The organism is Streptomyces sp. NPDC032721 (genome assembly GCF_055579625.1).
Genome location: NZ_JBVIMX010000012.1, coordinates 11,846 through 66,907, shown reverse-complemented (window position 1 = coordinate 66,907; position 55,062 = coordinate 11,846). Strand labels below are relative to the sequence as shown.

55 protein-coding genes and 1 pseudogene (1 of these 56 running past the window's edge) are annotated in these 55,062 nt (G+C 70.4%); 24 read left to right on the top strand and 32 right to left on the bottom strand.

Features of this window, described 5'->3' with window-relative positions:
- The 3 genes in view from ACZ5PB_RS24915 to ACZ5PB_RS24905 are tightly spaced (at most 29 nt apart) and all read left to right on the top strand, a layout consistent with a single transcriptional unit that may run on beyond the window.
- Positions 1 to 391, top strand: the end of a protein-coding gene (locus ACZ5PB_RS24915) for a cytochrome P450 (RefSeq protein WP_468693958.1). It extends 860 nt beyond the left edge of the window; 391 of the gene's 1,251 nt are visible here — the last part of the coding sequence; the start codon falls outside the window, past its left edge; the stop codon is at positions 389 to 391.
- A gap of 29 nt (positions 392 to 420) precedes the next feature.
- Positions 421 to 636, top strand: a complete 216-nt coding sequence (locus tag ACZ5PB_RS24910; protein ID WP_468693957.1) for a ferredoxin — start codon at positions 421 to 423, stop codon at positions 634 to 636.
- Positions 637 to 661: 25 nt separating this feature from the next.
- Positions 662 to 1,225 carry a Uma2 family endonuclease gene (locus tag ACZ5PB_RS24905; RefSeq protein ID WP_468693956.1) on the top strand — a complete coding sequence of 188 codons (564 nt, stop codon included), beginning with the start codon at positions 662 to 664 and terminating at the stop codon, positions 1,223 to 1,225.
- A 9-nt stretch (positions 1,226 to 1,234) separates the two neighbouring features.
- On the opposite strand, the gene ACZ5PB_RS24900 is transcribed toward ACZ5PB_RS24905, so the two are convergent.
- The 5 genes from ACZ5PB_RS24900 to ACZ5PB_RS24880 all read right to left on the bottom strand — a co-directional run bounded on the left by ACZ5PB_RS24900 (position 1,235) and on the right by ACZ5PB_RS24880 (position 5,945).
- On the bottom strand, positions 1,235 to 1,867 hold the full coding sequence (locus ACZ5PB_RS24900; RefSeq protein WP_468694155.1) for a TetR/AcrR family transcriptional regulator: 633 nt from the start codon (positions 1,865 to 1,867) through the stop codon (positions 1,235 to 1,237).
- A gap of 263 nt (positions 1,868 to 2,130) precedes the next feature.
- Complete coding sequence (locus ACZ5PB_RS24895; protein ID WP_468693955.1) at positions 2,131 to 3,486, bottom strand: dicarboxylate/amino acid:cation symporter; 1,356 nt, start codon at positions 3,484 to 3,486, stop codon at positions 2,131 to 2,133.
- Between the two features lie 340 nt (positions 3,487 to 3,826).
- Entirely contained in the window at positions 3,827 to 4,078 is a 252-nt protein-coding gene (locus ACZ5PB_RS24890) for a DUF4229 domain-containing protein (protein ID WP_468694154.1), read from the bottom strand.
- A 180-nt stretch (positions 4,079 to 4,258) separates the two neighbouring features.
- Positions 4,259 to 5,422, bottom strand: a complete 1,164-nt coding sequence (gene mqnE / locus ACZ5PB_RS24885; protein WP_468693954.1) for an aminofutalosine synthase MqnE — start codon at positions 5,420 to 5,422, stop codon at positions 4,259 to 4,261.
- Between the two features lie 67 nt (positions 5,423 to 5,489).
- The gene (locus tag ACZ5PB_RS24880) at positions 5,490 to 5,945 is read right to left on the bottom strand and encodes an Lrp/AsnC family transcriptional regulator (protein ID WP_384350844.1); all 456 of its coding nucleotides are present in this window, start codon (positions 5,943 to 5,945) and stop codon (positions 5,490 to 5,492) included.
- A 146-nt stretch (positions 5,946 to 6,091) separates the two neighbouring features.
- On the opposite strand from ACZ5PB_RS24880, the gene ACZ5PB_RS24875 reads away from it, so the two are divergent.
- Positions 6,092 to 6,238: a hypothetical protein gene (locus tag ACZ5PB_RS24875; RefSeq protein ID WP_468694166.1), complete on the top strand. Its 147-nt coding sequence runs from the start codon at positions 6,092 to 6,094 to the stop codon at positions 6,236 to 6,238.
- Between the two features lie 22 nt (positions 6,239 to 6,260).
- Here ACZ5PB_RS24875 and ACZ5PB_RS24870 read toward each other — a convergent pair whose 3' ends face one another.
- Positions 6,261 to 6,968: a UbiX family flavin prenyltransferase gene (locus tag ACZ5PB_RS24870; protein WP_468693953.1), complete on the bottom strand. Its 708-nt coding sequence runs from the start codon at positions 6,966 to 6,968 to the stop codon at positions 6,261 to 6,263.
- A 211-nt stretch (positions 6,969 to 7,179) separates the two neighbouring features.
- Between ACZ5PB_RS24870 and ACZ5PB_RS24865 the strand changes: the two genes are divergently transcribed.
- Positions 7,180 to 7,713: a rhomboid family intramembrane serine protease gene (locus ACZ5PB_RS24865; RefSeq protein WP_468694153.1), complete on the top strand. Its 534-nt coding sequence runs from the start codon at positions 7,180 to 7,182 to the stop codon at positions 7,711 to 7,713.
- Between the two features lie 52 nt (positions 7,714 to 7,765).
- On the opposite strand, the gene mqnP is transcribed toward ACZ5PB_RS24865, so the two are convergent.
- The 3 genes from mqnP to ACZ5PB_RS24850 all read right to left on the bottom strand — a co-directional run bounded on the left by mqnP (position 7,766) and on the right by ACZ5PB_RS24850 (position 10,841).
- Positions 7,766 to 8,668 carry a menaquinone biosynthesis prenyltransferase MqnP gene (mqnP, locus tag ACZ5PB_RS24860; RefSeq protein ID WP_468693952.1) on the bottom strand — a complete coding sequence of 301 codons (903 nt, stop codon included), beginning with the start codon at positions 8,666 to 8,668 and terminating at the stop codon, positions 7,766 to 7,768.
- The gene (locus tag ACZ5PB_RS24855; protein WP_468693951.1) at positions 8,665 to 9,180 is read right to left on the bottom strand and encodes a hypothetical protein; all 516 of its coding nucleotides are present in this window, start codon (positions 9,178 to 9,180) and stop codon (positions 8,665 to 8,667) included. The genes mqnP and ACZ5PB_RS24855 overlap by 4 nt, the downstream gene beginning before the upstream one ends.
- 203 nt (positions 9,181 to 9,383) lie before the next feature.
- Entirely contained in the window at positions 9,384 to 10,841 is a 1,458-nt protein-coding gene (locus ACZ5PB_RS24850; protein ID WP_468693950.1) for a menaquinone biosynthesis decarboxylase, read from the bottom strand.
- A gap of 89 nt (positions 10,842 to 10,930) precedes the next feature.
- On the opposite strand from ACZ5PB_RS24850, the gene ACZ5PB_RS24845 reads away from it, so the two are divergent.
- Positions 10,931 to 11,347, top strand: coding sequence for a PLD nuclease N-terminal domain-containing protein (locus tag ACZ5PB_RS24845; protein ID WP_468693949.1), 417 nt, complete (start codon positions 10,931 to 10,933; stop codon positions 11,345 to 11,347).
- Between the two features lie 198 nt (positions 11,348 to 11,545).
- Here the strand turns inward: ACZ5PB_RS24845 and ACZ5PB_RS24840 are convergent, their stop codons facing one another.
- The 8 genes from ACZ5PB_RS24840 to hemL form a co-directional block, all read right to left on the bottom strand.
- Positions 11,546 to 12,067 (bottom strand): SRPBCC domain-containing protein, encoded by a 522-nt coding sequence (locus ACZ5PB_RS24840; protein WP_468693948.1) that lies wholly within the window; start codon positions 12,065 to 12,067, stop codon positions 11,546 to 11,548.
- 82 nt (positions 12,068 to 12,149) lie between these two features.
- Entirely contained in the window at positions 12,150 to 13,313 is a 1,164-nt protein-coding gene (ccsB, locus tag ACZ5PB_RS24835; protein WP_468693947.1) for a c-type cytochrome biogenesis protein CcsB, read from the bottom strand.
- Complete coding sequence (resB, locus tag ACZ5PB_RS24830; protein ID WP_468693946.1) at positions 13,310 to 15,061, bottom strand: cytochrome c biogenesis protein ResB; 1,752 nt, start codon at positions 15,059 to 15,061, stop codon at positions 13,310 to 13,312. The genes ccsB and resB overlap by 4 nt, the downstream gene beginning before the upstream one ends.
- A 4-nt stretch (positions 15,062 to 15,065) precedes the next feature.
- On the bottom strand, positions 15,066 to 15,854 hold the full coding sequence (locus tag ACZ5PB_RS24825) for a cytochrome c biogenesis CcdA family protein (RefSeq protein ID WP_468693945.1): 789 nt from the start codon (positions 15,852 to 15,854) through the stop codon (positions 15,066 to 15,068).
- Between the two features lie 4 nt (positions 15,855 to 15,858).
- On the bottom strand, positions 15,859 to 16,491 hold the full coding sequence (locus tag ACZ5PB_RS24820) for a TlpA family protein disulfide reductase (protein ID WP_468693944.1): 633 nt from the start codon (positions 16,489 to 16,491) through the stop codon (positions 15,859 to 15,861).
- 120 nt (positions 16,492 to 16,611) lie between these two features.
- A complete protein-coding gene (locus ACZ5PB_RS24815) occupies positions 16,612 to 17,868 on the bottom strand; it encodes a polysaccharide deacetylase family protein (RefSeq protein ID WP_468694152.1) in 1,257 nt (418 codons plus the stop codon).
- Positions 17,869 to 18,075: 207 nt separating this feature from the next.
- Complete coding sequence (locus ACZ5PB_RS24810) at positions 18,076 to 18,765, bottom strand: histidine phosphatase family protein (protein ID WP_468693943.1); 690 nt, start codon at positions 18,763 to 18,765, stop codon at positions 18,076 to 18,078.
- Positions 18,762 to 20,069, bottom strand: coding sequence for a glutamate-1-semialdehyde 2,1-aminomutase (gene hemL, locus ACZ5PB_RS24805; RefSeq protein ID WP_468693942.1), 1,308 nt, complete (start codon positions 20,067 to 20,069; stop codon positions 18,762 to 18,764). The genes ACZ5PB_RS24810 and hemL overlap by 4 nt, the downstream gene beginning before the upstream one ends.
- A gap of 163 nt (positions 20,070 to 20,232) precedes the next feature.
- On the opposite strand from hemL, the gene ACZ5PB_RS24800 reads away from it, so the two are divergent.
- From ACZ5PB_RS24800 to ACZ5PB_RS24790, 3 genes are all read left to right on the top strand, one after another.
- Positions 20,233 to 20,859, top strand: a complete 627-nt coding sequence (locus tag ACZ5PB_RS24800; RefSeq protein WP_468694151.1) for a hypothetical protein — start codon at positions 20,233 to 20,235, stop codon at positions 20,857 to 20,859.
- 141 nt (positions 20,860 to 21,000) lie between these two features.
- On the top strand, positions 21,001 to 21,189 hold the full coding sequence (locus ACZ5PB_RS24795; protein ID WP_468693941.1) for a hypothetical protein: 189 nt from the start codon (positions 21,001 to 21,003) through the stop codon (positions 21,187 to 21,189).
- 120 nt (positions 21,190 to 21,309) lie between these two features.
- The gene (locus ACZ5PB_RS24790; protein ID WP_468693940.1) at positions 21,310 to 22,449 is read left to right on the top strand and encodes a magnesium and cobalt transport protein CorA; all 1,140 of its coding nucleotides are present in this window, start codon (positions 21,310 to 21,312) and stop codon (positions 22,447 to 22,449) included.
- Positions 22,450 to 22,454: 5 nt separating this feature from the next.
- Here ACZ5PB_RS24790 and ACZ5PB_RS24785 read toward each other — a convergent pair whose 3' ends face one another.
- Complete coding sequence (locus ACZ5PB_RS24785; RefSeq protein WP_468693939.1) at positions 22,455 to 22,901, bottom strand: GNAT family N-acetyltransferase; 447 nt, start codon at positions 22,899 to 22,901, stop codon at positions 22,455 to 22,457.
- 92 nt (positions 22,902 to 22,993) lie between these two features.
- Between ACZ5PB_RS24785 and ACZ5PB_RS24780 the strand changes: the two genes are divergently transcribed.
- Positions 22,994 to 23,716 (top strand): Mut7-C RNAse domain-containing protein, encoded by a 723-nt coding sequence (locus tag ACZ5PB_RS24780; protein WP_468693938.1) that lies wholly within the window; start codon positions 22,994 to 22,996, stop codon positions 23,714 to 23,716.
- 59 nt (positions 23,717 to 23,775) lie between these two features.
- Positions 23,776 to 25,173: an FAD-dependent oxidoreductase gene (locus ACZ5PB_RS24775; protein WP_468693937.1), complete on the top strand. Its 1,398-nt coding sequence runs from the start codon at positions 23,776 to 23,778 to the stop codon at positions 25,171 to 25,173.
- 10 nt (positions 25,174 to 25,183) lie between these two features.
- Here ACZ5PB_RS24775 and ACZ5PB_RS24770 read toward each other — a convergent pair whose 3' ends face one another.
- Positions 25,184 to 25,708, bottom strand: a complete 525-nt coding sequence (locus ACZ5PB_RS24770) for a hypothetical protein (protein WP_468693936.1) — start codon at positions 25,706 to 25,708, stop codon at positions 25,184 to 25,186.
- Positions 25,709 to 25,784: 76 nt separating this feature from the next.
- On the opposite strand from ACZ5PB_RS24770, the gene ACZ5PB_RS24765 reads away from it, so the two are divergent.
- Both ACZ5PB_RS24765 and ACZ5PB_RS24760 read left to right on the top strand, forming a co-directional pair.
- Positions 25,785 to 26,120, top strand: a complete 336-nt coding sequence (locus ACZ5PB_RS24765) for a YnfA family protein (RefSeq protein ID WP_468693935.1) — start codon at positions 25,785 to 25,787, stop codon at positions 26,118 to 26,120.
- A 71-nt stretch (positions 26,121 to 26,191) separates the two neighbouring features.
- Positions 26,192 to 26,950, top strand: coding sequence for an SDR family NAD(P)-dependent oxidoreductase (locus ACZ5PB_RS24760; RefSeq protein ID WP_468693934.1), 759 nt, complete (start codon positions 26,192 to 26,194; stop codon positions 26,948 to 26,950).
- Between the two features lie 56 nt (positions 26,951 to 27,006).
- Here the strand turns inward: ACZ5PB_RS24760 and ACZ5PB_RS24755 are convergent, their stop codons facing one another.
- Positions 27,007 to 27,849, bottom strand: a complete 843-nt coding sequence (locus tag ACZ5PB_RS24755) for a pentapeptide repeat-containing protein (protein WP_468693933.1) — start codon at positions 27,847 to 27,849, stop codon at positions 27,007 to 27,009.
- A 223-nt stretch (positions 27,850 to 28,072) separates the two neighbouring features.
- Between ACZ5PB_RS24755 and ACZ5PB_RS24750 the strand changes: the two genes are divergently transcribed.
- A complete protein-coding gene (locus ACZ5PB_RS24750; RefSeq protein ID WP_468693932.1) occupies positions 28,073 to 28,609 on the top strand; it encodes a hypothetical protein in 537 nt (178 codons plus the stop codon).
- A gap of 58 nt (positions 28,610 to 28,667) precedes the next feature.
- Entirely contained in the window at positions 28,668 to 28,841 is a 174-nt protein-coding gene (locus ACZ5PB_RS24745; RefSeq protein WP_468693931.1) for a hypothetical protein, read from the top strand.
- 76 nt (positions 28,842 to 28,917) lie between these two features.
- On the opposite strand, the gene ACZ5PB_RS24740 is transcribed toward ACZ5PB_RS24745, so the two are convergent.
- Positions 28,918 to 30,111 (bottom strand): RtcB family protein, encoded by a 1,194-nt coding sequence (locus tag ACZ5PB_RS24740; RefSeq protein WP_468693930.1) that lies wholly within the window; start codon positions 30,109 to 30,111, stop codon positions 28,918 to 28,920.
- A gap of 206 nt (positions 30,112 to 30,317) precedes the next feature.
- Between ACZ5PB_RS24740 and ACZ5PB_RS24735 the strand changes: the two genes are divergently transcribed.
- The 3 genes from ACZ5PB_RS24735 (at position 30,318) to ACZ5PB_RS24725 (ending at position 33,698) form a co-directional block, all read left to right on the top strand.
- Entirely contained in the window at positions 30,318 to 31,250 is a 933-nt protein-coding gene (locus ACZ5PB_RS24735; protein ID WP_468693929.1) for a DUF3558 domain-containing protein, read from the top strand.
- Between the two features lie 85 nt (positions 31,251 to 31,335).
- Positions 31,336 to 32,085 (top strand): DUF3558 domain-containing protein, encoded by a 750-nt coding sequence (locus tag ACZ5PB_RS24730; RefSeq protein ID WP_468693928.1) that lies wholly within the window; start codon positions 31,336 to 31,338, stop codon positions 32,083 to 32,085.
- 242 nt (positions 32,086 to 32,327) lie between these two features.
- Positions 32,328 to 33,698 carry a DUF2637 domain-containing protein gene (locus ACZ5PB_RS24725; RefSeq protein ID WP_468693927.1) on the top strand — a complete coding sequence of 457 codons (1,371 nt, stop codon included), beginning with the start codon at positions 32,328 to 32,330 and terminating at the stop codon, positions 33,696 to 33,698.
- Between the two features lie 116 nt (positions 33,699 to 33,814).
- Here the strand turns inward: ACZ5PB_RS24725 and lysS are convergent, their stop codons facing one another.
- Positions 33,815 to 35,545 carry a lysine--tRNA ligase gene (lysS, locus tag ACZ5PB_RS24720; RefSeq protein ID WP_468693926.1) on the bottom strand — a complete coding sequence of 577 codons (1,731 nt, stop codon included), beginning with the start codon at positions 35,543 to 35,545 and terminating at the stop codon, positions 33,815 to 33,817.
- A 408-nt stretch (positions 35,546 to 35,953) separates the two neighbouring features.
- Here lysS and argS point away from each other — a divergent pair, with 408 nt between their 5' ends.
- Positions 35,954 to 37,732, top strand: coding sequence for an arginine--tRNA ligase (gene argS / locus ACZ5PB_RS24715; RefSeq protein WP_468693925.1), 1,779 nt, complete (start codon positions 35,954 to 35,956; stop codon positions 37,730 to 37,732).
- Positions 37,733 to 37,816: 84 nt separating this feature from the next.
- On the opposite strand, the gene ACZ5PB_RS24710 is transcribed toward argS, so the two are convergent.
- Positions 37,817 to 37,978: a hypothetical protein gene (locus ACZ5PB_RS24710; RefSeq protein ID WP_468693924.1), complete on the bottom strand. Its 162-nt coding sequence runs from the start codon at positions 37,976 to 37,978 to the stop codon at positions 37,817 to 37,819.
- A 78-nt stretch (positions 37,979 to 38,056) separates the two neighbouring features.
- Here ACZ5PB_RS24710 and ACZ5PB_RS24705 point away from each other — a divergent pair, with 78 nt between their 5' ends.
- Positions 38,057 to 38,650 carry a TIGR03086 family metal-binding protein gene (locus tag ACZ5PB_RS24705; RefSeq protein ID WP_468693923.1) on the top strand — a complete coding sequence of 198 codons (594 nt, stop codon included), beginning with the start codon at positions 38,057 to 38,059 and terminating at the stop codon, positions 38,648 to 38,650.
- A gap of 294 nt (positions 38,651 to 38,944) precedes the next feature.
- Positions 38,945 to 39,466 (top strand): hypothetical protein, encoded by a 522-nt coding sequence (locus ACZ5PB_RS24700; RefSeq protein WP_468693922.1) that lies wholly within the window; start codon positions 38,945 to 38,947, stop codon positions 39,464 to 39,466.
- A 42-nt stretch (positions 39,467 to 39,508) separates the two neighbouring features.
- On the opposite strand, the gene ACZ5PB_RS24695 is transcribed toward ACZ5PB_RS24700, so the two are convergent.
- Entirely contained in the window at positions 39,509 to 39,901 is a 393-nt protein-coding gene (locus ACZ5PB_RS24695; RefSeq protein WP_468693921.1) for a YybH family protein, read from the bottom strand.
- A 67-nt stretch (positions 39,902 to 39,968) separates the two neighbouring features.
- On the opposite strand from ACZ5PB_RS24695, the gene ACZ5PB_RS24690 reads away from it, so the two are divergent.
- Positions 39,969 to 40,388: a winged helix-turn-helix transcriptional regulator gene (locus ACZ5PB_RS24690; protein ID WP_468693920.1), complete on the top strand. Its 420-nt coding sequence runs from the start codon at positions 39,969 to 39,971 to the stop codon at positions 40,386 to 40,388.
- A gap of 23 nt (positions 40,389 to 40,411) precedes the next feature.
- Here ACZ5PB_RS24690 and ACZ5PB_RS24685 read toward each other — a convergent pair whose 3' ends face one another.
- Positions 40,412 to 41,239, bottom strand: coding sequence for a hypothetical protein (locus ACZ5PB_RS24685; protein WP_468694165.1), 828 nt, complete (start codon positions 41,237 to 41,239; stop codon positions 40,412 to 40,414).
- A gap of 696 nt (positions 41,240 to 41,935) precedes the next feature.
- Positions 41,936 to 42,103, bottom strand: a pseudogene (locus ACZ5PB_RS24680) (helix-turn-helix domain-containing protein); the annotation flags it as partial.
- A gap of 184 nt (positions 42,104 to 42,287) precedes the next feature.
- Between ACZ5PB_RS24680 and ACZ5PB_RS24675 the strand changes: the two are divergent.
- Positions 42,288 to 43,046: a DUF4232 domain-containing protein gene (locus ACZ5PB_RS24675; protein WP_468693919.1), complete on the top strand. Its 759-nt coding sequence runs from the start codon at positions 42,288 to 42,290 to the stop codon at positions 43,044 to 43,046.
- Between the two features lie 45 nt (positions 43,047 to 43,091).
- Here ACZ5PB_RS24675 and ACZ5PB_RS24670 read toward each other — a convergent pair whose 3' ends face one another.
- Positions 43,092 to 47,387 carry a hypothetical protein gene (locus ACZ5PB_RS24670; protein ID WP_468693918.1) on the bottom strand — a complete coding sequence of 1,432 codons (4,296 nt, stop codon included), beginning with the start codon at positions 47,385 to 47,387 and terminating at the stop codon, positions 43,092 to 43,094.
- 197 nt (positions 47,388 to 47,584) lie between these two features.
- A complete protein-coding gene (gene hemB, locus ACZ5PB_RS24665) occupies positions 47,585 to 48,577 on the bottom strand; it encodes a porphobilinogen synthase (protein ID WP_468693917.1) in 993 nt (330 codons plus the stop codon).
- A gap of 121 nt (positions 48,578 to 48,698) precedes the next feature.
- Between hemB and ACZ5PB_RS24660 the strand changes: the two genes are divergently transcribed.
- Positions 48,699 to 49,565 carry an ANTAR domain-containing protein gene (locus tag ACZ5PB_RS24660; protein ID WP_468693916.1) on the top strand — a complete coding sequence of 289 codons (867 nt, stop codon included), beginning with the start codon at positions 48,699 to 48,701 and terminating at the stop codon, positions 49,563 to 49,565.
- A 112-nt stretch (positions 49,566 to 49,677) separates the two neighbouring features.
- Here ACZ5PB_RS24660 and ACZ5PB_RS24655 read toward each other — a convergent pair whose 3' ends face one another.
- Genes ACZ5PB_RS24655 through ACZ5PB_RS24640 form a run of 4 tightly spaced genes read right to left on the bottom strand, consistent with a single transcriptional unit; the run spans position 49,678 to position 54,675 of the window.
- A complete protein-coding gene (locus ACZ5PB_RS24655; RefSeq protein WP_468693915.1) occupies positions 49,678 to 51,366 on the bottom strand; it encodes a bifunctional uroporphyrinogen-III C-methyltransferase/uroporphyrinogen-III synthase in 1,689 nt (562 codons plus the stop codon).
- Positions 51,363 to 52,337 carry a hydroxymethylbilane synthase gene (gene hemC, locus ACZ5PB_RS24650; RefSeq protein WP_468693914.1) on the bottom strand — a complete coding sequence of 325 codons (975 nt, stop codon included), beginning with the start codon at positions 52,335 to 52,337 and terminating at the stop codon, positions 51,363 to 51,365. The genes ACZ5PB_RS24655 and hemC overlap by 4 nt, the downstream gene beginning before the upstream one ends.
- The gene (locus tag ACZ5PB_RS24645) at positions 52,334 to 53,908 is read right to left on the bottom strand and encodes a glutamyl-tRNA reductase (protein ID WP_468693913.1); all 1,575 of its coding nucleotides are present in this window, start codon (positions 53,906 to 53,908) and stop codon (positions 52,334 to 52,336) included. Before ACZ5PB_RS24645 ends, hemC begins: the two co-directional genes overlap by 4 nt.
- Positions 53,905 to 54,675: a redox-sensing transcriptional repressor Rex gene (locus ACZ5PB_RS24640; RefSeq protein ID WP_468693912.1), complete on the bottom strand. Its 771-nt coding sequence runs from the start codon at positions 54,673 to 54,675 to the stop codon at positions 53,905 to 53,907. The genes ACZ5PB_RS24645 and ACZ5PB_RS24640 overlap by 4 nt, the downstream gene beginning before the upstream one ends.
- Positions 54,676 to 55,062 lie beyond the last annotated feature (387 nt).

The window sequence follows — 55,062 nt, the reverse complement described above, 5'->3', positions numbered from 1 at the left end:
GGGCGTCTCGGCAGCCTGCGAGGAACTCCTCCGCTTCCTCTCCATCGCCGACGGCATGTCACGGCTGGCGACGGAGGACATCGAGATCGCGGGCGTGACGATCCGCGCCGGAGAGGCGGTCATCCTCTCGACGTCGCTGATCAACCGCGACCCGGAGGTCTTCGCGGACCCGGACGCCCTCGATCTGGAACGCGGGGAACGGCACCTGGCATTCGGCTTCGGCATCCACCAGTGCCTCGGCCAGAACCTGGCCCGCGCGGAACTGGAGATCGCCCTCCCCACCCTCTTCCGCCGCCTGCCGGGCCTGCGTCTCGCCGCCCCCGCGTCCGAGATCCCGTGCAAACCGGGCGACACGATCCAGGGCTTCGCGGAACTGCCGGTGGCGTGGTGAGCACGGCGAACACGAAGAGGACGGCGAACGTGCCCGAACTGATCAACATCGACAAGGACATCTGCATCGGGGCCGGCCAGTGCGTACTGGTCGCGCCGGAGGTGTTCACGCAGGACGACGACGGCCTCTCGGAGGTCCTGAAGGGAATGGAGGACGGCGGCACCAGCACCGGCAGGGTGAAGGAAGCAGTACGCGCCTGCCCGGTGAGCGCGATCTCGCTGAGGGCCGTTCACCCGGCGCCGTAAGGAAGGGTCCGCCTATCCTGGAAGCATGACCGAGGAGACGATCTACCGGCACCTGCGGGACTTCGCAGACCACTTCGAGCCGCCTGCGCCGTTCAGCCCTCACGTCGAGATCAGCAACGGCCAGCTGGTCATAATGATGAGCCCCTCGGGAGCGCATGACCTCAACGCCATGCGCATCACCAAGCAGCTCGACCAGCAGCTCGGCGAGGGGCTGGCCGTCTATACCGCCGACATCGAGCACCCTCTGGCCGCCAAGATGCGCCGCCCCGATGTCGTCGTACTCGAAGAATCCGCGATGCAGACGACCGGAGCGATCCAAGCCGAGGCCGTCACCCTGGTCGTCGAGGTCGTCTCCCCCTCCAACCCCGAGAACGACTACGTCGACAAGCTCCGCGACTACCCGGTCATGGGCATCCCGCACTACCTGATCGTCGACCCCCGCGAATCGACCTGCGTGCACTACTGGGACCCGCAGGCGGGCGCGTACAACAACACCGTCCACTACGTCTTCGGCGACACCATCCCCCTCGGGAAGTGGTCCTTGGACACGACCGCCCTCACCCCGTACTCGCAGGCGGCAGGCGGGTAGGGGACGAAGTCAGCGGAGGCCGGTGGCGGTTGGCGGGGACCAGCGGTCGCCCTTCATCAGGTTCTCCAGGCCCGCCCAGGAGAAGTTCATCAGGGTGGCCGCGGCCTCCTTGGCCGAGACGCCGGGGGTCGTGTTCGCCCACCCGGCGAGCGATTCGGCCGCGCCGACGAGTGCCTGGGCGAGGCCGGCCACCTCTCGGTCGGGCAGGTGCGGATCGCGGCGCGCCTCGCGGGCCGCGTCCCCGATCAGGTGCGTCACGAACGCGGTGATCTCCTCGCGCATCGCCGCTACCTCGGCCGCGAACGGTTCCCCGTGCGTACGCGCCTGGCTGTGCAGCACCGCCCACCCGTCCGGGTTCTCGGCGGTGTGCGTGAAGAAGGCGGTCAGCCCGTCCCACAGCTGCCGGTCCGCCGGCAGACCGGGCTCGATCCCCGCCCGTACCGCCGCCACCAGCGCACCCGCCTCACGCCGGATGCACGCGGTGAACAACTCGTCCTTCGAGTTCAGATACAGGTACACGAGCGGCTTCGACACCCCCGCCAGCTCGGCGATCTGGTCCATCGAAGCGGCCCGGTAGCCGAGCCTCGCGAAGCTCTGCACGGCGGCGTCCAGCATCTGCTGCTCCCGTACCGCCCTCGGCATCCGCTTCGTCCTGCCGGTCCGCACCCCGCTGTCCACGCGGTCCACGTGTCCCACCCCGTCCTCCCCCAACGCCCTGTCCTCTTCGCCCCGCCCGGTCACGGCCGACGCACTCTTACTCTCCGGTAAGCGTACGGCGCCACGCAGGGCCGAGCGGGGCCGAGGAACAGGGCCGAGCCGCCCCCGAAGGAACCGAGCCCGCGCACACGACGGTGCCCCCGGGCGAACCTCGCTCGGGGGCACCGTCAGGCGCTGCGCGTCGCGTGTTACGCGGCGACCGCGACCTTCTCCTTCGGCTCCTCGGAGGCGAAGTCGTCGATCGGGGAGGCCGTCGCCGAGTTGTACGCCTCGTGGTCGAGGAGCTTCTCGCGGGCCGAGACCAGCACCGGGACCACGACCTGGCCCGCCACGTTCGTGGCCGTGCGCATCATGTCCAGGATCGGGTCGATCGCCATCAGCAGACCGACGCCCTCCAGGGGCAGGCCCAGCGTGGAGAGGGTCAGGGTCAGCATGACCGTCGCACCGGTCAGACCGGCGGTGGCCGCCGAGCCGATGACCGAGACGAAGACGATCAGCAGGTACTCCTTGATGCCCAGCTGTACGTCGAAGATCTGCGCGATGAAGATCGCGGCGAGCGCCGGGTAGATCGCGGCGCAGCCGTCCATCTTGGTCGTCGCACCGAAGGGAACCGCGAAGGACGCGTACTCCTTCGGGACGCCGAGGCGCTCGGTGACCCGCTGGGTGACCGGCATGGTGCCGACCGAGGAGCGGGAGACGAAGGCCAGCTGGATAGCCGGCCAGGCGCCCTTGAAGAACTGGAGCGGGCTGACCTTGGCGACCGTGGCCAGGAGCAGCGGGTAGACGCCGAAGAGGACCAGGGCGCAACCGATGTAGACGTCCGCGGTGAAGGTCGCGTACTTGCCGATCAGGTCCCAGCCGTACTCGGCGATGGCGTGGCCGATGAGGCCGATGGTGCCGATCGGGGCGAGCCGGATGACCCACCACAGGGCCTTCTGGAGCAGCTCCAGGACCGAGGAGGACAGGGTCAGGATCGGCTTGGCCTTCTCGCCCAGGGCGAGGGCCGCGATGCCCGCCACGACCGCCATGAAGACGATCTGGAGGACTTCCAGGTCCTGGAACGGCGTGATGATGTCCGTCGGGATGATGCCGGTGAGGAAGTCGATCCAGGAGCCTTCGCTCTTGGGCTTCTTGCCGTCGGCCGCGGTGAGGCCGGTGCCCGCGCCCGGGTTGGTGATCAGGCCGATGACGAGGCCGATACCGACCGCGATCAGCGAGGTGATCATGAACCAGAGGAGCGTACGGGTCGCCAGCCGGGCGGCGTTCTGGACCTGCCGGAGGTTGGTGATCGACACCAGGATGGCGAAGAAGACCAGCGGGGCGACGGCCAGCTTCAGGAGCTGGACGAAGAGGTCACCGACGGTGTCGAGGGTGGTCGCCAGCCAGGCGATGTCCTGGCTCTTGGCGAGCCAGCCGAAGAGGCCACCGAGGACCAGACCCGCGAGGATCTGCGCCCAGAACGGAATCTTCGATATGGGGTTCTTCTTCTTGGGCGTCGCAGGCTGGTCGGCCTGCTCTGCCTTCTGCGCGGGGGACGCGGACACGGACACACTCCGGTGAAGGAAAGAGCTGCGAGAAGCAGGGGGTGCAGAGGAAAGTCGCGCTGAGAACTTCAGACGGAGCGGCGACAGGCGGCCGAGACCCGGCGGCAGAGATCGACATGCAGGCGCGCCACGAGCGGAACGCTCATGGGGTTGCGGGGCGCGGCTGCTGTCGTCATGTCGAACACGTTAACACTTGTACTTTGAGAACATCAAAGGTCTTCTTTGGGGGGAAGCTGGGGGGACACCGAGCAGGTGGGGTGAATGACCAACGGCGCCCCGGGAGTTGAGCCAGTGGCTCTTTCCCGGGGCGCCGTCGGATGTGACGCGGCTTACACGGCCCTTATGCGAGGTCCTCCTGGCGGCGGTTGGCCTCCAGGCGGGCCTTGGTCTCGCTCACCTTGTTCACGATCCCCTCGGACATCGCGTCCCGCTGCTTGCGCAGGAGCACGAAGCTCAGCGGCGCGGAGACGACGATCGCGAGCATCAGCACCCACAGGACGTTCGACATCCCGCCCACACCGGAGGGCAGGACGCGGAAGGCGACGAGGGCCCACACGACCAGGAAGCTGGCTGCGAAGACGCCGAGGCGCATCGCGGTGTAGCGAATCGTGGCGTGCTTGGTGCTCACGGCGGGACCTTCTTCTCTTACGAGGGCCGATGGGACAGGTAGTACCAGTCAAGCACAGGGGCCCGGCGAGGATGCCGGGCCCCTGTGCTTGAGGGTGCTGGAGGGTGTTCCCTTCACCTTCGTACGGTCGAGCTGTCGTGCGCGTCAGACGCGCATCGCCTGCGGGCTCTCGCGGCGGGCCGCGTCAGGGCCCTCGTACTCCTTGATGATCTCGTAGCGCGTGTTGCGCTCGACGGGGCGGAAGCCCGCGTCCCGGATCAGTTCGAGCAGGTCGTCGCGGCCGAGCTTGTTCGGGGTGCCGTAGTCGTCCGCGTCGTGCGTGATCTTGTACTCGACGACCGAGCCGTCCATGTCGTCGGCGCCGTGCTGGAGCGCGAGCTGGGCGGTCTGCACGCCGTGCATGACCCAGAAGACCTTGACGTGCGGGACGTTGTCGAAGAGCAGGCGGGAGACGGCGAAGGTCTTCAGTGCCTCGGCTCCGGTGGCCATGGTGGTGCGGGCCTGGAGCTTGTTGCGGACCTTGCCGTCCTTCATGTCGACGAAGTCGTGCTGGTAGCGCAGCGGGATGAAGACCTGGAAGCCGTTCGTCTCGTCCTGCATCTCGCGCAGGCGCAGGACGTGGTCGACGCGGTGGCGGGGCTCCTCGATGTGGCCGTAGAGCATGGTCGCCGGGGTCTTGAGGCCCTTCTCGTGGGCGAGGCGGTGGATCCGCGACCAGTCCTCCCAGTGGGTGTTGTGGTCGACGATGTGCTGCCTCACCTCCCAGTCGAAGATCTCGGCGCCGCCGCCGGTGAGGGACTCCAGGCCCGCCTCGATCAGCTCGTCGAGGATCTCGGAGGCGGAGAGGCCCGAGATGGTCTCGAAGTGGTGGATCTCGGTGGCGGTGAACGCCTTGAGGGAGACCTGCGGGAGGGCTTCCTTCAGGGCGGACAGGGAGCGCGGGTAGTAGCGCCACGGGAGGGTCGGGTGCAGGCCGTTGACGATGTGCAGCTCGGTGAGGTTCTCGTTCTCCATCGCCTTGGCGAGGCGGACGGCCTCCTCGATGCGCATCGTGTACGCGTCCTTCTCGCCCGGCTTGCGCTGGAACGAGCAGTACGCGCAGGACGCGGTGCACACGTTGGTCATGTTGAGGTGGCGGTTGACGTTGAAGTGGACGACGTCGCCGTTCTTGCGCGTGCGCACCTCGTGGGCGAGGCCGCCCAGCCAGGCCAGGTCGTCCGACTCGTAGAGCGCGATGCCGTCCTCGCGGCTCAGCCGCTCCCCGGCCCGGACCTTCTGCTCCAGCTCGCGCTTGAGTCCCGCGTCCATACCCGGCCGCCTCCTATGTCTGTTACGTACTGCTGTTACATACAACAAGCCTCCGCCCACGGTACGCCTAGCCCTCTTCGGGCAGCTCCCCGACCCGGTTCTCCCACTTGGTGGAGAGCACGATGGTGGTACGGGTACGGGAGACCCCCCGCGTGCCGGAGAGACGGCGGATGGTGCGCTCCAGGCCGTCCACGTCACCGGCGCGGATCTTGAGCATGTACGAGTCGTCGCCCGCGATGAACCAGCAGTCCTCGATCTCCTCCAGGTCCTTCAGCCGGCGGGCCACGTCCTCGTGGTCGGCGGCGTCGGACAGCGAGATGCCGATGAGGGCGGTGACGCCGAGGCCGAGCGACTTGGCGTCGACGGTGGCGCGGTAACCGGTGATCACGCCCGCCGATTCGAGGCGGTTGATGCGGTCGGTGACGCTCGGCCCCGAGAGGCCGACCAGCCGTCCGAGCTCGGCGTACGAGGCCCTGCCGTTCTCCCGAAGAGCCTGGATGAGCTGCCTGTCCACGGCGTCCATATGCCTGAAGCCTTCCATTGTTCAGCAATCTCGCGAGTTTACGTATAGAATCTAAGGCACAGGGGCCGAATCCCCTGTAGATCTTTCACCAGATCCAAGAAAAACTTTCAGAACGTCCGGTTCTGAACCTTCGAACACTCAGGAGAGTGACAGTCGTGTACACGACCGAGATGGCCTACGTCCGCATGCGTGAACTGCAGGAACTGGCCAACCGCTCGCGTGCCCACAAGCCCGCCTCCCGTCCCGCCCCGGTGCGCGGCATCGCCGCCCGCCTGAAGCGCACCGCGAAGTAGGCACCGCTACCAGTACTACGTACTAAGGGTTGCGGGAAGCTCCTCCGAGCTCCCCCTCCCACCGGCGGTAGAGGCTGTGCGGCACACCTGCCGCATCCAGCACCCGCCCCGCGACGAAGTCCACCAGATCCTGGATGTGCGTCGCACCCGCATAGAACGCAGGAGAGGCGGGCAGCACCACGGCGCCCGCCTCGTCCAGCGTCACCAGATGCTTGAGCGTCTGCCCGTTGAGCGGGGTCTCCCGCACCGCCACCACCAGCTTCCGCCGCTCCTTGAGCGTCACGCTCGCGGCCCGCTGCAACAGGTCCTTCGAGAGACCGAGCGCCACTCCCGCCACACTCGCCGTCGAGGCGGGCACGATGAGCATGCCCTTGACGGGGTACGAGCCGGAGGACGGGCCCGCCGCGAGGTCGCCCGCGCTCCAGTGCCGTACGGCGTCGCCGCCCTCGTCGCCGTCCCCTGACAGGTCGATGCCGGTGAAGGTGTCCGGCTTGCCGTCCGCGCCCCTGGCCAGCCAGGTCGCGAGGTCCTCGCGCCAGTGGCTGTCGCGGAAGGCGATACCGGTCTCGTCGAGGATGGTCAGCCGGGAAGCCCTGCTGACGACGAGGTCGACGGCCTCCCCCGCGTCGAGCAGTCCACGCAGCACGGCGGCAGCGTACGGCGTGCCTGACGCCCCCGAAACCCCTACGACCCAGGGGATGCGTTTGCGTTCAACGACGGGCTCAGTCATGGACGGAGCCTATCCGGGTGGCGGAGACGGGAACCGGGCAAGGTAGCGGGACGTTACTGGAAACAACAGGGGAAGCACGGCGTGCGGGGCATGCCGGCACATGCAGGGGGTGGCGGACATGACACATCTGCCGTACGACGACACGGGGCCGGCACTGCGCCCGCGGCCCGCCGCCGGGCGGGCGGCCCGGGTGAAGGCCGCCGCCGGGGTGATGCTGCTCTGGGTGGCGCTGCTGTGGGCGCTGGAGGCGATGGACGCGGCGACCGGGGCACTGGACACCTTCGGCCTCTCCCCGCGCTCGCTCCCCGAACTCCGGGACGTCCTCCCGATGTCCTTCCTCCACCACGGCTTCGCGCACGTCGCCTCCAACACCGTCCCGCTGCTGGTACTCGGCTTCATAGCCGCGCTCGGCGGGCTGCGCCGGTTCGCCGGCGTCGTCCTGGCGATCATGCTGGTCGGCGGCCTGGGCGTCTGGCTGACGGCCCCCGAGTACTCGAACACGGCAGGCGCGTCCGGAGTCGTCTTCGGCCTCTTCGGCTATCTGCTGGTCCGCGGCTTCGTGGACCGGCGGCCGTGGGACGTGGTGATCGGCGTGGTCGTGGCGGCGGTGTACGGGTCGATCCTGTGGGGCGTCCTGCCGACGACCGAGGGCATCAGCTGGCAGGGCCACTTGTTCGGGCTGGTGGGCGGGGTGCTGGCGGCGTTCTGGTTCCGGCGGGGGCGGGGGCGCGGGGTGGGTGCCTGAGTCAGGCACCCACCGGCTACCGGCCACCGGTGGGGTCGGTCGGGTCGGCCGGTTACACCGTCAGGCCGCGGACCAGCAGGTCCAGCAGGGCGCAGGCGAAGAGGGCGACGCCGATGAACCCGTTCGTGGTGAAGAACGCCCTGTTCAGCCGGGACAGGTCGTGCGGGCGGACGATGGTGTGCTCGTAGACGAAGGCCACCGCGACGATCACCATGCCGATCCAGAAGAAGATCCCCGCGCCGGTGAGCAGCCCGTACCAGACCAGCAGTCCGGTGGTGATCACGTGGCAGACGCGGGCGCCGTGCAGGGCGGCCGGGATGCCGAAGCGGGCCGGGACGGACTTCACGCCGTGCGCGCGGTCGGCCTGGACGTCCTGCGAGCCGAAGATCAGGTCGAAGCCGCCGATCCAGATGCCGACGGCGAGACCGAGCACGACCGCGTCCCACGACCACTCCCCCGTGATCGCGATCCACGCGCCGATCGGTCCCATCGCCTGGGCGAGGCCGAGGATGGCGTGCGGGAAGTTGGTGAACCGCTTGCCGTACGGATAGACGACCATCGGGATGACCGCGACGGGCGCGAGCGCCAGGCAGAGCGGGTTGAGCAGGGCCGCCGCGCCGAGGAAGAAGGCGAGGGCGATTCCGGCGCCCGTCCAGGCGGACTTGACGCTGACCGCGCCGGTGACGATCTCGCGGTTCGCGGTGCGGGGGTTACGGGCGTCGATCTCGCGGTCGATGATCCGGTTCGCCGCCATCGCGAAGGTGCGCAGCCCGACCATCGCGACGGTGACCAGGAGCAGCCGGCCCCAGTGGATGTTCTTGTCCAGCTGGAACATGGCCGTCAGCGCGGCGATGTACGCGAAGGGCAGCGCGAACACCGAGTGCTCGATCAGCACGAGGTTGAGGAACGCCCTGGTCCGGCCGGGCTGGGGTACGGCTGCGGCGGCCGAGGTCATACGAGATTCCTTAGGAAGGTGTCGAGCTCGGCGAGGAGGGTCTCGGACGCGACCGGGGCGATCTCCATGTCGAGGTGGTTTGCGGTGTCCTGGCCGTTGGGGCTGAGGCGCAGGTGGAAGGCGTGGCCGCGGGGGCTGGCGGGGAGGGCGTGCATGCGGAGGGGGTTGTTGCGGTCCTCTTCCGCGAGGGAGACGGAGAAGGGGGCGCCTGCGGCGATGCCGGCGCGGAGGCGGGTCGCGAAGGTGTGGACGTCGCGGCGGGCAAGGGGGTGGGTGGGGAAGGTGGCGGAGAGGTGGGTCTGCCACTCGGCGGTGATGCGCCAGCGGTCGGTGCGGGTGCGGTCGTCGGTGTTGGTCCGCTCGATGCGGAGCCAGGTGGTGGCATCGCCCAGGTGGAGGGTGGCGTGGGCCGGTGCGGAACCGGGGCCGGGCGGAGCCGGAGGGTTCGGCTCCGCCGGGGGCCGCCCCCTTGCCCGCCCGTCCCGCCCCCGGGGGGCGGCCCCGCCGCCCAAGGGGGCGGGCGGCGTAGCGGCCCCGCCGCCCAAGGGGGCGGGGGCAACGGGGGGTGCGGCTCCGCCGGCCAAGGAGGCGGGGGCAACGGGTGGTGCGGTCCCGTCGGACGAGGGGGCGGGGGCGGTGGGCGTAGCCCCGCCGCCCAAGGAGGCGGGCGGCGTAGCGGTCCCGTCGGGCGAGGGGGCGGTTCCGGGTGGGGGGATCAAAGGCCGTACTCCTTCCAGCGGCGGTCGACCTTTTTCGACGTCGCCGGGTCGGACTCGACCATGTTGGGCCAGCCGCCGTCGCGGGTGTAGCCCTCCTCGGGGAGCTTCTTCGTGGCGTCGACGCCCGCCTTGCCGCCCCAGTACTGCTGGTAGGAGGCGTGGTCGAGGTGGTCGACCGGGCCTTCGACGACGGTCAGGTCGCGGGAGTAGTCGACGTTGCCGAAGGCCCGCCAGGCGACCTCGTGGTAGTTGCGGACGTCGCAGTCCGAGTCGACGACCACGATGAGCTTTTCGAGGGAGAGCATGTGGGCGCCCCAGATCGCCGACATCACCTTCTGGGCGTGCTTCGGGTACTTCTTGTCGATCGACACGATGATGCAGTTGTGGAAGCCGCCCGCCTCGGGCAGGTGGTAGTCCACGATGTCGGGGACGATGATCTTGAGGAGGGGGAGGAAGAAGCTCTCCGTGGCGCGGCCGAGCGGGCCGTCCTCCGTCGGCGGGCGGCCGACGACGATCGACTGGAGGAGGGGGCGGCGGCGCATGGTGATCGTGTCGATCGTCAGCGCCGGGAAGTCCTCCTGCGGCGTGTAGAAACCGGTGTGGTCGCCGAACGGGCCCTCGGGCAGCATCCTGCCCGGCTCCAGCCACCCTTCGAGGACGACCTCCGCGTGTGCCGGGACCTGGAGCGGGACCGTCTTGCAGTCGACCATCTCGACCCGCTTGCCCTGGAGGAAACCGGCGAAGAGGTACTCGTCGATGTCACCGGGCAGCGGGGCGGTCGAGGCGTACGTGACGGCCGGCGGGGCGCCGAAGGCGATGGCGACGGGCAGCCGCTCGCCGCGCCGGGCGGCCACCTGGTAGTGGTTGCGGCTGTCCTTGTGGATCTGCCAGTGCATGCCGATGGTGCGCTTGTCGTGGCGCTGGAGGCGGTAGAGGCCGAGGTTGCGGATGCCGGTGTCGGGGTCCTTGGTGTGGGTGAGCCCCAGGTTGAAGAAGGAGCCGCCGTCCTCGGGCCAGGTGAAGAGCGCGGGCAGCTTGTCGAGGTCGACGTCGTCCCCGCTCAGCACGACCTCCTGGACCGGGGCCGCGTCCGACTTCACCTTCTTCGGCGGTACGTGCGCCACCGAACCGAGCTTCGCGAAGGCGTCGCGTACGCCCATGAAGCCCTGCGGCAGCTCGGGCTTGAGCAGCCCGCCGATCTGCTCGCTGATCTCGTCGTACGACTTGAGTCCGAGCGCCTTCAACAGCCGTCGGTCGGTACCGAAGACGTTCATCGCGAGGGGCATGGTCGACCCCTTCACGTTCTCGAAGAGAAGTGCCGGGCCGCCCGCCTTGTTCACCCGGTCGACGATCTCCCCGACCTCCAGGTACGGGTCGACTTCGGCCTTGATGCGCTTGAGGTCGCCCTCGCGGTCCAGAGCCCGGAGGAACGAGCGAAGATCGTCGTAAGCCATGCCGTCCAGTATCGGACACCGACTACCCTTGGGCCCTCACCGGGGCCGGTAGTCACGGCCACTGCGACATTCCCAGGGGGAAGCACACCATGCTCAGGGCACTGATGTTCATCCTGCCGCTGGCGCTGACGATCTACGCGTTCATCGACTGCCTCAACACCCCCGAGGACGAGGCCAAGCACCTGCCGAAGGTCGCCTGGGTCTTCATCATCCTGCTCTTCTGGATCGTCGGCCCCATCGTCTGGCTCGCCGCCGGGAAGAACCGCCGCGCCGTGGCGGGCGGTCGTACGCCGTCGGAGTGGCACCGCAACCAGCGCACCCAGTGGGTGGCCCCGGACGACAACCCGGACTTCCTGAAGTCCATCAAGGACGAGAACAAGAAGGACGAGTCCCTACTGAAGGACTGGGAGGCGGACCTGCGCCGCCGCGAGGAGGAGCTCAAGCAGCGGGGTGACGAGGGCGACTCCGGTTCCCAGGGGAAGGGCCCCGAGGACTCCCCCAAGTAACCCACGCGAACGGTTCAACACCCCCGCGCCTGCGGCGAGCGATGCCCCTCCCCACCCCTTCACCTAAACCGCTCCGCGGGGCCAGGGGTTCGGACCTGCGGGCCGGTGGTGGGTTGCTCGCGCAGTTCCCCGCGCCCCTAGGCACCTAGGGGCGCGGGGAACTGCGCGGCCAGCCAAGAACCCACCCGCACCTGACGGCTAGGCCCGTTCCGCGTACTCCGTCAGGAGTTCGTGGTAGCGGGTCAGGGTCCAGGTGGACCAGTCGAAGGGGGCGCCGTCCAGGGCCGCTGCCAGGAGTTCCAGGTGGTTGTGCCAGCCTGCCAGGCGGCTGTTGCGTTCGGGTTCGTCGAGGTCGCGGATCTCGTTGGTGAAGCGCAGGACGGTGGCGGTGGGGCCGTTGGCTTCCAGGTGGAAGCGGGAGCGGCCGTGCAGGGCCAGGGTGTATTCGGCGACCCGGCCGGGGTCCCACGCGGTGATGTGGCCCTCGTCGACCGTCGGCGGTGCGCCCTTGTCGTCGGTGTTCTGCCAGGTGAAGGTGGTCGCCCCGCCCAGCTTCGGCTCCCAGGGGGCCGGTACCGCCAGCCATCGGCCGAGCCCGGCCGGGGTCGCGACCGCGGCCCAGACGTGGTCCAGGGGATGCTCCAGCTGGAGCTCGTATCGAAGCAGCCAGTTGCCGGTGCCCGGTCGGGGTTCGGCCTTGCCGTACGGGATCGACTTCATGGGAAACAGCCTGGTCCGGCCGCGTGCGAAACGCGAACCGGACCAGGCTGTACGGGCCAAGGGAGTGGAGCGGGAGGGCGGGTCAGACGCCGGCGTAGGAGTGCTTGCCGGAGAGGAAGATGTTGACGCCGTAGTAGTTCCACAGCCAGGTCGCGAAGGCGAAGAGGGCCAGGTAGGCGGCCTTGCGGCCCTTCCAGCCCGCCGTCGCGCGGGCGTGCAGGTAGCAGGCGTACGCGATCCAGGTGACGAAGGACCAGACCTCCTTGGGGTCCCAGCCCCAGAAGCGGCCCCAGGCGTCGCCCGCCCAGATGGCGCCCGCGACGATCGTGAACGTCCACAGCGGGAAGACGCCCGCGTTGATGCGGTACGAGAACTTGTCGAGCGTGGCGGCGGCGGGCAGCCGCGAGACCGTGCTGTCCATCAGGCGGCGGAGCGGGACGCGGGCCTTGCGGACCGCCATGACGAAGCCGTTGGCGGCGGGCAGCGATGCCAGGTGCTCCTTGAAGACGTCGGCCGTCTCGCCGAGCTCGGCCCGCACCTCGTACCGGTCGCGCAGCAGGTAGCCGAGGGTGCCGACCGCACCGACGTAGAAGACCGCGCCGCAGAAGATCGCGGTGGAGACGTGGATCCAGAGCCAGTAGGAGTCCAGGGCGGGGACCAGCTGGTCGCTGTCGGTGTAGAGCCACTTGGTGGCGATGCCGAGGTCCAGGAGGACCGTGGTGACCAGGGGCAGGCCGATCCAGCGGACGTTCATCCTGGTGAGGAGGAAGGCGAGGTACGCGCCGACGGCCACCGTGGAGAAGGTGATCGAGAACTCGTACATGTTGCCCCAGGGGGCCCGCTGCACCGACATCGCGCGGGTCGCGACGCCACCGGCCGCGATCAGGAAGCCGAGGGAGGTGAGCGAGATGGCGATGCGGCCGTAGAGGTCGCCCTTCACGGTGCCGCCCGCGGCGCCCTCGCCGTCCTGGGCGTCCCGGGTGCCGGCTGCGGCGCGGGTGACGACCTGCGGCTTGTCGAGGACGGCGGTGGAGCCCTTGGACCGTACGGTCACCGCGGGGGCGGCGGCGGGCCGGGTCAGCGCGGCGGCCGTGCGGCCCACCTTGCTGCGGCTGCCGAAGGTCCATTCCGCGATGTGGGCGAGGAAGGCCAAGGTGTAGACGGCCATCGCGGAGTAGATCAGGACGTTGCTGATCTCCGCCAGGTTCTGGTTCGTTTCGCTTGCTGCGGCGGCTGCGAGGATCACGCGCGCGCTCCTTCGGCAGGGGGTTCGACAGAGGAGGGCGTCGCGGTCGTCGGCGCCTTGGTGTGGAGGTCGCCGGCCAGCGCGGCGAGTTCCTCGGGGAGCCGGCCGGACTCGCTGCGGCCGAGTCCGGCCATCTCGACGACGGTGGTTCCGTCGTCCGCCCGTACGGCACGGATCCAGACGCGGCGGCGCTGGATGAACAGGGAGGCGGCGAGGCCCACGATGGCGGCGACCGCTCCGGCCAGGGCCCACATGTTGCCGGGCTGCTGGGAGACCTGGAAGGTCGCCCACTCCTTGATGTCCTTCTCGAAGGTGACGGAGCCGGCCCCGCCGGGAAGGTCCATCTTCTCGCCGGGCAGCAGCATCTTCGCGAAGGGGCTGCCGTCGGGCTTCTTGAACTGGGTCATCTTGCGGGTGTCGAGCTGGTACACGTTCTGCGGCAGTCCGGCGTCGACGCCGAGGCTGCCGTGGAAGGCGGTCAGCGCGAGCGCCGGGTAGTCCAGCCCGGGGTACTTGGAGAACATGCTGCCCTTGCCGGCACCGCCGAAGGTGGGCACGAAGATGGCGGAGAAGCCGAGCTGGGACTTCTTCCCGTTCTTGTCGCGGTAGCCGTCCATCACCTTGACCGCACCGCTGGAGGTGACGTTCGAGTCGATGGGCAGGAGCGGGGCGGGGCCCTTGAAGACGACCTCGCCGCGCCCGTCGCGGACGGTGATGACCGGGGAGTACCCGTGGCCGATGAGGTGCACCTTGGAGCCGCCGACCGTCAGCGGGGTGTTGACCTCGATGACGCCCTTCTTCGAGGGGCCGTCCGCGCCCTCGGAGTAGGTGATGTGGGCCTCGTAGACGCGGGGGGTGCCGCGCTGCGGGCCCGTCCTCTCGTACGTGCCGACGAACTCGTCCAGCTTGAAGCTGAACGGTTCCAGGTCGTGGTCGCGGTCGAAGAGCGAGCCGGACTTGAAGTCGTCGTACTGGGTGAGGGTGTTGGAGAAGCCGCCGCCCTCGGTGATCAGCTTGCCGCCCTCGGACTTGAAGAGCTGGCCGGTCGCGAAGGCGAGGAGCAGGACGATCAGGGCGATGTGGAAGATCAGGTTCCCGGCTTCGCGGAGGTAGCCCTTCTCGGCGGTGACCGCGTCGCCGGAGGTGTCCGCGCGGAAGCGGCGCTTCTTCATCAGCGCCAGGCCCAGTGCGCGGACCTCTTCGGGGGAGGTGTCCGTGCGCCAGGTCGTGTACGCGGGCATCCGGGTCAGCCGGCCGGGCGCGGCCGGCGGCCTGGCGCGGAGCTGGCCGACGAACTGCCAGGTGCGGGGCACGATGCAGCCGATGAGCGAGATGAACAGCAGGATGTAGATCGCGGAGAACCACACCGAGCTGTAGACGTCGAAGAGCTGCACCTTGTCGTAGAGCGGTGCGAGCGTCTTGTGCGCCTCGAAGAAGTCGGCGACCTTGGTCTCGTCGACGCTGCGCTGCGGGATGAGCGATCCGGGGATCGCGCCGAGCGACAGCATGAACAGCAGGATCAGCGCGACCCGCATCGAGGTGAGCTGCCGCCAGAACCAGCGGGTCCAGCCGACGACGCCGAGGGTGGGCAGGACGGGCGAGGTGTCCTCGCGGTCGTCCTTGGGCGCGGTCGACAGCCGGTCACCGGCTGCCCGTTCGTCGGTACGGGTGGCCCGGTCGTCGGTGTCGGCGGCCCGGCCGGCCGCCTCGTCCGTACCGGCGGCACCCGGTTGTTCGGTCTTGCTCATGGAACTAGATCCCCACCTGGAAGCTGTCGGTCCAGCTTTGCATGCTCTGCAGCACGGAGTCCCAGAGGCCCGTGAGGAGCAGGAGGCCGGTTGCGATCATCATGATGCCGCCGATCCGCATGACCCAGACATAGTGCTTCTTCACCCAGCCGAACGCCCCGAGCGCCCTGCGGAAGGCGACGGCCGCCACGATGAAGGGGATGCCGAGGCCGAGGCAGAAGGCGACCATCAGGACGGTGCCGCGCAGCGGGGCGGCCTCGTTGAACGAGAGCGATCCGATGACCCCGAGCGTCGGGCCCATGCAGGGCGTCCAGCCGATGCCGAAGAGCAGGCCGAGCACCGGCGCCCCGATCAGCCCCGACACCGGCTTCCGGTGGAAGCGGAACTCGCGCTGGGTGATGAAGGGGAAGGCGCCCATGAAGAAGAGACCCATCAGCACCATCAGGACGCCCAGGACGATGTTGGTGACGTCCTTGTAGTTCTGGAGGGTGCCGCCGATGTAGCCGAAGAGCGCGCCGCCCGTGACGAACACCGCACTGAAGCCGAGGACGAAGAGCGCCGCACCCGCGGCCATCCTGCCCTTGCGCTGCTCGGCCAGGTCCGCGCCGCCGGTACCGGTGACGTACGACAGATAGCCGGGGACCAGCGGCAGGACGCACGGCGAGAAGAACGAGACCAGGCCCGCGAGCAGCGCGATCGGCAGCGCCAGCAGCAGCGCGCCGGACTGCACCGTCTCGGTGGTGTCGGCGGCGAGCGGTACGGCGTGCGGCAGGGCGAGAGTGAGGGTGTTCACGCGGTCACTTCTCGGCCATCAGCGGGTCGATCATCTTGCGGAGCTTCTTCTCGCTGAGCGCGGCCAGCGAGCGGCCCGCGACCTTGCCGTCCTTGTCGATGACGATCGTGGAGGGAATGGCCTGCGGGTTGAGGCTGCCCTTGGGGAAGCGCAGCATCAGCTTGCCGTCCGGGTCGTACAGGCTGGGGTATTCGATCCCGGCGTCCTTCTCGAACTGGATCGCCAGGGCCTTCTGGTCGTCCCTGGTGTCGATGCCGACGAATTCGACGCCCTTGCCCTTGAGCTCCTTGGAGACCTTCGCGAAGGTCGGAGCCTCGGCCCGGCAGGGCGGGCACCAGGAGCCCCAGATGTTCAGCACGACGACCTTGCCCTTGAGGGAGGCGACGTCGAAGTCCTTGTCCTGGAGGGTCTTTCCGTCCAGCTTGGGGGCGGCGATCCGGTCGTCCTTGGGGACGGTGTCGATCCGGTCCGTGCCGGCGACGAAGTTGCTGCCGCCGCCCGACGACTTGTTCCCGTCGCCGCCGCAGGCCGACAGGGCGAGGGCGCCGACGAGCACGCCCGAGACCGCGAGAGCGGTACGGGAAGCTCGGCGGGAGGCACGGAACGAGCGGCTGCGGGGGGCGCGGACGGGGCTCATGTGAAAAGTTTCGCATGGCAGTTCCATCGATCTTCGACGCCCCCCTACGTGCCCGCAAAGCCCCTTGTCAAGGGCCCATAAGCGGGCGGTTGGGGCACCAGAGGTCCCCCGGCGCGTGCCTCAGACGGCGCTCTTGAGGTACGTGGCCCAGCCGCCGGCCGGCTTCTGGCCGACCTCCAGCTTGCGCAGCTTGGCGAGGACCTTGGGGTCCTGTACGTCGAGCCAGTCGCAGTACTGCTTGAAGGAGACCAGGCGGACGTCCTTCTTGCCGGCCATGTGCTTGAGCGCTTCCTCGACGGCGTCCATGTAGATGCCGCCGTTCCACTGCTCGAAGTGGTTGCCGATGTAGAAGGGCGCGCGGTTCGTCTCGTGGGCGCGCTGGAACCCCTTGATGTAGGCGCCGGTCGCCTGCTTCTTCCACTCGGGATAGCGCGAGGTCATTCCCTTGGTGGAGTTCTTCGACTGGTTGGCGAGCATGTTGTAGTCCATGGAGAGGACTTCGAAGCCGCGCCCCGGGAAGGGGATCTGCTGGAGCGGGAGGTCCCAGACGCCGCCGCGCTTCACGGGCCACATCTGACGGCCGCCGGGCGAGGAGGCGTCGTAGCGCCAGCCGAGCTTCCTGGCGATGGGCAGCAGGTTGTCCTGGCCCAGCAGGCAGGGGGTGCGGCCGCCGACCAGTTCCTTCTTGTAGTCGAAGGGCAGCGGGTCGAGGTCGCTCCAGCCGGTGTTCGTCTTCCACTCGGTGACGAACTTCATGGCCTGGTCGATCTCGGACTCCCACTGCGCGGGGGTCCACTTGGCGACCGAGCCCGACCCGGCGCAGAAGTGGCCGTTGAAGTGGGTGCCGATCTCGTGGCCTTCGAGCCAGGCCTGACGCACGTACTTCAGCGTCATCTTGACGTGCTCGTCGGTGAGGTAGCCGATGTCGGAGGCGCCGACGCGGTTGTTCGGCGGCTTGTAGAGCTTGGCCTTGGACTCCGGGAGGAGGTAGAGCCCGGAGAGGAAGAAGGTCATCGCCGCGTCGTGTTCCTCGGCGAGCTTCAGGAAGCGGGGGAAGAGGCCGTTGCCGACCTCGCCCGCACCGTCCCAGGAGAACACCACGAACTGCGGAGGGGCTTCGCCGGGCTGGAGCGGCACCGGCTTCGGCGGCTGCTTGGGCTGCTTGCCGGTGTCGGCGGTCGAACCGTCACCGATCGGCTTGGCCTCGGCGGTCGGTGACGGCGTGCCGCCCTTGCCCGGCGAGGTGCCGCCCTGGCCCTTGTCCTGGCCCGAGCCCGCGGTTCCCGCGCTGTCGCCGCTCTTGCAGGCCGCGAGGCCGACCGCTGCCGCGGCTCCCGCACCGAGACCCAGGAGGCCCCGCCGGCTGAGCTGCCTGATGTCGCGCATAACTCCCCATCCGCATTCGTCGCACCGTCGCCCACTCAGATGGACACAGTTTTAGAGGGTGCGACGAACACGGAGGTTCCGGCAAACGGCACATAATTCACTGCGTGTTCGCCGAATCACAGGGCGAGTTAAGTGGTGGTGGTGCCGTGCCCCACCTGTGCACCACTTGTGGATCGGCCCCGTCTTACGTGACGGAGATCACGCGCCGAACGCCTTGTCCTTCCCCTTCACCGGCTTCGCCCCGGCGAGCAGATGCGCCGGTACGAGGTCCCGGGCGGGCTCCGAGTAGCCGACCGAGACGATGCGGTCGCCCTGGTAGGTGAACGTGGTCAGCGAGGCCAGCGTGCACTGCCGCTTGCGCGGGTCGTGCCACAGCCGCCGCCGCTCGACGAAGCTCCGTACGATCCAGATCGGCAGCTGGTGGCTGACGCAGACCGCCTCGTGGCCGCGCGCCGCGTCACGTGCCGCGTTGAGCGCGCCCATCATCCGTACGACCTGCTCGATGTACGGCTCGCCCCAGGACGGGCGGAACGGGTTGGTGAGGTGCTTCCAGTTCTCCGGGCGGCGCAGCGCGCCGTCGCCGACGCCGAAGGTCTTGCCCTCGAAGACGTTGCCCGCCTCGATCAGCGAGGCGTCGGTGGCCAGGTCCAGGCCGTGCGACTTGGCGATCGGGGTGGCGGTCTCCTGGGCGCGCTCCAGCGGGGAGGCGACGACATGGGTGATGTCGCGGCCGTCCAGGTGCTCGGCGACCCGGTCGGCCATCTTCCGGCCGAGGTCGGAGAGGTGGTAGCCGGAGCGGCGGCCGTAGAGGACGCCTTCCGGGTTGTGCACCTCGCCGTGCCGCATCAGATGGACGACGGTCAGTTCCTTGCTGTGGGCGGCGCTCATGCGGTGGCCTCTGCTGCGGCTCGGGCGGCGGCGGGCAGGGCGGCGGCGATGCGCTCGACGGCCTGCGCGTCGTGGGCGGTGGAGACGAACCAGGACTCGAAGGCGGACGGCGGCAGGTAGACGCCGCTGGAGAGCATCGAGTGGAAGAACGCGGTGAAGCGGAACGAGTCCTGCTTGCGCGCGTCGTCGTAGTTCCGCACCTCGTCGGGGGTGAAGAAGACGGAGAACATGTTGCTGGCCGTCTGGAGCCGGTGCGCGACCCCTTCCTTGGTCAGCGCCTCGGTGACCAGCGCCTGGATCTCCTTGGACACCGCGTCGACCTTCGCGTACGCCGCGTCGTCGAGCAGCCGCAGCTGGGCGAGCCCCGCGGCGGTGGCGACGGGGTTACCGGAGAGGGTGCCCGCCTGGTAGACCGGGCCGACCGGAGCGAGGTGCTCCATGACGTCGCGCCGGCCGCCGAAGGCCGCCGCCGGGAAGCCGCCGCCCATGACCTTGCCGAAGGTCATCAGGTCGGGCGCGACACCGTCGACCCCGTACCAACCGGCCTTGCTGGTGCGGAAACCGGTCATCACCTCGTCGGAGATGTAGAGCGCGCCGTGCTCCGCGCAGAGGGCCTTCAGTCCGGCGTTGAAGCCCTCGCCCGGCGGGACGACGCCCATGTTGCCGGGGGACGCCTCGGTGATCACGCAGGCGATCTCGCCGGGGTGCGCGAGGAAGGCGGCGCGGACCGCGTCCAGATCGTTGTACGGCAGGACGATGGTGTCGCCCGCCTGGGCGCCGGTGACGCCCGGAGTGTCCGGCAGTGCGAAGGTCGCGAGGCCGGATCCGGCGGCGGCCAGCAGCGCGTCGACGTGCCCGTGGTAGCAGCCGGCGAACTTGACGACCTTCGCGCGCCCGGTGAATCCACGGGCGAGACGGATGGCCGACATGGTCGCTTCGGTGCCGCTGGACACCAGTCGTACCTGCTCAACGGGGTCGATCCGGGCGACGATCTCCTCGGCGAGCGCGACCTCGCCCTCACCGGGCGTGCCGAAGGACGTGCCGCGGGCGACCGCGTCCTGGACGGCGCCGATCACCTCGGGGTGCGCGTGGCCGAGGATCATCGGCCCCCACGAGCACACGAGGTCGACGTACTCGCGGCCGTCGGCATCGGTGAGGTACGGACCGGTACCGGACACCATGAACCGGGGCGTACCGCCCACGGCCTTGAAGGCCCGTACCGGGGAGTTCACGCCGCCGGGCGTCACAAGGGACGCGCGGTCGAAAAGCGTCTGCGAAACTGGGGCGTCATAGGGGAGGCTCACACAGCAATGGTGTCAGAGGCCCGCCCGTCCTTGCGGACTGGTGTTTCACCGCCCTGGGGCGGGGGAGGTCACTGGGACGGATGCTCGGGTTGCGCGGCGGGGGACGCGTTGCTTGGAATGGCATGGCAAAGGCGCTGACACACAGCACAGTCGGGTGAGAGATATGCATCGCGGTGGCGGACTGGGCGAGCCGGCCGACGATCTGGGTCCCGAGCGGGCCCGGCGCGGACGGCACCGGCGGCGTGAGCGTGCGGTGCGCGCGGACGCCGCCGCGGACTTCGACGCGTCCTTGGATGCGCGCACCGGATCGGGATCGGGTACGGGTACGGGTACGGGAAGCAGGATTGGCCGGGTGGGGGTGACCTACAAGTACTTCGGCGCCCCGAACGGCGCGACGGCCGCCCGCGTGCCGATCTCGATGCGCCCGGAGGAACTGGGCGGCGACGAACTGGGCATGGGCGGCATGTTCACCAAGATCAAGCCGGAGACGATGGCCGCCATGGTCCTCACCGGCATCCAGGGGATACCCCTGCACAAGGTCCCCCCGCTCGAACTGGTCGTCCTGCACCCCGACTACGCCGTGGTGAAGCTCCCCATGACGGTCGTCGACCCGCTGCGCGGCATCGGCGAGGAAGCGGTCGGCGCAGCCGCCTTCATCTGGTCCACGGTCCCCGACCGCGGCGGCCCCAGCGACGCGTTCAACGTCTACCGACTGCTCCACGAATGGCAGGACTTCAGCCACCGCCTGCACGAGGCGGGACACCAGGCCTACTGTCTGGTCTGGCCCTGACGGACCCCTTCGGACCGCCCTGCCCCACGGCCCCCGGGTCCCTCAGGAACCCCCGTATATACCTGCCGATCATGGGGATTTCACGCCATTCTCAGCTCCGCGGAATGCCGATTGTCAGTGGCAGCACCTAGGGTTGTTCCCATGTCCTCCACTACTCCTACGCCTCACCCCCCTGGTTCCGTCCGCCCCGCAGCAGTCGTCAACGCCGAGATCCGCGCGCTCTGGTCGCGCACGGACGGCGCACTGTCGGCGGCCGACGAGGCGCGGTACCAGGAACTGCTGGTGGAGTGGGCGGCAGCGGTCCGGGCTGGACTGGTGACCGCCGCCTAGTTTGCCCGCTCCTGGTGGAGTGGAAGGGGCTCCTGCGGGCAGGGTGGGGTACGGCCGCTCAGGCCCCGGGCGGCCAAGAGGGCGCGGCCCGGCCGTGCTTCCCTGCCAGGAGCTCCCGACGTGTCCCTGCCCCGCGTTTCCCTTTCCCGCGTACCCCTGCCCCGCAGCGGCCTGCGCCGTCTGCGCCGTGCGGTGCGCCGGGTCACCCGGCCCTCGGTCGATCTCAGCCATCCCGCCCGGTCCCCGCTGGGCAGCGCCGTCGAGAACTGCGTGGTCTTCGAGGAGGGCGTACGGCGGGCCAGGGACTGTTCGGCGGCCGAGGCGCTGGCCCGGGTCCGCAAGGGCGACGACCGGTCCTTCCTGTGGATCGGGCTGCACGAGCCGGAGCAGGCCGAATTCGACGAACTGGCGGAGCTGTTCGGCCTGCACCCGCTGACCGTCGCCCACGCGGCGGGCCCGCACCGCCGCCCCCGCCTGATGCGGTACGACGACACCCTCTTCGCCGTCTTCAGGACCGTGCGCTACGTGGAGCACGAGGAGCTGACCGCGACGAGCGAGATCGTGGACACGGGCGAGCTGGTGGTGTTCACCGGACCCGACTTCGTGATCACCGTACGGAACGGGAAAACCGGCTCCCTCGGGCCGATCCGCGAGGCCCTGGAGGACGAGCCCGAGCAGCTGGCACTGGGGCCCGCCGCCGTGCTGCACGCCATCGCCGACCACGTCGTCGACGAGTACGAGGCGGTGGCCGACGCCGTGCAGGACGACATCGACACCGTCGAGAGTGCCGTGTTCAGCGCGGACGCGGGACGCGTCGACCCCGGGCGGATCTACCAGCTCAAGCGCGAACTGGTCGAGCTGCGCCGGGCGGTGGCCCCGCTGGAACGGCCGCTGCTGGCACTCGCCGATCCGGTGCGGCCGATGCCGCCCGTGACGCCGGAGCTCCAGCCGTACTTCCGCAACGTCTCCGACCACCTCGCCCGCACCGTCGAGCAGATCAGCTCCTACGACGGGCTCCTCGACTCGATACTCCAGGCCCATCTGGCCCAGGTGACGGTCGCGCAGAACGAGGACATGCGGAAGATCACCGCGTGGGCGGCGATCATCGCCGTGCCGACGATGGGGTGCGGGGTCTGGGGGATGAACTTCGACTTCATGCCCGAGACCCGCTGGACCTTCGGGTATCCGCTGGCCATCACGGTGATGGTGATCGCCTGCTTTGCCGTGCACCGGAGTTTCCGGCGCAACGGGTGGCTCTGAGGGAATCAGCGTGCCGGACCCGCCGGCACGCTCTTCATGAAGTGGAACGCCGCGATCTCCATCTTCTCCCGCAGGTAGAACTGGTGCGCCCGGGTGCGCTGCGTCCCCGAGTCGAGCACGAACTCCTTGCAGCCACACTCCCGCGCCCGCTCCTGGAGGTAGCCGAGCAGATGCGACCCGACCCCCGTGGAGCGGGCCGCTTCCGCCGTCACCAGGTCGTCGACGTACAGCATCCGCAGCGTGCTGGTGTTGGCGACCACCCGCCACCCGGCCGCCCCGACGCAGACACCCGCGTCGTCGTACGTCGCGGAGAAGCGGAGCCCGGCCGGATGGCCCTCCTCGTACACCCCGGTGAAGGACTCCTCGGTGAGGTGCGGGCGCAGCTCCCTCAGGACGGGCAGCAGGTCGGACAGCAGACGGGGGTCGCCGGGAGCGAGATCGATGGTCTTCATGGCCGCAGCGTAGATCACCCGAAGACGGCGCCCGCGCACGGCAGTTCGGAAACTCCCGTGCCCCGGACCTGCCCCGATGGCATCCTGACGACGTGAACGGACCGGAGATCCAGCTGAGTTTCGCCCCCGAACTGCACCTCTTCCTCGCCCCCGACCGGCGCGCGGGCCGCACCGCCACGGTCACCGACGGGGCATCCACCCTCGGCCACGTCGTCGAGTCGCTGGGCGTCCCGCTCACCGAGGCGGGCGAGCTGTACGTGGACGGAAGGCCCGCCGCACCCTCGCACGTACCGGCGGCGGGCGAACGCATCGAGGTACGGCCGCACGCCCGCCCGCAGTCCGTGCCCGGAGCACCGCTGCGCTTCCTCCTCGACGTACACCTCGGCACGCTGGCCCGCCGGATGCGGCTGCTCGGCGTCGACACGGCGTACTTCAGCGAGGACATCGGCGACCCGGCCCTCGCCACCCACTCCGCCCGCGAGCAGCGCGTCCTGCTCTCCCGCGACCGGGGCCTGCTGCGCCGCCGCGAACTGTGGGCGGGCGCCTTCGTCTACAGCGACCAGCCGGACGCCCAACTCCGCGACGTACTGGGCAGGTTCGCCCCCGCCCTGCACCCGTGGACGCGCTGCACCGCATGCAACGGCCCCCTGAAGGAGGCCACCAAGGAGTCGGTGGCCGGCCTCCTGGCCCCCGGCACCGAGCGCACCCACGACGTCTTCGCCCAGTGCACCGACTGCGACCGCCCCTACTGGCGCGGCGCCCACCACACGAGGCTGGCGGAAGTGGTGGACGCGGCGGTCGCGGAATTCGGCTGAGCCGTACAGGTACCGCGATTCCGGGTGTGTGGGGCACGCCGATAGGGGAGGGTGCCGTCATGCCGACCTCCAAGGACACCACCGACGTGATCGTCGTCGGCGCAGGCCCCACCGGACTTCTGCTCGCCGGTGACCTCGCCGCCGCAGGCCTGAGCGTGACGCTCGTCGAGCGCCGCGCCCACACCGCCGGCAACCTCACCCGCGCCTTCGCCGTGCACGCCCGCACCCTCGAAGTGCTCGACGCCCGAGGCCTCGCCGACGAGCTCCTGAAGACCGGGCGCACCCTCACCCGCCTCAACATGTTCGGCAACCTCTCGCTGGACCTGTCGCGGCTGCGCTCCCGCTTCCCGCTCGTCCTGATCACGCCGCAGTACGAGGTCGAACGCCTGCTGGAGCGCCGGGCGCGGGCCGCCGGGGTCGAGTTCCGCTACGACACCGAACTGGTCGCACTCACCCCCCGCACGACCTCGGTCACCGTCCAACTCCGCTCCAAGGAGGGCGAGTTCAGCAACCTGGACACCCCCTACCTGGTCGGCACCGACGGAGTCCACAGCACGGTGCGCAGCGCGCTCGGGCTGCCCTTCCCCGGCGAGTCCGTCATCAAGTCGATCGTCCTCGCCGACGTACGCCTCGAAGACGAACCCGACTCCGTCCTCACCATCGGCGGCCAGAACGACGCCTTCACCTTCATGGTCCCGTTCGGCGACGGCTACTACCGGGTGATGGGCTGGGACCGCAACCACGAGGTCCCCGAGTCCGAACCGCTCGGCCTCGACGAGGTCCGGCACATCGCCCGCACCGCCCTCGGCAACGACTTCGGCATGCACGACCCCCGCTTCCTCTCCCGCTTCCACAGCGACGAACGCCAGGTCCCCGCCTACCGCACCGGCCGCGTCTTCCTCGCCGGGGACGCCGCGCACGTGCACTCCCCGGCCGGCGGCCAGGGCATGAACACCGGCCTCCAGGACGCCGCCAACCTCTCCTGGAAACTGGCCGCCGTACTGCGCGGCCGGAGCGAGGACACCCTCCTCGACACGTACCACGACGAACGCCACCCGGTCGGCACCATGGTGCTGCGCTCCAGCGGCGCCCTGATCCGCATCGCCATGGCACACACCCCGCTCCAGCGCACCGGCCGCGCGCTCGCCACCCGCCTCTTCAACCACCTGCGCCCCGTCACCTCGCGGGCGATGGGCATGATCTCCGGCATCGGCATCTCGTACGGCTCCCCGCGCGGCGCCCACTCGCTCGTCGGCCGCCGCGTCCCCGACCTGGCACTGGCCGAGGGCAGGCTGTACGAACTCCTCCGCAAGGGCGAGTACGTCCTGGTCGCCGCCGCCGACGGCCCGGTCCCGCTCGACATCCCGCCGCACACGGTCAGGGCGCACTGGGCCCGCCGGTCCTCCCTGCTGATCAGGCCGGACGGGTACGTGGCGTGGGCGAGCGACCCGGCCTGACCGGCCCGGTCTAGAAGTAATAGGTGTCACCGGTGGCGGGTGCCAGCACCCGCTGCCGGTCGTTGCCGGGGTTCAGGTCCCGCGTCACCGGCCGCACCTCGCCCGCCCCCTCCCCCATCCGCACCGTCCGCACCTCGACCACCACTTCCGGGGGCAGCTCCCCCGTCACCCGCAGCTCGAAGTCCAGCGGCCGCCCGCCCGCCGCCCCGGCGCGCAGCTCCCCCGTCTCGCACACCAGCACCGCGGCCCCGACCCGCGCGCACGCCCGGGGGAACTTCCCCTCGACCGGAGCCGAGAACGACACCCGTACCGCCGCCGCGTCCAGACTCCCGGGGCCGTGGTTCCAGGTACGCAGCCGCAGCGCGAGCCGGCCGTCCTCCTCGTACACGACCGTCCCGTGGTGCCCGAGATCCGCCTCCCGCTCCTCGGCGACGGCCACCCCGGACGAAACGACGCCCACCACCGCCGCGGCAACGACGACGAACCCACCCGACCTGCGCGACAACCTGCGCGACATGAATGACACGAATGACATGAATGACATGAAGCGTGATCTACCCGCTCAGCCGGTCAACCGCTCCCCGTAGCCCCCGCATGCCACCCTTATGCGCATGCCCGTACCCCGCTCAGCAGCCCTTTTCCTCCTCGCCGCGCTCTTCGAGATCGGCGGCGCATGGCTCGTCTGGCAGGGCGTACGCGAACACAAGGGCTGGATCTGGATCGGCGCGGGCGTCGTCGCCCTCGGCCTCTACGGCTTCGTCGCCACCCTCCAGCCCGACGGCAACTTCGGCCGGATCCTCGCCGCGTACGGCGGCGTCTTCGTGGCCGGGTCGATCCTCTGGGGCATGGTCGCCGACGGCTACCGGCCCGACCGCTGGGACATCGCGGGAGCGCTGGTGTGCCTGGCGGGTATGGCCTTGATCATGTACGCCCCACGAGGCCACTGACCGCGCCTATCCTCGTACGCACATCACCGCACACCACCGCACACCCTTCGTACGCACGAGGAGCAGCCCGCATGCCCAGCGCCCCCATCGCCGTCGTCACCGGAGCGAGCAGCGGAATCGGCGCGGCCACGGCCCGGCAGCTCGCCGCCAACGGCTACCGCGTCGTCCTCACCGCCCGCCGCAAGGACCGCATCGAAGCCCTCGCCGAGGAACTCACGGCAGCGGGCCACCAGGCCGTGCCCTACCCCCTCGACGTCACGGACCGCGCGGCCGTCGACGAGTTCGCGACCGCCTTCCGCACCATCGCCGTCCTCGTGAACAACGCGGGCGGCGCACTCGGCGCCGACCCGATCGCCACGGCGGACCCCGCCGACTGGCGCCAGATGTACGAGACGAACGTCCTCGGCACCCTCAACCTCACCCAGGCCCTCCTCCCCGCCCTGACGGCCTCCGGCGACGGCACGGTCGTAGTCGTCTCCTCCACGGCGGGCCACGGCACGTACGAAGGCGGCGGCGGCTACGTAGCGGCCAAGCACGGCAGCCACGTCCTCGCCGAAACGCTCCGCCTCGAAATCGTCGGCACCCCGGTCCGCGTGATCGAGGTCGCCCCCGGCATGGTCAAGACCGACGAATTCGCCACCACCCGCTTCCGGGGCGACACCGAGAAGGCGGCGAAGGTGTACGCGGGCGTGGACGCCCCCCTCTCCGCCGACGACGTCGCGGAGACCATCACCTGGGCCGTCACCCGCCCCAGCCACGTCAACATCGACCTACTGGTGGTCCGCCCCCGCGCCCAGGCCTCCAACACCAAGGTCCACCGCGAGCTGTAACAGCACTGGGCATCCGCGCCACTCCATGGGAGAAGGCACGGATGCCCGCCCTCTCCTCACCCCACCCAGTGCCCCGGCCGTGCCAACGCATCCGGAATCCTGGTCCCCGCATCCCCCCTGGCCGCACCCACCTGCGTCTGCGTCAGGAACAACGTCTCGCTCAGATCCGCCCCACGCACATCCGCGTCCCGGAAGTCCGCCCCGATCACATCGGCCCCACGGAGATCCGCCCCGCTCAGATCCGCCGCGATCACGTAGGCGCCGCGCAGGTTGACGCCCCGCAGATCGGCCCCGGCCCGCCGGGCGCCCATCAGATCGGCACCCCGTAGATCCGTCTTCCGCTTCTTCCCGTTCTTCTTCCTCGGCACGGCGGCCGCCCACTCCCCCCGGACCAGCTCACTCACCCGCACCAGCAGCCCGTTCACCCGCTGCCGCTCGCCCTCCACGTCGAACGCGATGAGCTCCTCGGCGCTCCCCCGGGTCACGGCCTCGATCTCCCCCCGCACCTTCCGCAACTCCCGGTGCACCGGCCGCGCCACCTCCCGCGCCAGCCCGTCCGCCACGTACCAGAGCAGCTCGTGCAACTGCTTCATCACCGGCAACAGAGCGAACATCAGCTCCGAACTCCCGGGCTCCTCACGCCAGTCGACCCCGGCGAAGGTCACCTGCGACACCTTCTGCCCTGCCCCGAAACAGTCGTACACGGTGCACCCGGAGAACCCCTGGCCCCGCAACCGCGAGTGAATCCCGCACCCGAAGTCCGCCCCCAGATTCGGACAGGGCTTCCCGGCGGGCTTGTCGATCGCGAAGTCCGACGACTTGTTCAAGGTCAACGCCACACAGCACAACCCAAAACAGCTCCCGCAGTCGGAGCGCAGGTCGGACGTCATCTCGGGCATGGGTCGAGCTCCACTGGTCACGGCAATACGGCGATACGGACAAACCTCGGGAACCTTAACCGGACCGCCCGCCCATGCACTCGTACGGGTGAACACCCCTGATCACCCACGCGACCCCCGAAACCGCGTCCTACGCTCGCCGCACAACCACACACAGAACGGCCCCCGACAGGGACGGCAATCCCGGCCGAGGGCCTCACCACAAGGAAGAGAGACCTTCCCGATGGCTGAACACGACCCTAGCGTCCCGGCGCTCTTCGACCTCAGCGCCCTCACGCCCGAGTCCCCGGTGTCCTTCATGGATCTCGAAGTCCCTCACTACGCCTACATGTTCGGCTTCTTGCAGGCCGATGGCCACCTGGCCCAGGGAACCGGTCAGAAGGGCCGGCTGACGGCCGAGATCAACGTCCGGGACATCGCCCTGCTGCGCGAGTTCCAGCGCTTGACCCCGTACAACAGCAGCATCACCGAGCGGGTCAGGGCAACGAACTTCTCCGCCTCCCACCACTCGGTGACCTGGACGCTGTGCGCGCTCGAAGCACGCACCACTCTCCACCGGCTCGGCCTCCCGTACGGGAAGAAGTCGAAGAAGATCGCGCCGCCCCGTCACGAGTTCTCGCTCGTACGCGTGGAGGCTCACCGGCGCGATCCGGCACATCAAGCGCAACACCCGGGACGGCATCTACAACATCGTGTTCACGAAGGAGCAAGCTCTGAAACTGGCTGCGGACCTCTACTACCCGGGCTGCCTCGCCCTTGAGCGCAAACAGAACGCGGCGGATTCGCTGGCGGCCTGGACGCGGCCCGCAGGAATGAAAGTGGTCAGCCAGCGCCGCTGGCGGGCAGACGAGGACCGTACGCTGCTGGCGCTGGGCAACGCCGAGAGCGCCGCAGTACAGCTGAACCGGACCAAGGCCAGTTGCTCGCTCCGCCTGTGGCGTCTGCGTACGGGGCGAGTCGCGCCGCCCGGGGACGACCCGTTCGGCGTCTGACCGGCGGTCCCGGCACAACGGCCGGGTGCCGGTGCGCAGATCCCTCCGCGCACCGGCACCCGTTCCCCTCACCTGCTCAACCCTTGATGCAGATGACCTGCTTGATCTTCGCGACGACCTCGACCAGGTCCCGCTGCTGCGCCATCACCTGGTCGATCGGCTTGTACGCGGCCGGAATCTCGTCCAGTACGCCGGAGTCCTTGCGGCACTCCACACCCCGCGTCTGGTCCTCCAGGTCCTTGACCGTGAAGCGGCGCTTGGCCGCGCTCCGGCTCATCCGCCGACCGGCACCGTGCGAGGCGGAGTTGAAGGCCTTCTCGTTGCCGAGACCCTTCACGATGTACGAGTTGGTGCCCATCGAGCCGGGGATGATGCCGTACTCGCCGGAGCCGGCCCGGATCGCACCCTTCCGCGTGACGAGCAGATCCATGCCCTCGTACCGTTCCTCGCTGACGTAGTTGTGGTGACAGCTGACCTCCTGCTCGAAGGTCACCTTCGCCTTCTTGAACTCCCGGCGCACCACGTCCTTGACCAGGCCCATCATGATCGCCCGGTTGTACTTGGCGTACTCCTGCGCCCAGTAGAGGTCGTTGCGGTACGCCGCCATCTGCGGGGTGTCCGAGACGAACACCGCCAGATCCCGGTCGACGATCCCCTGGTTGTGCGGCAGCCTCTGGGCGATCCCGATGTGATGCTCGGCAAGCTCCTTGCCGATGTTGCGGGAACCGGAATGAAGCATGAGCCAGACAGAACCGGTCTCATCCAGACAGACCTCGATCAGATGATTTCCCCCGCCGAGCGTTCCCATCTGCTTTGCGGCACGTTCCTGGCGGAACTTGACCGCCTCGGCCACTCCGTCGAACCGCCCCCAGAAGTCGTCCCAGCCCGCCGTCGCGAACCCGTGCATCCGGCCCGGGTCGACCGGGTCGTCGTGCATTCCGCGGCCCACCGGGATCGCCTGCTCGATCTTCGAGCGGAGGCGGGAGAGGTCGCCCGGGAGGTCGTTCGCGGTGAGGGAGGTCTTGACCGCCGACATGCCGCAGCCGATGTCCACGCCGACCGCCGCCGGGCAGACCGCGCCCTGCATGGCGATCACCGAGCCGACCGTGGCGCCCTTGCCGTAGTGGACGTCCGGCATGACGGCCAGGCCCTTGATCCAGGGGAGGGTGGCGACATTGCGGAGCTGCTGCATCGCGCCGTCCTCGACCGCCGCGGGGTCGGCCCACATCCGGATCGGCACCTTGGCGCCCGGTACCTCTACGTATGACATGGTCCCTCGATTCCCCCGAGTCGATCCCCCGAGATGACATGAAGCATGAGAAAGCGCGCAAAGCGCAAAAAAGGTGGGGAATCGTCGCGAAAGGGATAGCGGACCGGCATCCACACCAGGACGTGCGATACACATTGTGGGCATCGGCCGCCTCCGGACGGCAAACACTTTTCCCACAGACAGCTGACCGAAGGGGGCCCCGGACCGTGCCACGACAGGCGGGCGTCAAGGCAGGCGCCAAGGCTTACGCGAGGGCCTCCGTGCCGGGCATCGCGCTTCTCGCGGCCCTCGCCGCAGGCGCTGCCGGGTGCTCCGGCGGGACTGCGGGCGACGAGAGCACCGCCGACTCCAAGCCCGGCGAGAGCGCGGCCCCGGCCGCCCAGCCGGGCAAGTACCGCACGCTTCCCGAAGCCTGCCGGAGCGTCGACCGCGCCCAGCTGAAGGCCATGCTGCCGGGGGCCGCCGCACTGCCCGAGGAGCAGCAGAAGAAGCTCTACGCGGGCGAGCCCGCGGTGACGTACGACACGGACCGCCGGGTCGGCTGCCGCTGGAAGGTGGAGTCGCCGGACAGCGCGCACCAGCTCGTCGTCGACTTCGAGCGGGTCGTGTCGTACGACACCGCCGTGAGCGACGACGACCGTGCCCAGACCGTGTACGCGAAGCTGCGGGACGCGGCCGATCTGCCGGCGCCGCGCGCCACCACGCCGGTGCCCCCGACGGCGTCGGCGGAGGCGGATGCGGATGCCGGTGCCGGTCCCGGTGCCAAGCCCTCCGCGACGGCCGGGCAGACCGGGCCGAGCGCTCCGGCCACCCCGCCCGCCGCCGGGTCCCCTTCCGGTTCCGCTTCTGGTTCCCCTTCCGGTACGCCCGCCGCCCCGGACCCCGGAGAGCTCCAGCCGCGTACCCTCGACGGCCTCGGCGACGACGCGTTCCTGGACGACGTGCTGACCAAGGCCGGGACGGCGTCGGCGCGGGACCGGACCGTTTCGGTCGTCTTCCGTACGTCCAACGTGATCGTGAGCATCAAGTACGGCGAGCAGCCGGGCCGCACCGACCAGGTTCCCGACAGCAAGACGCTTCAGGACCGGGTACAGGGGCTGGCCCGTAAACTCGCCGAGCAGTTCTCCAGCAGCGAGTGACCCGACGGCCACCCCCACAGTGAGCGGCATCGAACGCACGACAAGCACCGCACATCGACGCAACAGCGAAGGAACCACAGGAACCATGTACCGAAAAGCCCCCCGTATCGCCCGCATACTGACCTGCGCAGTCGCCCTTCCGGCGCTGTTCGTCGTGGCCGGCTGTTCGTCGGACTCCGGTTCCGGTTCGTCTTCCGGTTCGTCTTCCGGTTCCGACGGCGGTACGAAGCAGGAGCAGGGCGCGGGCGAGAAGCAGAGCCCCTCGGCGGCGCCGACCGTGGAGCCCGCGAAGTTCGCGAAGCTGCCCGAGGCGTGCAAGGCGCTCTCCAAGGACACCATCGGCGAGCTCGTGCCGAAGGCCGAGAAGGCGGAGGGCGAGGCGGACAAGTCGTCGGACCCGGAAACCCGTCGCGGCTGCTCGTGGAAGGGCCTGGACGACAAGGGCCTGAAGGGTTCGCAGTACCACTACCTGACGTACGCCCTCCAGCGCTTCGAGGCGAACCCGGGCATGGAGAGCGCCGAGAAGCGCGCCGAGGAGCAGGTCGCCAAGCAGGTCAACAAGGTGCAGGGCAAGGACGGCGCCAAGGACGTCCGGGCCAACCCGGTGAGCGGCATCGGCGACCAGGCGTCGACCGTGACCTACGGCGCCCGTGAGGGCGGCACGGACTTCCAGCACGCGGTCGTGGTGACCCGTACCGGCAACGTCGTGATCACCCTCGACTACAACGGCTCGGGCTACTCGGGCGCGAAGGCCCCGTCCTCGGCGGACCTGATGAAGGGTGCGCAGAAGGCGGCGAAGGAGGTCGTGGCGTCGATCGCCACGGCGAACAAGTAGGGGACAGGTAGTCAGGTGCCTTGACCGGCGCGGCAGTCGGCGCGGTAGTCGCTGCCGGTGTCGGTGTCGGTGTCGCAGTCAACGACTTGACTACAACTGGGCCCGCTTTGGGTGCTTTCACGGGGGTTCGGTCCTTTTTCGGAGGGCCGGGCCCCCGTTGGTATGTGCCAGGCTGTGCCCGCCGGGCCGTGGGTGAAAACCCCGGAGCCGGACCGAGTTCGGACGTACGGGAGGGGTCGCGGGTGGCCGCGATGCAGTTGACACGCACGCACCGAATACTGATCGGTGTGGTGGTCGCGGGTGCCGTAATCATCGCGGGCATCGGTTTCGCGGGTTCGTACGCGGCGGTGCGCGAGCTGGCCCTGGAGAAGGGCTTCGGCAATTTCTCGTACGTCTTCCCGATCGGCATCGACGCGGGCATCTGTGTGCTGCTCGCGCTGGACCTGCTGCTGACCTGGATGCGGATCCCGTTCCCGCTGCTGCGGCAGACGGCGTGGCTGCTGACGGCGGCGACGATCGCGTTCAACGGCGCGGCGTCCTGGCCCGACCCGCTGGGCGTCGGCATGCACGCGGTGATCCCGGTGCTGTTCGTGGTGTCGGTGGAAGCGGCCCGGCATGCCATCGGCCGGATCGCGGACATCACCGCCGACAAGCACATGGAGGGCGTGCGGCTGACCCGCTGGCTGCTCTCGCCGCTGCCCACGTTCAAGCTGTGGCGGCGGATGAAGCTGTGGGAGCTGCGTTCGTACGAGCAGGTCATCAAGCTGGAGCAGGACCGGCTGATCTACCGGGCCCGGCTCCAGGCCAGGTACGGGCGTGCGTGGAAGCGCAAGGCCCCGGTCGAGGCGCTGATGCCGCTGCGGCTCGCGAAGATCGGCGTGCCGCTGGCGGACACGGCGGCGGTGGGCCTGGCGGCGGCGGGCATCGAGCCGGCTCTCCTGCCGCCCGCTCCGGCGCCCGAGGCCTCGTCGGCGCCCGCGCTGACGGCCTCGCCGCAGGAGACGGCGCAGATCCCGGGGCCGAGGGCGAACATGGTGAAGGAGCCGGAGGAGCACGCGGAGCCGGGACAGGCGCAGGCGCAGGAACAGGCGCAGGAGGCCGTCCCCGGCCACCAGGCTCAGGCCGCCGAGCAGGCCCAGCAGCACCCGAGCCCCTGGTTCGCGGCGCCCACTGTCGGCCAGCACCCGCAGCAGCAGGAGGCGGAGTACCCGGAGCCCCAGCAGCAGGGCCCTCAGCAGCACGGCCCCCAGCAGCAGGCCCACCAGGAGGGCCAGCAGGAGGTCTACTCCGACCCCCACTCCGACCCCCACCAGGTGATGGTCCCCTCCGGCCCCAACCGCAGCCGCCCGCTCGGCGGTTACGACCCGGACTACGACCCCGAGTTCGGCCCGGACTTCGCGGCGGCGGACGGCGACTTCGTACTGGACGACGAGGCGTACTACAACGCCTTCCGCAGGTACACGACGGAGAACGCGGCGTTCCCGACCCCGCTGCAGCTCGGCTCGTACGTGGAGGACCTCTACGGGCGGCAGCTGCCGGAGGACGAGCTGGAGATGTACGCCAAGCGCTACGAGGAGCGGTTCCAGCAGGAGCTCGACGAGCACATCGCGTAACCGCCACGGAAGCGCACCCCGCGCATGGAGACCCACGCATGGAGAAGGGCGGTGGCGGCAGGTCCGAGGACCCGCCGCCACCGCCCTTCTTCGTGTTCCGGTGTTCCCGTGAACCGTTACGCGCCCAGCAGCTTGCGCACCCGCTCCGCGCCGACCGCGAGCAGCAGCGTGGGCAGGCGCGGGCCCGTGTCCCGGCCCACCAGCAGCTGGTAGAGCAGCGCGAAGAAGGTCCGCTGTGCCACCTTCAGCTCGGGCGTCGGCTTCGCGTCCGCCGCGAGGCCCGCCTGGATCTTCGGTACGCCGTAGACCAGCGTCGTCAGCCCGTCGAGCGACCAGTGCGAGTCGAGGCCCTCGACGAGCAGGCGCAGCGATTCCCGCCCGTCCTCGTCGAGTGCGCCGAGCGTGTCCGTGTCCGGCTCGCCGCGCACGATGGTGCGCTGGTCGGCGGGTACGTACGTGGAGATCCACGCTTCGGCGCGGTCCAGCCGGGGCCGTACCGAGTCGAGGTCGGTGACCGGGTTCTCCGGGTCGAGCTCGGTCAGGATGCGCAGGGTCTGGTCCTCGGCCCCGGCGGTGACGTCGGCGACGGACGCCAGCGTGCGGTAGGGCAACGGCCGCGGCGTGCACGGGAGTTCGCGGGCGGCGGTGCGCACCGCGCGGGAGTGGGCGGCGGCGTCGGCCGGCAGGACGGAACCGTCCGCGACCTTGGCCTCCAGCTTGTCCCACTCGTCGTAGAGCCGCTGGATCTCCTGGTCGAAGGCGATCTTGAAGGACTGGTTGGGGCGGCGGCGCGCGTACAGCCAGCGCAGCAGCGGCGCTTCCATGATCCGCAGGGCGTCGCCGGGGGTCGGGACGCCGCCCTTCGAGGACGACATCTTCGCCATGCCGCTGATGCCGACGAAGGCGTACATCGGGCCGATCGGCTGTACGCCGTCGAAGATCTCGCGGACGATCTGGCCGCCGACGACGAAGGACGAGCCCGGCGACGAGTGGTCGACGCCGCTCGGCTCGAAGATCACGCCCTCGTACGCCCAGCGCATCGGCCAGTCGACCTTCCAGACCAGCTTGCCCCGGTTGAACTCGCTGAGCAGCACGGTCTCGCCGAAGCCGCAGACGCAAGAGTAGGAGAGCTCGGTCGACTCGTCGTCGTACGAGGTCACCGTCGTGAGGTCGCGCTCGCACTGCCCGCAGTAGGGCTTGTACGGGTAGTACGCGCCGCCGCTCGTGCCGTCGTCCTCGCTGGCCGCACCGGAACCCTCGGCGGCCTCCAGCTCGGCCTCGTCGACCGGCTTCTGGGACTTCTTGGCGGGCGCCTTCTTGGTGCGGTACTGGTCCAGGATGGCGTCGATGGCGCCGCGCTGCTTCATGGCGTGCAGGATCTGCGCGCGGTAGGCCCCGGCGCCGTACTGCTCGGTCTGGCTGATGCCGTCGAACTCGACGCCCAGCTCGCCCAGGGCGTCGACCATGGCGGACTTGAAGTGCTCGGCCCAGTTCGGGTGCGCGGAACCGGCGGGGGCGGGCACGGAGGTGAGGGGCTTGCCGATGTGCTCGGCCCAGGACTCGTCGATGCCGGGGACGCCGTTGGGGACCTTGCGGTACCGGTCGTAGTCGTCCCACGAGATCAGGTGCCGGACCTCGTACCCGCGGCGGCGGACCTCGTCGGCGACCAAGTGCGGGGTCATGACCTCGCGGAGGTTGCCGAGGTGGATGGGACCGGAGGGGGAGAGTCCGGACGCGACGACGACCGGTTTGCCAGGCGCACGTCGCTCCGACTCGGCGATGACGTCGTCTGCGAAACGGGAGACCCAGTCGGTCTCCGGTGTGCTGCTCTGAGCCACGATCGGCACGTCCTTCTTTCTCGAAAGCTGGCGTCCCCCATTGTCCCAGACAGACAAGACCCCCCGCCCCCGGATATCCCCCGATCCCCGTGAACAGCGGACCCCGCCCCGAACCCCCTCGGCCAGCGGGCCCGTCCCCACCCATTGCCCCGCCCCTCGGGCGGCGGGGGCCGCCCCCACCCCTACCCCCGAGCCCCCTTGGGCGGCGGGGCCGCCCCCCGGGGGCGGAACGGGCGGGCAAGGGGGCGGCCCCCGGCGGAGCCGAACCCTCCGACCCCGCCCCACCTCCGCCACGCCCCAACGCCCCACCCCGAAAGTGGCCCACCCCCACCCCCAAAATCGCCTTGCCCCACCCCCACCCCCCTCATGAAATACTGATTGCAAATTCCCTCCGCCCCCGAACAGGAACGGCACCCCATGGCCCCGGTCCATTCCCTCGCCTCGACCGTCACCCAGCGCCTCGCGGACGCACTCTCGGCAGCCCTGCCGGACGCCGCCCCCGCGGACCCGCTGCTGCGCCGAAGCGACCGGGCCGACTTCCAGGCCAACGGCATCCTGGCCCTCGCCAAGAAGGCGAAGGCAAACCCCCGCGACCTCGCGGCCGAGGTCGTCGCCAAGCTCCCCGCCGACGACACCGTCCTCAAGGAGATCGAGGTCTCGGGCCCCGGCTTCCTCAACATCACGCTCACCGACCGCGCGATCGTCGAGACCCTCGCCGCCCGCGCCGCCGACGGTGCACGCCTCGGTGTCCCGTACAACGACAACGCCGGTACGACGGTCGTCGACTACGCCCAGCCGAACGTGGCCAAGGAGATGCACGTAGGCCACCTCCGCTCCGCCGTCATCGGCGCGGCGATGGTCGAGATCCTCGAATTCACCGGCGAGAAGGTGGTCCGGCGCCACCACATCGGCGACTGGGGCACCCAGTTCGGCATGCTCATCCAGTACCTGGTGGAGCACCCGGGCGAGCTGGACCACGGCGACGCCGACAAGGCCGACGGCGAAGAGGCGATGTCCGCCCTGAACCGGATCTACAAGGCGTCCCGGGTCCTCTTCGACTCCGACGAGGAGTTCAAGCAGCGCGCCCGGGACCGGGTCGTGCAGCTCCAGGCGGGCGACCCGGAGTCGCGTGCCCTGTGGCAGCGCTTCGTCGACGAGTCGAAGATCTACTTCTACTCGGTCTTCAACAAGCTGGACATGGAGATCGCCGACCCCGACATCGTGGGCGAGTCCGGCTACAACGCCATGCTCGAAGAGACCTGCCGGATCCTGGAGGACTCGGGTGTCGCCGTCCGCTCCGAGGGCGCCCTCTGCGTCTTCTTCGACGACGTCAAGGGCCCGGACGGCAACCCGACCCCGCTGATCGTGAAGAAGTCCAACGGCGGTTACGGATACGCCGCCACCGACCTCTCCGCGATCCGCAACCGGGTCGGCGACCTCAAGGCCAGCACCCTCCTCTACGTCGTCGACGTACGCCAGTCCCTGCACTTCAAGATGGTCTTCGAGACGGCCCGCCGGGCAGGCTGGCTGACCGACGACGTCACCGCCCACCAGCTGGGCTTCGGCACGGTGCTCGGCAAGGACGGCAAGCCGTTCAAGACCCGTGAGGGCGAGACGGTCCGGCTGATCGACCTCCTCGACGAGGCCGTCGACCGTGCCACCACGGTCGTCCGCGAGAAGAACAACGACAAGATCAACCTCTCCGAGGACGAGATCGTCAAGAACGGCGCGGACATCGGCATCGGCGCGGTCAAGTACGCCGACCTGTCGACCTCGGCCGCCCGCGACTACAAGTTCGACCTCGACCAGATGGTGTCCCTGAACGGCGACACCAGCGTCTACAGCCAGTACGCGTACGCCCGTGGCCGCTCGATCCTGCGCGACGCGGGCGACCGCAAGCCGGTGCCGCACCCGGAGCTCGAACTCGCCCCGGCGGAGCGGGCGTTGGGCCTGCACCTGGACCAGTTCGCCGAGGTGGTGGCGGACGCCGCGGCCTCGTACGAACCGCACAAGCTGGCCGCGTACGTCTACCAGCTGTCCTCCCTCTTCACCACGTTCTACTCGGAGTGCCCGGTCATCAAGCCGGCCCCGGCCCTGGAAGTCGCCGAGAACCGCCTCTTCCTCTGCGACCTGACGGCCCGCACCATCCACCGGGCGATGTCCCTCCTCGGGATCCGCACCCCCGAGCGCCTCTGACCTCCGGCGTACGTACGGAAGTGGCCCCGCCGGAATCCCTTCCGCCGGGCCCACTTCCGTATCCGCTCGTACGAAACACCCGGCTCACGTGCGGCGCCGTCCCATGACGTCGAGCCGGTACGTCAGAGTCACGTCGTCGCGTCCCTGGTGATCGACGGTCAGCTCGCGCACCGCGAAGCTGACCTCCCCGGCCCCCGTGGTGTACGAACGCGCCGGCGCGCGCTGGGCCGGTGTACGGCCGGCCATCGCCGCTCACCCGTCCTTCCGACAGGACGGACGGGGACCGTGGCATGCGGCCCTGGGGCGCGGACGTACTCTCGCCCCATGACTACCGCTTTTGTTGAAGATCTCGCGCGCACGTCCGCTGCCGTCGGCGACCTGATCGCCGGGATCCCCGCCTCGCAGTGGGAGGCGCCTACGCCGTGCACGGAATGGAATGTGCGCCAGGTGATCGACCACGTGGTCGGCATGGACCTGGTGTTCACCGCCATGATCGAGGGCGGCCCGATGCCCGACCGCGCGGCGGACCGCCTCGGCGACGACCCGGCCGGCGCGTACCGGTCCTCAAGTGCCCTGCTGCTGACCGCCTTCTCCCGTCCGGGGGTGCTTGAGCGGAGTTTCCAGGGCCCCTTGGGGAGCTCCACGGGCGCCGAGCGCCTGCAGATCCGGCTGTACGACCTGCTCGCCCACGGCTGGGACCTCGCCCGGGCCACCGGAATCCCCGCCCGGCTGCCCGCCGATGTCGCCGAGCGGAGTCTGACGTTCGCCCGGGTCCAGGTCGCCACCCAGTCCCGGGCAGGACGAATGGACGAGCCGCAGCCCGTCGAGGAGACCGCTCCGGCCATCGACCGGCTCGCCGCGTTCCTCGGACGGCCGGTTCCGCCCCGGCCGGAGGTGGCCCAGGCCGACGGGGCGTGATGGGCCCGGCAGTCCGCTGGGCGGAGGGCAAACGCCCCCGCTTCGGCGAAATGCCCCTCGCCGCGCAGAGCCTCAGCCGGGCTTAATCGGGCTTGGCCGGGCTCGGCCTGGCCTGGCCTGGCTTGGCTTGGGCTGGCAGACAGGACAGCGCCTCGGGCCCTTCGGCCCGGCCCTTCTGCCCGGCCGCTCAGGCCGTTCGGCAGCCTCAAACGGGCCGAAGGACGCTCGTTCCCTTACCCGTTCCATACGAATCTGGACATCCTCACCAGCTTCGTCTTCCCGGAACGGTCCCGCATGCCCTCCCGCCCCTCCGCCCTGTTCCGCCGACTCGCCCTTCCCGGCGCGGCCCTGTTCGCCACACTGCTGCTCACGGCCTGCAACGACGTCACGACGTCCGCCTCCGCCCCGGCCACCACGGCAACGTCCTCACCGACCGCGACCGCGACCGAATCCGCGTCCCCGACGCCGACCCCGACCCCGACGCCGACGCCGACCGCCACCCAGACCCCGAGCGCGGTCCCGAGCACCACACCCCCACCCCCGCCCGCGGCCCGCCTGCTGGACCAGCCCGCACCCCCGGCCCCCGTAAAGCCCCGTACTCCCAAGGCCCCCAAGGCGCAGGCCCCTTCGCTGAAATCCCAGAAGCCGCCGAAGCCGGCCCCCGCCGCGGGCGGCGCGATCCTCTCGCCGAGCGGCAAGCACTACAAGGCGGGCCAGTTCTGCCCGAAGAAGCTGCGGGGCACCAGCACGGTGGACGCGTCGGGCACCCGTATCTCCTGCTACGCGTCCCCCGGCGACCGCCCCCGCTGGCACTGACCAGGAAGCGCTTGGCCGCCGGGCCCGCCGCCCCGCACCGGATCAACTCCCGCCGAACGGGCTGTCGATCACATACCGCCAGTACCCGTCGCCGCCCCTGCGGGCCACGTCCGTCGCCGTCGCCGACACCCGGCCGCCCTCGATCTCCCAGTCCACGATCAGCAGGGCGATGTCCCCGGCGACGTGAACTCGCCGCGTCCGTACGGAAATCGGCAGCCCGAGCCCCAGGAACGGCGCGTTCTGCCGCGCGATGGCGTCCGTCCCGTGGACGGCGGTCCCGCTCTCCGGTACGAAGGCGGCTCCCGCCTCGTACAGTTCCCGCACGGCCCCGGCGTCACCGCTGTTGAACCGCGCGGCGAACGCGGCCGGTACGTCCTGTGGGCGGGTCGGCAGCGGGCGGGGCGACCAAGCGGGCCGAGTGCCGTGATCTGTCATGGTGGCGTCTCCTGTTCGTACGTTGCGGGTGGGCGCCCGTGACGCGACCACGCTAGGAGACGCACCCGTGACTCACCGAACGGTTGGCCACGCCCCGCCGGACCCCCGGCCCCCCGGCCTGCCCGACGACCACCACACCCACGTCACCACCCCCACCCCCAGCTGTCCGGTGGAGATCACCCTCGCGGCCCTCCAGGGCCGCTGGACCACCCTCGTCGTGCGTGAACTCCTGCGCCAGGAACGCCAGGAGCCTTGCTCCTACAGCGAGTTGGCGGCACGTCTGCCCCGCATCTCCGACAAGGTGCTCAGCGACCGGCTCGCCCAGCTCGTCGCCGCGGGCGTGGTGCACAAGCACCGGACGGCGGGCTGGCCGCCCACCGTCAGCTACCGCCTCACCCCGCACGGCCGCCGGCTGGGCCCCGTACTCCAGGCGTTGTGGGACTGGGGAGCGGCCGGTGCCGGTGCCGGTGATGCCCCGGCGTCGTAGTAACGGGACCGGTCACACAGCGCCTATGCCCCCGGCCCGTCCCCCGTGTCGTCGTTCGGCGGCTCGGCCTCCCAGGCAGTCGTCCCCAACGGGTAGACGTACGCGGGCCGGCCGGCGGAGCCGCTCGTACGGAACGGCTTGCCGTGGTCGTCGATCTTCTGCACGCCGCGCTTGCCCCCGCTGGACCACTCCAGCTCCAGGTACCAGCTGACGTCGTGCGCCTGGACGCCCGCCTTCACGTAGAAGACCTCGGGGTCCGACTCGCTGATCTTGTACGGGAAGTCCCGCTGCCCGGCCTTCGTGACGACGGTGGGCCGCCCGGCATCGAGGTTCACGGCGAAGGACTTGGTGTCGACGCCGCCCCCGCACCCGTTGCCCATCGCGTACCGGTTCCAGGGGAGCGGGGGCCCGCTCCGTACGACCCGTACGTGGAGCGCCTCCAGTACGACGGTCGACTTGGACCGCCCCTGGAGCGTCAGTCCCACCAGTTGGTTGTCGGCGGACACCGCCCCGGCGGAGGCGGCCCAGCCGGGGGCGTCCTGCTCGTTGGCCGGGGTGGAGACGCGGGCGGGTTCGCTGTCGACGAGGAAGTACTGGCTGCACGGGCTCTCGTAGACGAAGGCCCGGGTGGCCACGGAGAAGGGCGTGTCACGGGTGACCGTCGCGCCACTGCCGTTGCCCTGGCTCGGCCGCTTGCCGGAAGGGACGTCCTTGGGCTTGCCGTCGGCACCCTTGGAGGGAACGGCGGAACCGGTCGACCGGGGCGACGCGGAACCGGAGGGCGACTGCTCCGGGACCCCGGGCAGCGCTTCGCCCGCCCCGGTCGGCCGCAGCGAAGAACCCGCCTGCACAGGCCGATTCCCTGGACCGCCGTCCCGCTCCCCCGGCAACAGACTCACGGCGAGCACGGCGCCCGCGGTAACAGCAAGCACGGCGAAAACAGCAACAACCACAGCCCGCCGCCGCTTACGACCCCCCGCCCCATCACCCGACAAATCCCCCAGCCCACCCGCCCCTTCGGACGACGAAGCCCTCAGTCCGCCCGCCTCCCCGGACGACAAAGCCGCTACACCACCCGGCCCCTTGGACGACGAAGCCGCTACGCCGCCCGCCTCCTCACCCGCCGGGACAACACCGCCCACCCCCTCGGCCCCAGGGCCCACCCCCGCCCCCTCGGACGCAGAGCCCACCCCCGCCTCCTCGGACCCGGGCCCCACCCCCACCCCCGCCCCCGCCCCCTTGGGCGGCGGGGCCGCCCCCCGGGGGCGGGACGGGCGGGCAAGGGGGCGGCCCCCGGCGGAGCCGAGCTCCTCGCTCCCGCCCGGCCCCGGTTCCGCCCCACCCGCAGAACCCCCCTCAACTCCCTCCGGACCTGGCCCCGGACCCGAACCCGAAACCCCCTCCGAAACCACCCCCACTCTCGAAGCCCCCCTCCCCTTCCCCCTCTCCGCATCAGCCAAAATCCAAGCCCGATGCAGCCCCACCATCTCCCTCGGCGAAGCCTTGCAAAGCCGCGCCAACCGCTCCACCGGAGCAAACTCCGTCGGCACCGCATCCCCATTGCAGTACCGGTGCAACGTCGACGCACTCATGTGCAGCCGCTTGGCCAACACCCCATAGCTGAGGCCCGAACGCCCCTTCAATTCACGCAGTGATTCCGCGAACTCGGTCGTTCCCTCTGGCCCTGCCACCGTTCTCCCATCCCACCCCGGCATTCCAGGGCACCCACAAAACCCCAGCTCACAGCCGGTACGAACGTTCCAGCGTCCCCAACTCCCCGCCAGCGCTGGCCACCGGGACGCACTTGCCCACAAGCTCTGGTCATCCAAACACGCCGCTCCCGGCACCCGGTCGAGCGGCCCCGTTTCCTTCACCGTCCGCACGAAAGCGAGCCCCGCCATGTCTGCACGCATCACCCGCCGCCCCCGCCTGTTCGCCGCCTCCGCGGTCGCCCTCCTCGCCACGCTCTCGCTCACCGCCTGCGAGAACGGGCAGGGCGCCAAGGACGCCGGAGCCGCAGGCACCAAGGCCCCCGCCGCCTCCTCCCCCGCCCCCGACAACAAGCCCACCGAAACCTCCAAGCCCGGCCAGGGCTCCACCAACGGCGGCAACAACAACGGCACCACCGGCAACGGCGGCAGCAACAGCAACGGCGGCAGCAACAACGGCACGGAAAAGACCCACACCAAGCCCGGCGGAAAGACCGACGACACCGACCCCCACGCCCCCGAGAACCGCGAAGTCTGCGACTACTCCAACATCGAGGTCACCGCCCAGGTGGTGGACCGCCCCCTCAACACCATGATCCTCACGGCCACCAACGCCGGTGCGAAGCTCTGCGACCTCTACTACTTCCCGGTCGTCCGCTTCGAGGGCGCCCAGTCCGTCCCGCCGGCCATGGAGGAGACCCGCCCGCAGGCAGTGGTCAGCATCAAGCCCGGCGAGAAGGCGTACGCGGCGGTCAAGCTGTCCCGGGCCGACGAGAAGGACGACACGGGCAGCACGGCCAAGACCCTCCAGATCGGCTACTACGACCACGCCAACAAGAACGTCGACGGCTTCACCGACGTCGACCTCCCCACCAAGGGCGTCTACATCGACAGCTCCCTCAAGGTCTCCTTCTGGCAGTCCGACCTCGACAGCGTCAACACCCTCTGACGGGCCCCACCCGGGGGGCGGGCCCCCACACCCGCCCCCACCCCCTCACTCCGCCACCAACCCCAGCCCCGCCGCACACCTCTCGTACAACCCCGCCACCGACCCGTGCGGAACCGTCACCATGTGCATCGTCGACCGCCGCTCCACCGCCGTCGGCCCGAGCAACCGCGCCTTGACCGCTTCCAGCGGCAGCCTCGGCACCTTCCGCTCCTGCCACGCCCCCTCCACGAACAGCCCGCGCCCTGCCCGGGACCTGGTCACCTGGAGCACCCGCCCCGAAGCCGCCAGCTCCTCCCGTACGGCCTTGAAGCGCGCCGGGCTCCAGCCCGTCCACTGCTTGACCATCCGGTCCGTCGGATCGGGCAGCGCGGCCAGCATCAGGAAGTACGCCGCCGCCCCGTCGCTCAGCCCGTACGCCGCCGCACACGCCTCCACCAGCCACGGCACCGAACGCGCCGGATCCTGCGCCCACCCCCCGGCCCCGACACACTCGGCACCCCCGGCACCCACCGCCTCTCCCACGAGCCCCGCCCCCAGCTCGGCGAACTCCGCCGACAGCAGGATCCGCAGGTCCGCCACCCCCGGCAGCCCGTTCCGCGCCGGAACCCACTGCGACGGCAGCACCGAGTCCAGGTAGTCGTCCAGCCGGTCCAGGACCGGGTCGTCCGCCCCGGACAGCAGCGCCGGGTCGACCCGCACATTGCGCATGTCGTACGTGGCGTCGTCCTCCACCGTCACCGCCGGATGCGTGGTCAGCCCCGCCGCCTCGGGCGACTCGGCGGCACCCATCAGGTAGTTGGACTGTACGGAGAAGAGGGTCAGCGGTCCTGGCCCGGCCGCGAGCTCCTCCCGCAGCCGGCCGATCGCCGCCCCGACGGCCGGCCGGAGCGGGTCGCCCATCGGGGTCCGGTACGCCAGCCAGGCCGCGACCCGGACCGGGCCGAGCAGGTCGGGCGGCCCGGCGAGCACATGCAGTCCGTCGTCGAGCACCGCCGCCCCGGCGGCGACCCGCCTGACCACCGCGCCGATCCGGAACGGCGGCCACCACAGCCCGCTCCCCCAACTCCGGTTCCGGTCCCGCTTGCGCGGGTGCGCGTCCTCTCCCTTGGGCCGTACGCATTCCTTGGCGGCCAGCGGCATCAGCTCCACCGGCACGGGCAGCGGCTCGCCGAACCGCTCCCGCCACCAGCGCACCGCCCGCTCGACGTCCGGCCCCTCGGTCCACAGCACCTCGGGGTCGTCGGGCAGCAGCCGGTCGTAGAACGCGGCCACGTCGTCCCGGTCGAGCACACCGCGCAGCCCGTCCGCCGAGAGGTCCACCTCCGCGTCCTTCAGCCCCCAGCGCGCCGCCCAGGCACGGGTGCCGAACATCGGGTTGGAGACGGGAAGTTGATACGGAGCACAGTCCAGGTGGCCCACCAGCAGCAGCGCCGCGTCCGTCACCGATACGCCGATCCGCTCCGCGAGCACGGCAGCCGCCTCGGGACGGGCGGGGACGTGCCCCCGCTCAGCGAAGAGTTCGGCGAACCGGGCGTACCAGGCGGCGTCCCGCTGGGGCGACAGGACATGGGCCCGGAGCACCTTCTCCCCGGCTGCGGCCAGCGGCCCGTCCTCGCTGAACTCACCCTGGGGGGCGTACTCCAGGAGCACCCGGCAGTCCTTCGTGCTGTCCAGCACCACGGCGGCCGAGGTCGCGCTCCGGTACACCTCCCCGACGAACCCGACCCGGTCCGCCGAACGCTCCGTACGCACGAGCCGCCACCGCCCGACGTGCTCGTCACCGCCACCGACGAAGGGCAGTTCCGCGTACTCGGCGAACTCGGCGGCCTGCACGACGGCCCCCCGCTGCCTCCGCCCCCAGTGATCCTGACTCAGCCCCTGCCGAGCGGTAAAGGCATGCAGACTCTCCATCCGCCGCCACGACCCGTAACTCACCTTGAACTTGGCACTCGGCGCAGCCCAGTCCCCACTCCACACACCAACTCCCGCATCCTCCACAACCCCCACAAGCCCCTGACAAGCCCCCCCAAGCTCACTCCGCACACCGCCCCTCCCCGCCCCCTCGGGCAGCGGGGCCGCCCCCACCCCCCGCTCCCCAGCCCCCTTGGGCAGCGGGGCCGCCCCCCGGGGGCGGAACGGGTGGGCAAGGGGGCGGCCCCCGACGGAGTCGCACACCTCGCCCCCGCCCACCCCCGACCCCCCGGCCTCCTCACCGCCACCCGCCACCCTCTCCAACGGCACCAACCTCCCCACCAACCGCTCCAACCCCACCAAACAATTGGCCCCCACCTGCACCAGGTAGTCCCGATCCCCCAACCGAGCCCGCTCACAGGCCGAAACCGACTTCACCCCCACCCCCTCCAAAAGCCCCTCCAACTCCCGCCTCCCCACTCCCCCCAGCTCCGCAAGCACCAGCCCCACCACATCCACCGCCGCGAACTCCGCCGCCCCCGCAGCCCTCGCCTCCGGACCCACCGCGTCCACCACCGCCCCGGCATGCACGAACCGCCCCAGCAGCAGCGCCAGTTCCTCCAGCGAGGGCCCGGCCGCAAGACGCTTCCGCTCCTCCGCGAACCACTCCCCCACCACCTCCAGCCCCAGCTCGTTCGCGAAGGCCCCCGGCAGCTCGGGCCACCCCTTCTGCTCGTGCGGGTGGTACCAGCTGTTGCCCCCGACGGTGACCCCGCCCCGCATGTCCAGCACCGCCCGCAGCAGCTCCCGCAGCTCCCCGGCGAACCTCGCGTCCGCCCGTACGAACCGCAGCTCGGGCCGCCGCTCCACCCGCAACTTCGCCACCGGGAACTCGCCCAGCCACTTCGCCGGATCCCCCACCGGCACCCCCCGCTCCAGCAGCAGGTCGATCAGGTCCAGCGGCAGCCCGCACCCCGCACTCCGCCCCCGCTCGAAGCAGCCGATGTCCACCGCCACCCCGTCGGCCGCCATCCTCGGCGCCAGCCGCTCCGCCAGCTCGTACAGCATCGGACTCACCCCGGCCCGCACACAGAACCCGGCCAGGCACCGCCCCAGCCACCGAGCCGCCTCACCCCTCGCCAACCCCGGCTCATCGCCCACCAATTGCGCCATCACCCCACTGCGCTCGACCACCTCAGCCCACAGCCGGTGCGCGGCCGCGCCGGAGCCCGGGACCTTCCGCAGGACCTCCGCCCGCAACGCCTCCCCGTCCCGCTCCACCGCCAGCTCGAAGGCCCGGCCGCCCTTGAGCACATCCCCCCAGAAGTCCCCCAGGTGCAGCCGGATGTCCCGCGTCAGACCCGAGTCGACGAGCAGCGCGGCCAGCTCCTCCTCCGGGTCGAGCCCGGCCAGCTTGGCCGCCTTGCGCACATCCGCCGCGAGCTGCGGATAGACCCCGCCGTCCCCACCGCCGGCAGCCGCCCGCCGCGTCGCCAACTCCCTTAGTTCCCGCGCCCGTTCGACCGTGCAGCCGCCGCCCTTCACGGCCACTTCCTTCACCCGCGCCCGCATCGCCGTCGCCGACAGGGCCTTCGCGTCGGCGTACCGCAGGTACCGGTCCCGTACCCACGCCTGGTCCATCGGGTGTCCGCGCTCCCGCTCCGCCTTCCTGGCCCGCCCGAAGTAGGCCGCCGCCGCGTCCGGGTCCGAGAAGTACTCGCCGACGAGACAGGCCTCCGCCGCCGCGTCGAGGAACAGCGGGACCAGCACCGGATCGCTCTTCTCCAGCCCCTTGAGGAACGCGTCGATGCTCTTCTTGTACGCACCGCACTCGCGCAGCCCGTCCGCCGCGCCGAGCACGGTCTCCACCATTCCGGGATGCGCCGCCAACGCCCGCTCCGGGAACGGCATTTCCGCGCCGCCGTCCGGTATCCCCGTCCCGAACCCCGCCACCCGCTCCCAGCCGTGGTGCACCCTCACCACGTCCCGGTACGGCGCGGTCTCCTCCGTCATCACCTGCACGATCCGGTGCCCGGTGACCGCATGCGCATAAACCCGCGCGACCAGCCCGCCCACCACCCCGGCCTCGTCACCGGCCCCGTCACCGTCCCGCAGCCGGACCCCCGCCGCCTCCAACGCCTCCCGCCACACCGGATCGGCCGCCGCCAGCTCCTCCGGTACGGAAACCCCTGCCGCCGCCCACTCCTGCGCCCGGCGGGCACACTCCTCCGCATGCTCGATGGCCGCCCGCTTCAGCCGCCGCATCCCCGCCAGCTCCGGATGCCCCTCCAGCACCTTGGGCACACCCTTGAGCTTTCCGCCCCGCGGATTGCGGTTGACCCACGCCAACTCCGCGTCCAGCCCCGTCACATACCCATCGACCTCGACCCGCCACAGCACCCGAACCGCCCCCGCTCCCGACCAGTCCATCCACTGTAAGGAGCCCCACTGACAACGCCCCGACCCCCACCCCCACCTGCACGGACACCACGAACGGGACTGCGTCGCGGCCCCCGGATGCGAGATCCCCGGTGCGCACCTGCGCGTGTACGAGGAGGGCTACCTCCTCGTACACACGGGCCACGCCTCGGGTACGGGCCGGAAGACCGACCCCCACCCCCCACCACTCAGCGCATCGCCCGCGCCGCCTCCACCGCCCAGTACGTCAGGATCATGTGCGCGCCCGCGCGCTTGATCCCGGTCAGGGTCTCCATGATCGCCTTGTCGCGGTCGATCCAGCCCTTCTCGGCCGCCGCCTCGACCATCGAGTACTCACCGCTGATCTGGTACGCCGCCACCGGCACGTCCGAGTTCTCGGCGACCTTGGCGAGGATGTCGAGGTACGGTCCGGCCGGCTTGACCATCACCATGTCGGCGCCCTCCGCGAGGTCGAGCGCCAGCTCCCGCAGCGCCTCGCGCACATTGGCCGGGTCCTGCTGGTACGTCTTGCGGTCGCCCTTCAGCGAGGACCCGACGGCCTCCCGGAACGGCCCGAAGAAGGCGCTGGAGTACTTCACGGTGTACGCGAGGATCGAGACGTCCTCGCGCCCGATTCCGTCCAACGCGTCCCGGATCACCCCGACTTGTCCGTCCATCATGCCGCTCGGCCCGACCACGTGCGCGCCCGCGTCGGCCTGCACCTGGGCCATCTCGGCGTAGCGCTCCAGGGTGGCGTCGTTGTCGATCCGTCCCTGGTCGTCGAGGACTCCGCAGTGCCCGTGGTCGGTGAACTCGTCCAGACACAGGTCGGACATGACCATCAGGTCGTCGCCGACCTCCTCGCGCACCGCGCGCAGCGCGACCTGGAGGATGCCGTCCGGATCGGTTCCCATGGTTCCGGCCGCATCCTTCTTGGACTCCTCGGGCACACCGAAAAGCATGATTCCCGAGACTCCGGCCTCGACGGCCTCGACCGCGGCCTTCCGCAGGGTGTCCAGCGTGTGCTGGTACACCCCGGGCATCGAGGAGATCGCGGCGGGCTCGCGGATCCCCTCCCGTACGAAGGCGGGCAGGATCAGGTCTGCGGGATGCAGCCGCGTCTCGGCCACCATGCGCCGCATGGTCGGATTCGTCCGCAGGCGTCGGGGCCTGGCCCCCGGAAAGGATCCATACACAGTCATACGCCAACGCTACGCCCGCCCCGCAGCCCCCTTTGCCGACACTGTGCCGGTCCCGCACCGGCACCGCCCCGTCCACGCACCAGCGACCACCCCACTCACACCCACCCCGGAGGGACCAGCCGTGACCGAACACCCAGAACGAGCCGAACTGTCCGAACTGGCCCGCCTCCGCGCCGAGGTCCGCGATCTGCGCGCCCGCACCCGGACCCACCCCCTGATCGCCCAGGCCCAGGGCATCCTCCAGGAGCGTTACGCCCTGCCCGACGGAGAATCCGCGTTCGCGCTCCTCCAGAACGTCTCCCAGCGGCACAACATCCGGATGCGCCTGCTCGTCGAGGCCGTCGTCCGCACCCCGGCGCCCGATCCCCGCGCCCCGCTCTGGTTCCCGCGCCGGGTGCGCCTGCCCGCGCCGCCCCTCACCTTCGAGGCGGCCAAGGACGTCGACGTCCAGAACGGAGCGAGACCCAGCCAGGGCGCCGTACTGCGCTCCGTACTGAGCCAGACCCTCGCGGTCCTCGACACCGACATGGGCAACGTCCAACTGCCCGACCGGGTCCGCGGCGGACTGCGCCTCGAACACCACACGGGTCTCTCGGACGACTTCGTCGACTTCTTCGCGCACGTCGGCGAAGAGGGCACCTCCTGCGCGAAGGCGGCCCAGGAGGTCGCCCAGGTGACCATCTCCGAGATCGCGTCCGACCCGATACTCGACGAGCCGTCCCGGCAGGCGATCCTCGACGCGGGCAGCCTCGCCTCGCACAGCGCGCCCCTGGTCACCCCGAACGGCGTCTGCGTGGGCATGGTCTCCGCCCACCTCGACCGTACGGTCAAGGGCTTCACCCCTTCCCAGCACAAGGCCATGGACGAACTGGGCGCGCAGGCGGGCCAGTGGCTCTCCTGGTACAACCGCACGGTCCTGCTGGACGCCCTGGAGCTCCTGCACGCCCAGGGCACCCGCCACCGGGGCACCCCGGGCCGCCGCCGCTGACCGGCTCCCGACAGTCCTTCCGACAGTCAGGGAAGCCAGACGCGAAAGGGCGGGCCGGGGAAGTCCCCGGCCCGCCCTCACCACTTAAGGCAGCCACCACACACACCGGCCGCTACGTCGTCCGACGCCGCCGCGACCCCGGCCGCCGCTCACTCGGCCTGGCCACGTGCTCGCCCGCCTCGATCGCCGCCGCCCTGCGCGCCGCGCCGAACTCGGCGAGCGCCTCCGCCAGCTTGTGCACCGAGGGCTCCGGCGACAGCACGTCGACCCGCAGCCCGTGCTCCTCCGCGGTCTTGGCCGTCGCCGGGCCGATACACGCGATCACGGTGACGTTGTGCGGCTTGCCCGCGATGCCGACCAGGTTGCGCACCGTGCTCGACGAGGTGAACATGACGGCGTCGAAGCCACCGCCCTTGATCGCCTCACGCGTGTCCGCCGGCGGCGGCGAGGCGCGCACGGTCCGGTAGGCCGTCACGTCGTCGACCTCCCAGCCCAGCTCGATCAGCCCCGCGACCAGCGTCTCGGTCGCGATGTCCGCACGCGGCAGGAAGACACGGTCGATCGGGTCGAAGACCGGGTCGTACGGCGGCCAGTCCTCAAGCAGCCCGGCCGCGGACTGCTCCCCGCTCGGCACCAGGTCCGGCTTCACACCGAACTCGACCAGCGCGGCGGCGGTCTGCTCGCCGACGGCCGCGACCTTGATCCCGGCGAAGGCGCGCGCGTCGAGCCCGTACTCCTCGAACTTCTCGCGTACGGCCTTCACGGCGTTCACCGAGGTGAAGGCGATCCACTCGTACCGTCCGGTGACGAGCCCCTTGACCGCCCGCTCCATCTGCTGCGGGGTGCGCGGGGGTTCGACGGCGATCGTCGGGACCTCGTGCGGCACCGCGCCGTAGGACCGCAACTGGTCGGAGAGCGAGGCCGCCTGCTCCTTCGTACGCGGTACGAGGACCCGCCACCCGAAGAGCGGCTTCGACTCGAACCACGACAGCTGGTCGCGCTGGGCGGCCGCACCGCGCTCGCCGACCACGGCTATGACGGGCTGGTGCCCCTCCGGGGAGGGCAGCACCTTGGCCTGCTTGAGGACCTGGGCGACGGTGCCGAGCGTGGCGTTCCACGTCCGCTGGCGCGTCGTCGTACCGGCGACGGTGACCGTCATCGGGGTGTCGGGCTTGCGGCCCGCCGAGACCAGCTCACCGGCGGCAGCGGCCACCGAGTCGAGGGTGGTGGAGACGACGGCGGTCGCGTCGCTCGCGCCGACCTCGCTCCAGCACCGCTCGTCGGCCGTGCGGGCGTCCACGAAGCGCACGTCCGCGCCGGACGCGTCCCGCAGCGGAACACCCGCGTAGGCGGGCACCCCGACAGCGGTGGCGACACCCGGGACGACCTCGAAGGCGACGCCCTCCGCGGCGCAGGCGAGCATCTCCTCCCCGGCGTTCCCGTCCAGGCCGGGGTCGCCGGAGACCGCACGGACGACCCGCTTGCCGCTGCGCGCGGCCTCCATGACAAGATTGACCACGACCTTGGACGACATCGGCGTCCGGATCGCAGCCGTGCCCGAAGTTACTGATGAGTCGTCAATTACGGCCAGTTGAGGCGTGCTTACGCCCGCCTTCGCATGAGCGCGCACGACGTCGAGCACGGCCGGCTCGGCGATCAGTACGTCGGCGCTCGACAGCGCCTCGACGGCGCGCAGTGTCAGCAGGCCCGGATCACCGGGGCCGGCACCGAGAAAGGTGACGTGGCCGGGTGCGGAGAACACCGAGGACGTCGAGGATGCAGAGGTTGTGGTGGGGCTCAAAGTGCTCGCTCCCCCATAAGACCGGCCGCACCCTTGGCGAGCATCTCGGACGCGAGTTCGCGCCCGAAAGCCTCCGCGGCGTGGTGCGACGTGGGTACGGGACCGGTAGTGGACAGCTGCACCAGCTCGGCGCCGTCGGTCGAGCCGACAACTCCGCGCAGGCGCATTTCATTGACAATCTGCCCGTCAATCAACAGGTCGGCCAGGGCGCCAACGGGCGCACTGCAACCGGCCTCCAGAGCGGCGAGCAGGGCTCGCTCGGCCGTCACGGCGAACCGCGTGTGCGGGTCGTCGAGCTCGGCGAGCGTGGCGGCGAGGTCGGCGTTGACCGCCGCGCACTCGATGGCCAGTGCCCCCTGGCCGGGGGCGGGCAGCATCAGGTCGGTGTCCAGGAACTCGGTCACCTCGTCGACGCGGCCGATCCGGCGGAGCCCGGCGGCGGCGAGTACCACCGCGTCCAGCTCGCCGTTTCGTACGTATCCGACCCGGGTGTCGATGTTCCCCCGGATCGGCACAGTCTCGATCCTCAGCCCGTGGCTGCGGGCGTACGCGTTCAACTGCGCCATCCGGCGCGGCGAACCGGTGCCCACGCGCGCCCCCTCGGGCAGCTGCGCGACGGTCAGCCCGTCCCGCGCCACCAGCACGTCGCGCGGGTCCTCGCGGACCGGCACGGCGGCCAGGGCCAGGTCGTCGGGCTGCGCGGTCGGCAGGTCCTTGAGGGAGTGGACGGCGAAGTCCACCTCGCCGCGCAGCAGGGCGTCGCGCAGGGCGGTCACGAAGACACCCGTGCCGCCGATCTGCGCGAGCTGCTCCTTCGAGACGTCCCCGTACGTGGTGATCTCCACCAACTCGACCTCGCGGCCGGTCAGTTCGCGCACCGCATCGGCGACGTGTCCGGACTGGGCCATGGCGAGCTTGCTGCGCCGAGTCCCCAGCTTCAAGGCCGATCCGGCCTTAGCGGCATCAGTCATGCCCGCCCTCTCTTCGCGCTCTCGGCACCGGTGGTGTCGTTGAGGTCTTCCTTGGTGCCGCCCGACGACGGACCGCCCGGCAGCCCGCCCAGGGGACGGTCGGCCCGGCTCACGGCCGCGACCGCCTGCGGGTCGAGGTCGAACAGCTCGCGCAGCGCGTCCGCGTACCCGGCACCGCCGGGCTCGCTGGCGAGCTGCTTGACCCGTACGGTCGGCGCGTGCAGGAGCTTGTCCACCACGCGTCGTACGGTCTGGGTGATCTCGGCCCGCTGCTTCTCGTCGAGCCCGGGCAGCCGGCCTTCCAGCCGCGCCACTTCGTTGGTGACCACGTCGGCGGCCATACTGCGCAGCGCGACGACGGTAGGCGTGATCTGCGCGGCGCGCTGGGCGGCGCCGAATGCGGCCACCTCATCCGCCACGATTCCCCGCACCTGGTCCACATCCGCCGCCATCGGGGCATCGGCCGAGGCGTCCGCCAGCGACTCGATGTCCACCAGGCGCACGCCGTCGAGCCGGTGCGCGGCGCCGTCGATGTCCCTCGGCATGGCGAGGTCCAGCAGCGCGAGCCGTACGGCGGCACCTTCGGCCCCGGCGGGCTTCGGCGTCCGTACGGAACGGGCCGCCAGCTCCCCGTTGTCGGCCCAGGAGCCGTGCAGCTCAAGGGAGTTGGCGTCGGGCTCGGTGCGCGCCTGCGGTACGTGGCCGGAGTCGGGCTCCGTGGCCCTGGCGGCGGTGTCGGCGGGCACGCCCAGCGCACCGGCCACGTCCTCCACCGTCAGCACCAGTCCGGTCGCCCCCGTACAGGAGATCGCGACGTCGACTCGTGTCAGTTCCCGGGCCACCTCGTCCATCGGCACCGCCCTCGCGGCACCCCCGGACTGGTTCAGGATCCCGGCGAGCCGCTCGGCCCGCTCGGCGGTCCGGTTCGCGACGACGACCTCGGCGACCCCGACGCGCACCAGCGTGGCGGCGGCCAGCGAGGACATCGAGCCCGCACCGATCACCAGCGCCCGCTTGCCCGCGGCCCATTCGGCCACCGGCGCCCCGTCGGCGAGCTGCTCAAGTCCGAACGTCACCAGCGACTGACCTGCCCGGTCGATCCCGGTCTCGGAGTGCGCCCGCTTGCCGACCCGCAGCGCCTGCTGGAAGAGGTCGTTGATCAGCCGTCCGGCGGTGTGCAGTTCCTGCCCGAGCGCCAGCGCGTCCTTGATCTGCCCGAGGATCTGCCCCTCGCCGACCACCATCGAGTCGAGCCCGCAGGCCACCGAGAAGAGGTGGTGGACAGCCCGGTCCTCGTAATGCACGTACAGATAAGGGGTCAGCTCTTCCAGCCCCACCCCGCTGTGCTGGGCGAGCAGCGTGGACAGCTCGGCCACCCCGGCGTGGAACTTCTCCACGTCGGCGTACAGCTCGATGCGGTTGCAGGTGGCCAGCACCGTCGCTTCGGCGGCCGGCTCGGAGGCGAGGGTGTCCTGCAGCAGCTTCGCCTTCGCGTCCCCGGCGAGCGAGGCACGCTCCAGCACGCTGACGGGGGCACTGCGGTGGCTCAGCCCGACGACCAGGAGGCTCATGCCGGCATCACGGCGGGCACGTCCCCGTCAGGTCCCTTCCGGGTGGAGCCGTCGGCGGCACGCGGCGGCAGCACGGCTGCGGCAGCGGCGGCGGCAGCCTCCGCGTCGCCGGCCTTGCGCTGCTCGTGGAAGGCCAGGATCTGCAGCTCGATCGACAGATCCACCTTCCGCACGTCCACACCCTCCGGCACCTGCAGCACCGTCGGCGCGAAGTTGAGGATCGAGGTCACACCGGCGGCGATCAGCCGCTCGCTCACCTGCTGAGCAGCGCCCGCGGGGGTCGCGATGACCCCGATGGACACACCGTTCTCAGCGATGATCTTCTCCAGCTCATCCGTGTGCTGGACCGGAATCCCGGCGACCGGCTTGCCCGCCATCGCGGGGTCGGCGTCTATCAGCGCGGCCACGCGGAAACCACGGGAGGCGAACCCTCCGTAATTGGCCAGTGCCGCACCGAGGTTACCGATACCGACGATGACGACCGGCCAGTCCTGGGTGAGGCCCAGTTCGCGCGAGATCTGGTAGACGAGATACTCGACGTCGTACCCGACACCCCTGGTCCCGTAGGAACCCAGGTACGAGAAGTCCTTCCGCAGCTTCGCGGAGTTGACCCCCGCTGCCGCCGCCAGCTCCTCCGACGAAACGGTCGGCACAGAACGCTCGGAGAGCGCCGTGAGGGCGCGCAGATACAGCGGAAGTCGGGCGACGGTGGCCTCGGGAATGCCTCGGCTACGGGTCGCCGGTCGGTGATTTCGGCCAGTTGCCACGGTGCTCCTGCGGGATGAGCGGGGCTGCAGGCGGCCGTATGTCCCAAGACCGCCCCGTCGGATGCAGGCTATGTCTTTGTGAACGCGTGCACAAAGATTGTGCCCGTTTTGTCCCACCAAAGTGACCGGCGTCACGCCCCCCGAACCCCCCACCCGGGAACCATCCCACCCCCTCCACGTCGGACCGCGGAGCCGCTACACCCCCGCCCCCTCGCGCGGCGAAGCCGCCACTACGCCCCGCCCCTTTGGGCGGGGGGACCGCGCGCCGAGCCCCCTTGGACGGCGGGGCCGCGTGCCGAGCCCCCTTGCCCACCCCGTCTACCCCCCGGGGGGTGGAAAAGACAGAAGGGGGGGCTGACCCCCGCTAAACCACACACCCCACGCCCA

Excerpts from the sequence above, each read along its gene's own strand:
- ACZ5PB_RS24905 (WP_468693956.1), top strand. The coding sequence starts at position 662 with ATGACCGAGGAGACGATCTACCGGCACCTGCGGGACTTCGCAGACCAC.
- ACZ5PB_RS24900 (WP_468694155.1), bottom strand. The coding sequence starts at position 1,867 with ATGCCGAGGGCGGTACGGGAGCAGCAGATGCTGGACGCCGCCGTGCAG.
- ACZ5PB_RS24890 (WP_468694154.1), bottom strand. The coding sequence starts at position 4,078 with ATGCGCCTCGGCGTCTTCGCAGCCAGCTTCCTGGTCGTGTGGGCCCTC.
- mqnE (WP_468693954.1), bottom strand. The coding sequence starts at position 5,422 with ATGGACGCGGGACTCAAGCGCGAGCTGGAGCAGAAGGTCCGGGCCGGG.
- ACZ5PB_RS24880 (WP_384350844.1), bottom strand. The coding sequence starts at position 5,945 with ATGGACGCCGTGGACAGGCAGCTCATCCAGGCTCTTCGGGAGAACGGC.
- ACZ5PB_RS24870 (WP_468693953.1), bottom strand. The coding sequence starts at position 6,968 with ATGACTGAGCCCGTCGTTGAACGCAAACGCATCCCCTGGGTCGTAGGG.
- ACZ5PB_RS24865 (WP_468694153.1), top strand. The coding sequence starts at position 7,180 with ATGCTGCTCTGGGTGGCGCTGCTGTGGGCGCTGGAGGCGATGGACGCG.
- mqnP (WP_468693952.1), bottom strand. The coding sequence starts at position 8,668 with ATGACCTCGGCCGCCGCAGCCGTACCCCAGCCCGGCCGGACCAGGGCG.
- ACZ5PB_RS24850 (WP_468693950.1), bottom strand. The coding sequence starts at position 10,841 with ATGGCTTACGACGATCTTCGCTCGTTCCTCCGGGCTCTGGACCGCGAG.
- ACZ5PB_RS24845 (WP_468693949.1), top strand. The coding sequence starts at position 10,931 with ATGCTCAGGGCACTGATGTTCATCCTGCCGCTGGCGCTGACGATCTAC.
- ACZ5PB_RS24840 (WP_468693948.1), bottom strand. The coding sequence starts at position 12,067 with ATGAAGTCGATCCCGTACGGCAAGGCCGAACCCCGACCGGGCACCGGC.
- resB (WP_468693946.1), bottom strand. The coding sequence starts at position 15,061 with ATGAGCAAGACCGAACAACCGGGTGCCGCCGGTACGGACGAGGCGGCC.
- ACZ5PB_RS24820 (WP_468693944.1), bottom strand. The coding sequence starts at position 16,491 with ATGAGCCCCGTCCGCGCCCCCCGCAGCCGCTCGTTCCGTGCCTCCCGC.
- ACZ5PB_RS24810 (WP_468693943.1), bottom strand. The coding sequence starts at position 18,765 with ATGAGCGCCGCCCACAGCAAGGAACTGACCGTCGTCCATCTGATGCGG.
- ACZ5PB_RS24800 (WP_468694151.1), top strand. The coding sequence starts at position 20,233 with ATGCATCGCGGTGGCGGACTGGGCGAGCCGGCCGACGATCTGGGTCCC.
- ACZ5PB_RS24795 (WP_468693941.1), top strand. The coding sequence starts at position 21,001 with ATGTCCTCCACTACTCCTACGCCTCACCCCCCTGGTTCCGTCCGCCCC.
- ACZ5PB_RS24785 (WP_468693939.1), bottom strand. The coding sequence starts at position 22,901 with ATGAAGACCATCGATCTCGCTCCCGGCGACCCCCGTCTGCTGTCCGAC.
- ACZ5PB_RS24775 (WP_468693937.1), top strand. The coding sequence starts at position 23,776 with ATGCCGACCTCCAAGGACACCACCGACGTGATCGTCGTCGGCGCAGGC.
- ACZ5PB_RS24770 (WP_468693936.1), bottom strand. The coding sequence starts at position 25,708 with ATGTCATTCGTGTCATTCATGTCGCGCAGGTTGTCGCGCAGGTCGGGT.
- ACZ5PB_RS24765 (WP_468693935.1), top strand. The coding sequence starts at position 25,785 with ATGCCCGTACCCCGCTCAGCAGCCCTTTTCCTCCTCGCCGCGCTCTTC.
- ACZ5PB_RS24760 (WP_468693934.1), top strand. The coding sequence starts at position 26,192 with ATGCCCAGCGCCCCCATCGCCGTCGTCACCGGAGCGAGCAGCGGAATC.
- ACZ5PB_RS24755 (WP_468693933.1), bottom strand. The coding sequence starts at position 27,849 with ATGCCCGAGATGACGTCCGACCTGCGCTCCGACTGCGGGAGCTGTTTT.
- ACZ5PB_RS24750 (WP_468693932.1), top strand. The coding sequence starts at position 28,073 with ATGGCTGAACACGACCCTAGCGTCCCGGCGCTCTTCGACCTCAGCGCC.
- ACZ5PB_RS24740 (WP_468693930.1), bottom strand. The coding sequence starts at position 30,111 with ATGTCATACGTAGAGGTACCGGGCGCCAAGGTGCCGATCCGGATGTGG.
- ACZ5PB_RS24730 (WP_468693928.1), top strand. The coding sequence starts at position 31,336 with ATGTACCGAAAAGCCCCCCGTATCGCCCGCATACTGACCTGCGCAGTC.
- argS (WP_468693925.1), top strand. The coding sequence starts at position 35,954 with ATGGCCCCGGTCCATTCCCTCGCCTCGACCGTCACCCAGCGCCTCGCG.
- ACZ5PB_RS24710 (WP_468693924.1), bottom strand. The coding sequence starts at position 37,978 with ATGGCCGGCCGTACACCGGCCCAGCGCGCGCCGGCGCGTTCGTACACC.
- ACZ5PB_RS24705 (WP_468693923.1), top strand. The coding sequence starts at position 38,057 with ATGACTACCGCTTTTGTTGAAGATCTCGCGCGCACGTCCGCTGCCGTC.
- ACZ5PB_RS24700 (WP_468693922.1), top strand. The coding sequence starts at position 38,945 with ATGCCCTCCCGCCCCTCCGCCCTGTTCCGCCGACTCGCCCTTCCCGGC.
- ACZ5PB_RS24695 (WP_468693921.1), bottom strand. The coding sequence starts at position 39,901 with ATGACAGATCACGGCACTCGGCCCGCTTGGTCGCCCCGCCCGCTGCCG.
- ACZ5PB_RS24675 (WP_468693919.1), top strand. The coding sequence starts at position 42,288 with ATGTCTGCACGCATCACCCGCCGCCCCCGCCTGTTCGCCGCCTCCGCG.
- ACZ5PB_RS24670 (WP_468693918.1), bottom strand. The coding sequence starts at position 47,387 with ATGGACTGGTCGGGAGCGGGGGCGGTTCGGGTGCTGTGGCGGGTCGAG.
- hemB (WP_468693917.1), bottom strand. The coding sequence starts at position 48,577 with ATGACTGTGTATGGATCCTTTCCGGGGGCCAGGCCCCGACGCCTGCGG.
- hemC (WP_468693914.1), bottom strand. The coding sequence starts at position 52,337 with ATGACTGATGCCGCTAAGGCCGGATCGGCCTTGAAGCTGGGGACTCGG.
- ACZ5PB_RS24645 (WP_468693913.1), bottom strand. The coding sequence starts at position 53,908 with ATGAGCCTCCTGGTCGTCGGGCTGAGCCACCGCAGTGCCCCCGTCAGC.